The sequence below is a fragment of the Microcoleus sp. D2_18a_D3 genome, assembly GCF_036702455.1.
Classification (GTDB): Bacteria; Cyanobacteriota; Cyanobacteriia; order Cyanobacteriales; family Microcoleaceae; genus Microcoleus.
In genome coordinates this window covers 1-53,467 of the sequence record NZ_JAUBTK010000049.1, presented here as the reverse complement: position 1 = coordinate 53,467, position 53,467 = coordinate 1, and the positions used below count along the sequence as shown (strand labels likewise).

Below are 53,467 nucleotides of genomic sequence, written 5' to 3'. Positions count from 1 at the left end.
ATGGGATTATCAGGATTAGTCAGATTATAACAAATGGCAAACTCATTTTTAGCATCTATTCCTAGCCCAATAATTTGGCTCATACGAAGTCGGGCCGTGTTTCGCATCTCTATGGCTGAAGTTTTGAATTGCTCCAATATTTCAACTGCATTAGTGTTGTACATGGCAGATACCCTCAAATTAAATCGGGTGGGATTGTCTACTAAATCTCCAAAGACGTAGAGAGTTTTGGCTAGGGTAGTTTTGTTTCGCATGGCTAAAATAATGATGGTTGAGACAATTAAAATCGGGCCTGCCATTGCCAACAAAAACATCCAGGCAGTAACATTCATATTTGTCGTACCAAAGACCGTCATCAACAGAGCTTCGTTGACTTTCAAAGCAGAAGCAGCAAAGAATCTTAGTGCTTGAGCTCCAGAACTGCCAGAAACTTTGAGGACGACTGAAGTTACGCAATGAGTGAGAGCTGAAATTAGGCTGGCTGGCATTCCAATCAGATTCATGCAATTGGTCAAAAACCAGCTTGCTATGCTGGAAATTATGCCTGCGGTAATCCCTACTGTCGCCAACGCACCACCTACAGCAACGATCGGCGCTACGACTGGGACAATTACTAAAGCACTAGCATTGACTTTGATACTTCGGATTGATAAGATTCGATCGTTGTAAATTGAGTTAATATCGTAATTGCTATTACCTATTACTATTCCTGTTCCTGTTCCTGTTCCTGTTCCTGTTCCTGTTCCTGTTTCTGCTCCTGTTCGCACAATTCTGGGAGAAGGAATAGGTGCGTCACCCATAGCAACCAAACTTCTAGCCACATTGTTGTATTTAGCTCGGGTTCTGCGTCGATCTTCTAATTTCAAACGTTCATCCTGTAATTCCTTGTAATATTGATCTCGTAATCTTCTAGCTTCTTCCTGCATTTGAAGCTTTTTTTGATTAATTGATGACCATGCCTCATCCATAGCGTAGTCAATTTTTACCCCCATCTTGGACAATTCTGGGAGATTTAAACTGCTATTGAAAGCATTTATGGCATCTCCATAGATGCCTCTCTCTGTACTGGTAGAAGTTAATGAAGCCAAAGCTCTTTCACCAGCACCCGCTAAATTATCATAAAGTTTGCTGTTGTAAGCTCTGTTTATTCCGTGGGAGGTTTCCAAAAATGCTGTTCCGCATTGCCCTATCAGCATAGGAAATGCCAAAATATTCTGTGATGACTCAAGCCAACCCAAAATAACTTTGCCCGTTGGATGAGCCAATAATGCTTGAGTTAATGGTTGTTCCACGAGCCATTGCTGGGGAGCATCCATGATTTTTTTGACTTCGGTGACTCCTTTTAATGATTGAAAATTTGCCCAGATATCGGCGATTTCATTGGTAGGCATAGTAAGTGTGGCTGCTTTAGATACTTGTACTTAATAACAAATATTGTAGTTCAAATCACACACTTAATGCCTACCTGCGTTAGTTAGTTTGAAGGAGACTTCTTCAAACTTTCCTCTTTAGCAAGTCGATCGCACTCAGATAGTTCAGGAGTCGAATTCCGTGCTAACCATACCCATGTCACCTCATGAATTTTCGCTAACTTATCAAGTTCTTCCCACAAATCTTGGTTAGCGTTCCGTTTCCAACCTTTTGCCATTGTGTTGACGACATAGGCTGAATCAGAAAATAGGCTAACTTTGCAGGGCTGTTTCAGAGCTTTCAACCCTTCGATCGCTGCCACCAATTCCATGCGATTGTTAGTAGTGATTGTTTCAGATTTACCACTAATCGTTTTCTTGTTAGTTTTTCCTGGAATCGTGAGGAATGCAGCCCAACCACCCGGCCCTGGATTTCCTGAGCAAGCACCATCACAATGAATGTTGACTACACTTTTTGGTTTCTTATCTGTATCTTGAGTTGCGTTTGCCATTTATTTCAAAGGTAAAAGAATCAAAACCTGATAGCGAAGCGATATTATTGATGATATTTGCTATAAAATAACAAAAAATTTAGAGAATAAATATGTCTGAAAATACTGATTTGTTGATAAAGTGTTTGCAGTTGCAGGCAGAGAATCGCCGACTGAATGAGCAACTAAAACAGATGAAAAATCTGACGATCGAAATGTTTGCTGAGTTTAAAAACCATAGAGCAAATGGAATTCTGACCGAAAATAATAGAGAATCCATCAGACTTAATGCTGGCGGAACTATCTACTTTGTTCAATATGTCGATCGAACTGGGAAATCTTACATATCAACAGAAGGATTTACGCCAGAAGGTGATATCGCGCCTAAGCTTTTCTACTTTGGGTTTGCTGTATTTTTTATGGTAGAAGAACTAACTCGACAAGGATTTAGTTGTTGGTCGGAGAGATTTTCAAAGTTGTTCGTAGCTTGCGGGGCGCGTAGCGCCATCGGAACCCAAAGTTTATGAGCTATATAATCCAAGAATTTGAACGGGTTATATCAATTTAAATAATTTCTAAAAAGCGCTTTGAAAAACAGGTTTTAGGTTCGTAACAACAACAGAAGCAATAACAGAAACGGTAAGAAATTTATTAGACTAATCTGTTAAAGCAGTGCCATAATTTGCAAATGTCGATAAACTACAATCTCCTCAATCCCAACTTGACGACCGATTGCCTTCATGGATTGCCCCTCGATCCGCAAGCTACGAATCCGTTCTCTTAGAGTTTCAATTTGCTCAGCCGATAGAGTGGGTTCGACTTGCTTAGGCTGCAATTTCCATGTCCTGATATTACGCTGTACCTCTGCTGCTATCGTGTTGGTACGTTTGCCTATCTGAGAATAAGACAGCCCTTGACGGTACAAACTAATTTGCTCTTCCATGTTGGTCATCTGTGTAATAGCAGTAATTATTGAGGCAAAGAAGCTAGAAACTGGAGACGCATCAAGGGAACTGTAGCCTGGGGAACACAGATTGACTTACCAACTAGACTCACGGCTTCTGCGCGTCCTAGGGTTCTTCGTGGTAATCCGACGTTAACTGGTGGTGGATTGAATCGCCACCAGTTTTCGTAATGCAATCCAGCCAAGTAGGAGGGAACGCTAACATCCAAAGGCAGAGTTCCGGGTTTATCTTCTGGGTACTTGGTAAACGACCTTGCAATTTCAATGTGAGCTCTAATTTGTGCTGACCAGCTCGTCCACCCTTTCCGTTGCTGGAGGGTAAGGTGGTTGGCGTAGGCAATGAGGAAAACCCTTTGCCTTTGATGTACCGCACCGCACTCCGACGCGCTGACAATCTCAATTTCTGTTTGATAATTTCCCAGTCGGAGTCCGGCAATAATTGTTCGTAACCCTCGATCGATAACCCCAACTGGCTGCTCCACAACCACAAAACTTGGTCTACCGATGATGATGCACCTGAGCGCTTCAAACCAAAGGCTTGATTCGATGTGGGCAAGTCCTGTTTTTTTCCCGGCTCTGGATGTGCCTGTGCAAGGGAACGAAATTGTGTAGACATCTGCTTGTCCTTTTACTGGTAGGTAATCTTGGATATCAGAATGAATTGGGATTTCTGGGAAATGAGTTCTAAGAATTTGCTGGGAGTAAGGATTATTCTCTACGAATTCGATCGTTTCCAATTTAATCTGAGAATTCGAGTTCACTAAACTCCCTGCTAGTTCCCAAGCTCCTATTCCCGCAAATAAATCAACGCATTTCAGTTTCATATTTGTGACTTTATTTTAATTTTATCATTTACACTTCGTGTTTGGGAAGTAGTTTTGAATCAACAATTATGACTAAAATTGTAATGATCTCTGGCAGTCGTTCCATCAAAGATATCAGTGCTGGATTACCATCGATCGATCGAATAATGGAACTGAAGTTTTCGGTAATTGTTGGTGATGCGGGAGGCGTAGATCAGTTAGTTCAAGAATATTTGCGTCAATCGAATTACCTAAACGTTACAGTTTACTTTGCTTTGTGGGGCGGTAACGGGAAACCGAGAAACACTACTGACTATGTAACGGTAGGGATTGCAGGAAGCTATGTCGATCGAGATATAGCAATGTGCTCAGTTTGCAATTACGGCTTGGCTCTCTGGGACGGGAGAAGTCGTGGAACCAGGGATAATATCGATCGAACTGGAAAGAAAACCAAAATCATCACAATTTGAGGCGTTGCCTTGAGCGTTAAACTTATCAGAAACTATAAAGGTATAGTTTCTGATAAGTTTAATTAATGATTTTTATGATACCAGTCAATAAATCGCTTGATAAATTCAGCAGTTGCTAAATCATGCTTGCTGATATACCAAAGATAGATTTCTTGATCTCTAAATTTCTCCATCATTCGGATAAAATGCTTATTCAGCGATTTATCCTGAACTTTTTGCCAGATGATTTGTCGCTTTTCCTCGGGGTTATTGCCATCCAAAAATCGAGCTATATTGGTTAGCTCTTTGCTTTTCTTGTTGCTCCAAGTCCAAAGCGCTATATCTTTGCCTTCGTAGGCTACACAGTAATGATGTTCCATTACTTTTTCATCGATTTTATTGCCATTACGATCGAAATAGGTTCCTTGTCGGCGATTAACATCGTAAGGAAATTCGGAAATAGGCTTGATGTGAATTGTCATGGTCGTTGCGAGAGGCTAAAGATCGCTTCCTCATCGCGAAGCGACCCTAGCCAAGAAATTCAGCTACCCTTTCACTCAGGGCAACATCTCAAATCTAATATTGATTTTCTATGTACTTCGATCGATAGCAAGAATTATTAGAAAACTGATAGACATAATATCGATCGAAATCAAATACAACAGAATCCTTACTTTTAAGGTACAGAAAGCTGATCTGTGAGGTCGCTTTGCGATAAGGAAGTGATCTTTCACCCCTCGTAACGACCATGACTATTACCGTAGAAAAGTTTGATTTCGACAAATTTACGACTGAGAAAGTTAAATTTGCGATCGATCTTGACCACGAAGTTTTTAATGTATCAGAAGGTCTAAAGGATCACTATGACCTTCTAGATAATTCTCCACTTTGGCGAGGCAAGTTTTCTGTTGAGAAGTATCGGAAACTACTCTGGGCAGAAATCCAGAAGCATTTACCGAGATATTATCAAAAAGGACTAAAAGGTTTCTATGAGCCTAATTTAGTTGCTGATTCAAATATCTTTCGAGCGATTATGCAATTAGCTGAAGTTTACCGAGATAAAGGTAGATTAAAGTTGATTTATATTTCCGATCGTTCCCATGCTGAGCTTATTGCCAGATGTGTTGATTATTTGGCAAATCAGATATAGCAGTTGCCTTAACCTAGAAATTACTGAGTTTCTAGGTTAACGTAGTTTTTTCATAAGTGCTCAATTCATCAAACATTCTTGAAATAGTATTGGTCAGAATACCAGATAATCAATAGTTAAAAACTGCTATACTCTAAGTAATTTAGTTGGAATATAGCATCATGTTTGCAACAAAATCTCCTGATAAACCAGCAATCCAAGTAACAGACATAGCCCCGGATTATCAAGTCAACTATAAAACTGGGTACATAGGATTTCTCAATAAAGGAGCGGACGTAACATCTCTCGGCATCGCTTATTTTACAGGTTGGGACATGATCAGCGATATCCATGTAACTCATACTTTGATTGTCGTAGGTGAGGATCAATGTATTGAAGCAGATATGGTAAATAACACAGTCAATCTTTGCACTCTCAGCAAATATTTCAATGACCCTAGCTGTCAAATCTTCTTCCGTAAACCTATAATTTTCAACGAGGCGATAGGTTATTCGATCGCACACAAAGCCAGTCTCGAACTCGGCAAAAAATACGATTTTGGCGCAATCTTAACCCAAGGACTCTCAGGCAGTTTCGCTGGACGGATGCTCGATCGACTGCTGACCGGAAAACTGGAGGAACTGTTAAGCAATATGCTTGAGCATCCTGATAAATGGATATGCAGCGAACTTGTGGCATACGCTCTGGATGAACAGCCACTTTACCGAGATAAAGGCATCCTCAAACGACCTAACTCTACTATCAGCCCTCAAGAACTTTTCCAGGATACCGAAATCTTTGCACCTTGGAAAAAATCTGAACCCTCAGAAACAGAAACGGTAACAGAAACAATCACAGAAGCAAAAGCAGAAACAGAAACAGGTACAGAAACAGACTTAATTTGCAAGTAACAGTAGGAGAGGTCAATCACAAAGGCGCTTTGCGGTACGGACATGAGTTCTTCCGCAGCGAGTTTTGACATGACTTTAGTTACAGTTACAGCAACAGGAAAGAAGCTAGTCACCCCAATTTCCCGCCCACACTGGTCTGAGTTTGATTTGCCAGTTAGCCAGGATTTGGTTTGGCGAGGCGGTGTCTATATTTGCGTGGATGGTAGGAAGGAATATTATTTCTCTTGCGAACTCCCGCTTTGTGTCAACGGCGATCGCATCCAGGTAGGGTTTGCTTATTTGACTGTCTGCGGGATAGTTAGAGTTAAGTCGATCGTTCCTTCAGCAACAATTGCTCAATATTTTGAGTATATTGTGGAAACTGAACAAGGAACTGAAGAAAAACTTCTGTCCTGGGAAATCTACAGCCGTGATTTTCTTAGTATTTTTTGGTAACTTCTAACTCGGAAACAGGAACCCTTCAGCTATGCGGTTCCTGTTTCCCAATGCTCATGTGACGGTCATGTGATGGTCATGTGTGCATAGCGCGTACATACAGGCTATGTGAGTTAAATTCAAGAAAGAGAAATGAAAATACTTCGTTTGGGGGATTTGATGTTATTCCCCAAACGAAATGGAAAACTTATCCCTGTTTGACTGGATTGTGAAAAACAATTTCCCCGAAGCAGATTTCTGGCTGATTAATAAAGGTAGCAAGCATAAATTAGGGGAACCAGTTAAAGAATTTCAGCCTTATCTCACAGGCATTAAATGTCCAGCTTTAGTTTTGCCAGATTACGGTTTCTATCTGTGTCTGCACCTTCAACAGCAAGGAGTGTGGCAACAGTATTCGCAAGGTTCATTAAATCTTCAGCATCTTCGCCTCAAGAATCTCAAAGAGGTTTTCCGATCGATTGGTAATCAGCACAGGATTCAACATCAAGCTCGTTTCAAGTCGTTTGTTCCATCTTCTGTGGCTGTCACTTCAGTAGAAAGAGAAGAGGTCTATGCTTCGCTGTAAAGTATTGAATTGGTGAAATTACAGGATTACTGAAATGGAAAGAATCAATTTCGGTGGAATTCAAGCTGAGGTGTTGGCGTTGTTCCCACACCAAAGCTATTTTATTTTCCGGTTGTCCGATCGAATCGCTGTCAAGGGCATTTACACAAGCCGATTTACTTGGGATGAAACAACAGATAATCTCGCAGGTTTTCTATCAGAACGGTTTGTCCTGTATGTGGGTGTACACACTTACGACGAAGCTGAATTTATCAAAGACGCAATCACCAAAGCTGGCGGAACTCCCAACGCAGATGTCTTTGCTTCTAAGTTCGTCCGTGGCTATCCCTATGAAGTGAGAGCGATCGGGATTTCTCCTGAATATCTTGTCCAGACTCTACAGCATTTTCCTCATCCTCATTCTGGTTAGCTACAGAAGCATAGAAACATCAGAAACACTCTTCACCACAGAAACGGAATTAAAAACTGTTTCCAAGGTTGTTAGTGTTTAGCTTCGCTATGAAGTGTTGAGTTGTTTAGTTAGAAACTTAATCATGAACAAAATCAATTTTGCAGGTGTTGAAGGTGAAGTTATTGAAACCTCGCCACACGGTAGTTACGTTGTAGTAAAATTGAGCGAGCGAATCACGATTGTCGGCACAACCAATAATCAATTCAATTGGCAAGAAATGCCGGATGTTGCTTCAGGATTTGAATCTTTCATCACCTACATAGGCATACGATCGAAAACTGAGGCTACTACATATCTAAACTTGGTAGCTACAGTTGGCGGCTACACACTCAAGAAAGAAGCTGAACCCAGAAAAGCCAAGCGGATTACAGATTTCCCATTTGAAATCAAAGTACGCGGGCTAACTCCTGAGTTTGTTGCTGAAGTAATTCGTTGCAAGAAAAAGTAGCTAATTCCTAAACGTAAGTTTCTCCTCACTATTTGAAGAGAAACTTACACTATCCAATTCACACATAATTCAAATGACTGACAAAATTGTTTACGACTTAATCCAACGGTTTGAAGTTATTGATGGTGTGCCTCATTTACTTCATAGCCAAATCAATAGCATCGAAGGCGGAACAAGTTTGTTTTCGATGGCAGAATCTTGGATCGCAAAGAATACCCAATTAGTGCGATTCAATAAGCTGCAATACGTGGCCTACAAAAACAAAGACGATAAAAGATACCAACTGGTGCTAACTCCTCGACTTAGTTTTCTTCAAGTATCATTTTCATCGTCTCGTTTAAGCGGGAAAGTCCAATTTGTGACAGAGCCAGATGCACTATTTCCTTACGCATTAAGGGTTGCAATCGACAGCAAAGAAACTCTCATTCAGCTTTTAGAAGATATTTTCCCACACAGGAGAACAGAAAACAATGGTTAATTCACAACCTTACCCAAACGAACGGGAACGGCAAGTTTTTGAAGCCGAACGTGAAAAAGACCAAATTACTAAAAGGCTCAAATCAGCTTTTAAATCCTTGGCTTGGCAATATCATCAACAGCAAATAGATGAAGGCGAGTTTAACATTCGGTGGCAAAACCACCCAATTCATTCGATGGATTACTATGAAACTGTTTGGTATCTGATGCAAAAAGGCTTTTGTATCCAAGAATTGTTAAACACCGAAACGCAAACCTAACCGAGCTTTTCCACAGATTCTTTCACTCTTTTAACTCCAGCAATAACTAACATGATGCAATTAGATTCACAAACGGAACAGACAACCCTACGCCTACGTGATGCGTTCCGTGTGCTCGCATGGGAGGTGTTTGAGACAAATCCTCAGATTCGTGAAGACTTAAACCAGCGTTACACCAAATTCTACAGTCGCTGGAGACAGAGTAAGATTCGATCGATGGATTTGAGTCAACTTACTGACTTAGCAACAGAAAGAGGTTTCTCAGTCGAACAACTGTTGAGTATCCGAGAATGCTACTACTCGATCGCACAACCTTATCCACCATTACTTGACGATTAACCGTTGATATTGATGATGGCGAGTTTATCTTTCCATCATCACATCGTTTCATTTTCATCGATCGAAAGAAAAAAACCTACAGAAAGTTATCTATGAGGTGCGCTTCGCGGTAAGGAAATGATCCTTACTGGTAATTGGCATGAAACGACTAAAGAAACAGATTCCTAACCTTGAGCTTTTTCGCGATTACTGCCGGAGCTTAATCCCACTAATGAAGCCTAGCCATTCAACTTTGACTACTCGGCGGCTAGAACTTTGGCTTTTTAACGAAGTACATCTAGGCAACGGCAAAGTAAAACCAGCTTACTTTGATGATCGGCTCTACAACTTCAGCCAACGAATCTACCCCGGCAGCAACATAGGCTTACTCACCTACCACGGCCCGGCACGAGGTGGCAGCAGTGGCTTAATCCGACCTCACAAAGACCACGGCTACGCAATGCCTCGCGCAATCAGCATAAATCTTGGCGAAGCTGAATTTGCGATCGATGGCAAACTTCATAAGCTGAGCGATGGCGATATTTGCGAATTTAACTGCAAACTTAGCCATTCCATACCTAGAATTATGAGCCCTGAACGCTTTAGCTTAGTATTCTGGCAACTAAACAAAGCTAAAGGCTACCAATCACAAATGGTAGAGCCGATCGACTGGTAGCCAATCAAATAGTAGATAAAAGCTGGATACGAGAGTTATCTTTCGTATCCAGCCTTCTTTTTCAGCCTAATATCTCAATTTCATAACAAGCTTATCCAGAAAGTTATCTGTGAGGGCGCTTTGCGATAGGGAGTTGAGATAGGTTTTCTGCCTATTTCCCAATTCACTGTACATTACACCAAAGGAATCTCATCATGGCTATTACTTTTGTTTCCAAAACTTCTAAAAAGCGTAGTTTGTTGATTGACGCATTAAGAATCCTTGCATGGGAAGAATACAAGTCTACCAACAAAGAAGCACTCAAGAATCTCGAATATGGCGGTTATGCTGTCTTTGACAAGGAATGGCAAGCCGAAGACATTCATAACAAAGGTTATGAGGATCTTCTAGCTTTTGCTAAGAGTCTAGAGTTTTCTGAGGCAGAGTTGTTGAGCATTCGCTCAAAATACTACGCCAAGAAAACTAATGGTGCTACTCCTACTCCTACAGCTAAGACTCCTGTTCCTGTCCAAAACAAGCCTACATCTAACGGCAATATTCCAGAAGATGTTAGTGTTCCTGACGAAGAATATGATGTCGGAGATTTGTTTTAGCGTCAATTAGCCAAGGTTGATGATGGAGAGTTTATCTTTCCATCATCAATCGATCGAAATAAAGAGAAGAAGTACATGAAGTTTTTGCTTAGGGTCGCTTCGCGATAAGGAGGTGAGGAAATATTATCGTTAGGAGTTTAGTATCATGGAAAAGATCAAGAAAGTAATCCCAAATCTGCCTGAATTTAAGCAGTATTTGAGAGTTTTAGTTGGCGAGATGGAATATAGCCATAGTAGCTTAACCAATAAAAGGTTAGAACTTTGGTTATTTAATAAAGTTCATCTTGGCAATGGGCAAGTTACTGCCGGATATTTTGACCAGAGGTTATATGACCTTTGTCAACGGATCTACCCCGGCAGTAATATAGGTTTGTTGACTTATCATGGTCTAGCAAGAGGTGGCAGTTGTGGATTGATTGCACCACATCGGGATCATGGGTATGGCAGACCGATCGCAATTTCCCTGAGTATTGGCATAGCAGAGTTTGTTGTTGATGGCAAAAGCTGTGTGTTGAATGATGGTGAAATTGTGAAGTTTAATTGTAAGCAACTACATTCTGTCCCTCGCATTATCAGTGAGGAAAGATTTAGTTTGGTTTTGTGGCAATTGAATGAAGCCAAAGGTTATCGATCGCAAATGGTAGAGCCGATCGAATGGTAGGATAAGAGTTAAATATTTTGGATTAGATCCACAGTATTTAACTCTTATTTCTTAGTTGGTGAAAGAAAAGCAATGGTGAATTCTAGGGTTTGGTAAGGCTTCGCCATTAGGAATTGAGTGAGATTTTCTGTACTTTACTTAGAGGTTTATCATGGCTATTCATATCTTGACCAAAGCTGAAAAAGAAGCATCCAATTTGCGTGATGCTGTTCGTATCATGGCTTGGTCACAGTACAAAGCTGACAATGATACTGATCTGAAAGGTTTAGATTTATACGAACTTTTCAAAATTGATTGGGATCAGTACGAAATTCACAAAATGCTTTTGCCAGAAATCCGCACTTTTGTCAGTAAGTTGGGATATACACCAGACGAATTGATGCAAATTAGATCGGAGTATTACGCTAACAAGAAAGAATACAGCAATGGCAACGGTAACAGCAATAGAACTGATGAATTTTAATAGTCAGTGACGATCGAAGGATAAAGAAAAGCCTCAGTATCTGTAATGGATATTGGGGCTTTAAAATTAAGAGAAAGAGAAAGCGAAGTTTTTTTGTGAGGGCGCTTCGCGATAAGGAAGTGAGCTGTAGTAATGCAGCTCACGTCGTTATTCAGGTATTTCTCATGGCTAATCTAGTTGAATCTATGGTATCGATCGTTATTGTTGGTGAATTAGCAGCAATTTCATTGATTGGTGGAACTGCATTAATTGGGTATGCAAAAGTTACAGCAGCTCATGTCCAGCTAGTTCAAACAGCCAAACAAAGCAGATACGATGCAATTGTAAATTATGGTGAAGTTAGAAGCGTAGCAATTTATACAGGTGAAAAACCAGCAATTGCAGAATGTTTGAGCGGAGTTTGTGGAGCTAAAATACCATTACCCAGTGGAGTTAATATCAAATCTACCTTTCGAGGTATTGATGCGAAAGTTGCAGGTAAAGCAGGTAGCAATGTAGCAACTTTGATTAGTTGGAGTAGTGAAACCAACAGCGGAATTGGTGGTAGCTATGGCCAGCATGGAACAATCATCTTTAGCCATCCCTGGACTAGAAAGAAATTTTGTTTGGTGAGAGGCGGAGCAAATGGCAATCTTGGTGAAGTTGTAATCCGAACTGATAAGGATTGTAAATAGCAATGTTGAAGCAGAAGAAAATCTCTAGCACCAGCTAGAGATTTTTTTTTAGACCCACACAAACATTTACCATTACCCAAAAATCATGAATAAGAAAATTGTCGGTTTAGCAGTTCTAATTCTCGCTGGTTTCGCTTCCTGTCAGTTCATAAAGCCACAATCAACCGAAGAAATTCCCGCAGATCCAGTCATCAAAGCATTGCCTCAAGATCCATCACTTCAGGTTTATTTCAATCAGTCTCAAGTTTCTAGCTATACCGAACCATATCGTCAGGTCACTCGTAGCTTGCGGGGCGCGAACGCGCCATCGGGACATGATTTAGAACAGCTCATGGTCTATTCCATCAACAGCGCTCGTGAAAGTGTCGATGTCGCTGTTCAGGAACTTCGCTTGCCTCGGATAGCCCAAGCTCTAGCGCATCGCCATCGCTCAGGTATCAAAGTTCGAGTCGTTATCGAAAATCTCTACAATCGTCCCGTCGCTCTTTCTCCCTCACAGGTGGCAGCATTGCCCAAGCGAGAGCGCGATCGCTATTCCGAACTCGTTCACCTTGCAGATACTGATAAAAATGGTTCGCTCTCCGATGCCGAAATCTCCAGCGGTGATGCTCTTGCGATCGTCCGTGAAGCAGGCATCCCCATGATTGACGATACCGCTGACGGCAGCAAAGGCAGTGGATTGATGCACCACAAGTTCATTGTCATTGATGGCAAAACCGTTATCGTCACTTCAGCCAATTTCACTACCAGCGATATTCACGGCGATTTCAAGAGCGCTGAAAGTCGGGGAAATCCGAATAATCTGCTGAAGCTCCAAAGCCCGGAGCTGGCAAAAGTTTTCAGTCAGGAATTCGCGCTCATGTGGGGAGACGGCCCCGGTGGGAAACCAGACAGTAAGTTTGGAGTGAAGAAGTCTGCTCGCCCGATCGCCAGAGTTTCTGTTGGCGGTGCGATTGTCTCCCTGCAGTTCTCGCCGGCGACCGCGAAAACTCCCTGGCAGCAGACACCGAATGGATTAATCGATCGGACTTTAGCAAACGCATCCAAGTCAGTCAATCTGGCGCTGTTTGTCTTTTCTGCTCAGCAATTGGCAGACACACTGGAAGCCAAATCTAGAACCGGAGTCGGTATCAGAGCTTTGGTTGATTCCAGTTTTGTCTACCGCCCCTACAGCGAGGCGATGGACATGATGGGAGTTAGCCTGCTTGAAGGCTGTCAGCTCGAAGTCGAAAACCGCCCTTGGAGTCAGCCACTGGCGACGGTCGGAATGCCAAAACTTCCGCAGGGCGATCGACTGCACCACAAGTTTGGTGTTGTTGATGGAGCGACAGTCATCACCGGTTCTCACAATTGGAGTGAAGCCGCCAACCGGGCAAATGATGAAACGCTGTTAGTTGTGGAAAGTGCCACGATCGGCGCTCACTTTGAGCAAGAGTTCGATCGGCTCTATCAAGGCGCAATCCTCGGTCTACCCCAGCGCATCAAGCAGAAAATGGATTCCCGCAAATCTGAATGCAAGTAGATAAATCTCCAGCCCTCGCTGGAGATTTTCTGTTAGCTAGCGCTTCGCGTTAATGAGTTGATTCCCGCACCTACAAGTCCGCACAGGCGGACTTATCGCAAAAATTATGCTGCACCTCAAAAACTATTTTTCTGTTTCTGAACAACAAAATCTCGTTGAAATTACCCGAAATATAGCCAGAGCCAACGGCGGAATGACAATTCCCGTGATGCCGTCTGGTCTGAAATTCCACTGTAGCCAAACCAGTTGCGGGATAGTTGGCTGGCTATCCGATCGAAAAGGCTATCGTTACTCAGCCATCAATCCAGTAAATAATCAGCCCTTCGCAACAATGCCGACAGAGTTGATAGAAATTGCTCAAAGTTTAGCCAATTTAGTTGGTGAGTTTCATTACCAACCCGAAACTTGCTTAATCAACTTTTACCCAGCCACCGCCAAAAGTAAGTTAGGTTTGCATCAAGATAACACTGAGCCAAATCTCCAGCCCTGCATTATTTCAATATCTCTAGGCGACGATTGTAGTTTTGTCATTGGCAGCAACCGCAGTCGCAAAGACCCACTAGACGGCATTCTTTTACGATCGGGCGATGTCGTTATTCTCCACGGTGACAGCCGTTTAGCCTATCACGGAGTCCAAAGAATTCTTCCCAAAACCTCAAAACTGCTGAAGAATAACGGCAGGTTAAATCTAACAATTCGACAAGTTTACTAACCATTGCTAATAGAACTACTGACAACCTCAGTAATTCTATTAGCTTACCTAAACCATTTTCTAAAGTGCTTCGCTGTAAAATAGTAATTATTCTGGAGGTTTTATGATTGAAGTAGTGAACGGTAAACAACATGGTTTTGTTGGTGAAAATAAAATTTACATTGGCAGAGCTAATAAAGGTTTGGGACTAAAATCAAGTCCTCTAGCTAATCCTTACAAAATTGGTGTTGACGGAAATCGAGCAGAAGTAATAGCACTTTACAGAAAATGGTTATGGAACAGAATGTTGATTGGTTACAATAATCCCAATGAAACTTTCAATGAATTATTTTCGATCGCTCATAGAGTTAAAAAAAAAGAAAACATCAAACTTAGTTGTTATTGCAAACCATTAGATTGTCATGGTGATGTGCTTGTTAAGTGTATTAATTGGATAGTTTCAGAAAAATTAAACTAATAATTAATAATGCTTCGCCATGAGTTTTTGATTCTTTTTCAGGTCAAAACTCATGGCAGCAAGCAAAATTCCAGCGTTACTTCAGCGTGTCGATCGAACTCTCAATCGCGAGACTCAGTACAATTTCTCTGAACCTTTTGAGCCAAAAGAATACAACACAGCGATGATTACCGGGCATCGCTCCATTGGTCTAAGTTACAGGATACAAATCGACAAACTTATCATGATGGCAGTTAACCAAGGTGTCAAAAAGTTTTTTACTGGCATGGCACTTGGTGTAGATCAAGTAGCTGCTGAAATTTTCATTTACCATAAATTGAAATGGACAGCGGTACTGCCCTGCGCTGACCAACATCTTTTGTGGAAACCTCGTCAGCAAACTCATTACAAGAAATTGCTCAGTCAAGCAACTGATCAAGTCTGCCTTTACAAGAATTACAGTCCAGGTGTCATGCAGGCTCGGAATGCTTGGATGGTCAGGCGATCGGATATCTGCTTAGCTGTCTTCAACGGCGATCCTCATGGTATCGGGGGCGGAACTGCTACTACTTTCAACCTGGCTAAAGAGAAGAATTTGCTCATTTATCAGTACGTTCCCTCTGGTGAGTATCACATCATTGAACCTACTCATCAACAGTTAAGCCTGTTCTAGTTGTTTTTCATCGCGCATCTCCCCCTTATCAAGGGGGACATCTTACCAACCACAAACTTAACCACAAACTCAACATGAAGAAAAAAGTCATTATGTCCCATATTCACAGTCGCATCGCCAAACTTGCCCAGGGTGCGATCGAACGTGGAGATATTACCAGTTGCGATCGCATCTCCGACGGCTCCTATTTGATCAAGCGAATTGACCAGACTGACCGACCACAGACTACCAAATACACTACTGTCGCTGCTGCTAGTCTCCTTCATCTTCTGAATTCCTATGCTTTAGCCAATCCCACATCAGAAACAGAAACAGTAGCAGAAACAGAAACAGTTTAGAAATCATTGAGAAACAGAAACAAAATAATGCTTCGCTGCGAGGGAGTGATGTTCCGTTTCTGTTTCTCAATGAAAGAATTTACCGATCGATACGAGAAGCAACAAACTTGGTTAGAAGAGGATATCTATTATCTTTCAAAAATTGAAAAGATACTAGATGTTGAAGCGATCGTACAAACACTTAAATTGCGCTGCATCTGCGACTGTCAGATGGATCACGATTCTGATGTCAAATTAGCTTTTGTTCGTTGGTTTAAAGCCAAAATAGACCACATGAGCAACGATATTTACAACGTCATTGAAGCTGAAGCTAAGGTTTTCCGAATTAATTTGCCTTCCCTCTAATTCCAAAACAAATCCAAACAAAAGTACCCCTCGTGAAGGCTTCGCCGGGGGGTACTGATTTCTAGATTCCTACTCTATCACGATCACTATCACTATCAAAGGTAACAATTATGTCCATTCCATCTTTCACTACTTTAGCACAAACTGTTCAAGAATTAGCAATCAATTCTAATGATTGTGAAACTGTTGAAACTTTAATTCCTGAGAAAGCAGCAGACAAGATGCTCCTTGAAGCGATCGGCAAACTTATCAATCTGGATGAAATCGTCGATCGGCTTCAGGCGTTGGATTGTCAGCAGTGCAGTTTATTTACGCCTGACCAAGTTAAGTTTGCTTTCCTCAAATGGATTGAGAATTATCTTGAGTCGATCGAAATGCAGCCTGAATGGTTCATTAACCGTGACCTCAAGCATTTCGATCGACATCTGCCCTTTGATGATTTACAAGATGCAACAGAGTTACGAGAGTACGATGTTGAAGCTGTTTATCAAGAAATCGGCGCTGCTCATGAAGCTGGATTATTTGATAATTCTAGCCTTGAAGACCAATTTACTGGCACTCCTCAACAAGCAGCGGTAAACGCTCTTAGTTGGTAGCAAATCAGCACAGAAAAAGCGGGTAGCGTAGGACTACCCGCTTTTAGTTTAGTTACAGATTCATTTCAGGTATTTCCACCTCACAAGTATAACATGAAACATCTCAAAAGAATTGCTGAAATTCGCAATCAAATTGAAAGATTAAAAGTTGAAGCTGAGGCGATCGAACCTGATGCTATTCTCGAAGGTTTCGAGATTATGGAATCTGAAAAGTCTCGCAAAAACGTTGTATTTAACGACGACAATGCGAAAATCGTCATCCAGCTAAGAACTCGCTACGATGACAAAAACCTTACCGTTATCCGATTGGACGAAGATATCAATCGCGAATACGATAAACTGTGTCGATCGAATGCAACCGCCATCGAAAATAGTGAAGCTTACATCAATGATATCAAAGAAATGCTGGCAGAAGCAGAAACAAAACATGAATTGCTTCTCACTTCTGTGTACTTAGAAACGTTACGGAAACAGCGGGCGATCGCAATCAAGAAAACTGAGCATAAAGTGCCAGGATTAGCGGTTTATGTTCACTACCTAAACCGCTAAAATAAACCTAAAGCGATAGTATTCATGAAAATGCTTCGCTTTATGTTGTTGATTCGTGACAATCAGTTCTACAGTATTCTACGGTATTTATACGGTATTTCTACAATGACAACAATCACAATCAATGAATCCAGTTTCCAGGTAGAACCCTTTGCCCGATACAAAGAAAATCGAGTCAAAGGTTACTTTGTTTTAGAAGGTCAAGAATTTCCTTCGCTGAATATGGCAATCGTAAAGATGAATCATCTAACTTTGACGATCGATTCGGTACTTGCTCGGTTGCCAATAACAGAAATCTGGGGATTTGTCCTTAATGATTCTGGGGGAACGCTTTCAACTTTCGTCACAGTAAAGCGTGATTTCCTACCGATCGAACCTGGCAAAATTTATGAATTAGGCTTTCTCCCATTTAAGACTGCTCTAGGGAAAGGCTTCATGGTAAACGCTTTTCCTCGCAATCCTGTTAATGTTAACGAAAAGTACGCTTTAGAAGCTGCTGACGATATCCTCCAGTCTGCCATTGAGTTTTGTCATGATGAAAAATTGAACCAAATAGTCATTTAACTTTAGCGTAGCTTGCAATTGTCTTTCCGATCGCCAGCTACGTTAAAGTTAAATAATATCCCAAAGTTAGGTAATGCTTCGCTGAATGGGATTGAGTTTCTTTTAACAACAGAAGCTCAAACAGAAACAAAAACAAAAACAGAAACAACTCAGAAACGAAACCAGAAACAAATCATGGAAAACCCAATTATCATTGACGGATACGCATTCAGAATCCCCACTCTTCCTAGTCGGTATCGCGCGAATTGTTCCAAAGAATTCGGAATGTTCGTTACTGGTGAAACCAAAGGAATGAACAGCAGCAAAGCCGAGAAAGCTGGACTGACCCGTGGTGAATTTGTCGAAATGGCAATTTGCGCGATCGGACAGAAAACTCTCACTTTCAAACCTCACTATGAAAATGAACAGTTTACCGAGGTCTGGGGAATCCCAGTCGCCGGGGGAATGAAGTCTCACTTTCATGAAAAATGTTCTGAGCTGAGCACGTTTCTTATCCATCGTCAAAGTCAAGACAAGATGAAAGGCTTAGTTGAATGTTTCAGTCGCGACGCATTCAATTCTTGGGTTTCTGAAGGTATGCAAGGTGATGCTAATGAATATGCACTCAGAAAAGCTTCTGATGCTTATTTCACTAACATTTTCCGCTTCGAGATGGTACAGAGCGAGGGTAATTATGGCCCTTACTACTACTTAGCCATTTCCACTCGTCCGATCACCGGTGCTTTTGAAGAAGCTGCCGTCAAAGCTGCTCGGATGATTTTTGAAGATGACCAGAAAGGGTTGACTCATTGTACCGATCCTCGACTCATTGAGAATCAAACGCTGTGCTTAGCTTCTATGCCATCTTCTGGTTTAGCTCTGCCAGCGGGTGCGGGTAGTAATCTCAACGGTAATGGCAACGGTTCTGAAGTTGTTGATGTCGAACAGCAACCTGTCAAGCAACTTAAAGGCAAATAATCTCTACTTCAGGGGAGCAATCCTCTGAAAGTTCAGATTAGGTCACTTTAGGTCACTTTAAATCACTTTCAGTTCGATCGCACTCTGACTCTATCTGACTCAGGACGATGCGCTACGCGCCCGCAAGCTACGAACTGACCCGAACTGACCGGATCTATTCGACCTCCCACTTTCAAAATCTCTCTCACTTTCTAGCAAACACTCTGTCAAAGAAAGGTAATCTGATGCTGAAAATTATCAAAATAACAAGCGCGACTGGAAATCAAGCACACATTCTCAAACTCTTCAAAGAGTATGTGATAGAAATTCTGAAAAAAGCTGTAGCTGTTGCCGAAGAAAACGGTCAAGAATTTTTGCCTGAATTTCAAAAGTCTGACTGGGAATGGGTCACAGATTCTTCTCCCGCTGAATTAGTCGAAACAGTATCTTGGGCTTGGCACATTCGATCGAATGGCAACGGAACCGATGGCGATTGCACTATCTACCTCAAGTCTGAGCAAGCCATCCGAAGCCACACGTCAGAAAAGTTCATTGAAGCTGATGCGGTCTATGACCTGGATATCACTGTAACTAGCTAGTTTCTCATTTCTCTACATACACACGCGCACGTTAATTATCACGCGCGCGTGATTACCCCAACATCTAAAACACATGAGCAATATTCAGTGGACTGGCATCACGGCTAATCCCATCCATTTGGTCAAAGCCGATGGCAGACACGGCGGACACTGGTGTCATAAAATCAGTCCAGGATGCCTTCATTGTTATGCCGAAACAATGAATCTAAGTAACTACTTCATCTTTGCCAGTGGCTTAGCCTACAGCGGGACAGTTCCTGTCAACATGGTTTTCTCCTCAATCATCATGGAGAAGCTGGTGAAAACGAAGAAAGGTGAGAGAATTTTCATCTTCTCCATGACTGATTGCTTCGGGGATTGGATCAGTGATGATACGTTGGATTTAGCTTTTGCTTATATGGTGATAGCGTCTCAGCACACCTTCCAAATTCTCACAAAACGCCCGGAGCGGATGCCGGACTATTTTCGATCGGCACAGGAACCAATCAGAAAACACGTTGAGGATTTGAGACGAAAATTCAAGCTACCGCAGTCAGAGTTTGTCTGGCCGATTCCAAATCTGTGGATAGGTACCACGGTGGAGAATCAAGAAGCTACCAAAAGAATTATTCATGTGTTGGAAACACCAGCAGCAGTCAGATTTCTAAGCTGTGAGCCTTTACTAGAATTGGTAAGCATTAAGAAGGAATGGCTAGATTTGATCGATCAAGTAATTATTGGGGGTGAATCCGGGCCCGGTGCGCGCCCCTGTCAACTTGACTGGATTCGATTCATGGTCAGGCAATGTCAAAGTGCTAAAGACGTGGCGATATTTGTCAAACAACTTGGCTCAAATCCAATTCTCGCTGCCTGCTATATCGAAGGAGTAGCAACTACTTACCAAAAACTGAAACTCAAAGATAAAAAAGGTGGGACGATCGATGAATTTCCTGAAGATGTGAGATTTCGTCAGTTTCCTGTTCCGCACCTCAAAATGTTGCCTTCTTCTCTCTAATCCTGCTTGAGAAAAAACCTCTGACAAACTATTCGCATAGGTCAGAGGTTTTTCTTTTAGTTACTACCTACATCAACAAATATGGCACTCACAAAAATCGGCGGACAAAAAATCGCTGCTGGCAAAATTGGAATTTCTGTTGAAGAATATCAGCAAAATCTTAAGTTTGGTCTGAAATGGTGTTTTTCTTGCAAAACATGGTTAAAGGTCAGCTTGTTTAATCAAAGCAAAAATGCGCGCGACGGCAAAGACAACCGTTGCAAAATCTGCCGTCGAGCTTTTGACAGACGAAGGTATCAGCCTATTCCGTAGCTTGCGGGCGCGTAGCGCATCGGCATAAATAAACCGCGAGGCTTTCCCCCGGTTCCCGGCAGAGATGGCGACAAAAACCAAGCCCGCAACCGTGTGAATTACGCAGTCTCCCGCCATAAATTACCGCGTGCACGTAATATCCCCTGTGTGGATTGTGGTCATTTAGGGCCCGATGGCGTACCGCCCCGCAAGCTACGACTCCATGAATATGACCACTATAAGGGGTACGATGCCGTCAACCATTTAGAAGTCGAATGTGTTTGCGTTCCCTGCCATATCGATCGGGAACGCCAAAGGAAACAGAAACGGCAATATCACAAACACATCAGTCCTGGTAAATAGTGCTTCGCTGTAAAATTGTAAGTTTTGTGGACAAATAATATGGCGATTCGCATTCCCAACAAAAATGGCAAGTTTAATCCTGAACCTGAGCCTGGGCCTTCTAATTCTGCTACTTCTGATTCAAAGTCCAAGGAATCAATGTTTGCCAAATTTACGGCTAAATTATCCTGGGAAATCAATAATATTGAGCCAGAGTTAGATGAACTTTTTCCGTATTACAAAGACTACTGCTTTATCTTTCTAACTCCTCACTGTGATGAAGGCTATGTAGGAGAAGGCTATGGAACTTATCGAGATTGCTTAGACAAATATGATGAAATTGGTCGGCGGTTGGCAAAAATGTGGCCGATCGACCAAGAAACCGAAGACAGAAAAATCAATCACAACAGTCGTGGTAAATAGTTATGGCAATTCGCATTCCGCATAAAAATGACAAGTTTCGTGACCCTGAGCCTGAACCTAAGCCTGAGTCTACTTCTGATTCTGGATTTGATGTAGACTTAGTATTTCAGAAATTAACAGCTAAACTTCGCTGGGAACAGAAACATATTAAGCCCGTATTGGGTGAAATGTTCCCTTCTTACGACGACACCTGTTATATCTTTCTAACATTTGGATGTGATGAAAGATATGTGGGAGAAGGTTATGGTTTTTACCACTCTCGCATGGAAGAGTATGAGGAAATTGGTCGGCGTTTGGCTAAGCTGTGGCAGATCGAAGAAGAAACAGAAGAGAGAAAAGTAAATCACTACAGTCGTAGATGTAAGTAGTGCTTCGCTGTAGGGTAGTGATTTCTAGGAACAGTAATATGTCACTACCCTATCTCACAAAAATCGACGATTTCAATCATTCTTTCATCCATCCTTCAGCGAAGCACTACGATCGACCAACGGTAAGATTAGATAATCGACTACGTTGGGATAGATTGAATATTGAACCAGAGCTAAAAAGACTTTTTCGCTATTACCGTAACACCTGTCCTCTTGCGGACAGAACCCAGGGATTTGAAGCTGCTAAGTCTCCCGAAACTTATGCTGAAATCGGTGAATTGGTAGCCAAGATGTGGTCGATCGATCAACTTACAGAAGTCAAGCAACTGAATTATTACAGTCGTAGGTGCTTCGCTGTAGAGGGGTAGTGTTTAGCTAATTGTTGACTAATGAACATTGAGACTTTAGAATTTTTGGGACAAAACACCCAACAACAGTATCAAAAACTAACAGCGAAAGCTTTGTTTGAGATGGAATATATTGAGCCATATTTAGGCTCAATATTATTCCCTTATTACAGCCACTACTGCGTTATCTCGGTACTCTGCATTAACTATTCTCACTACCGATTTGGATTTTATGATAGCGGTAGTCATGTCGATCGATACGATCGAATTGCCATGCTTCTTAAAAGAATCTAACAAATCATCAGAAAAATTGACTGTTACATCGTGATCATATAACAGTCAATTAAATTAAAACATCAAGTCAATTAATTATACCCTAAATCTATGCAAGTATTTCTCACCGGAACCGAAAGACTGGAGAAAATGAACGAGGAAATATGGACGCGAATTCACAATATCATCAAGCTCAATGCTACAATTTTAATCGGGAATTATCGCGGTTTTGATCAGTTAGCATTAACATTTTTAAATGTTTTGGAATATCCTAACGTTAAAGTTTATGAAGCGGGAAGCGGTATAGGTTTTGGATATCCAATCATTGATGTAGGTCGATATCCACGTCAAGATATCCTAATGAGTCGATCGGCAGATTATATGTTGGCAGTTCATGACGGTCTTAGCTATGGAGTTAAAGCCAATTTAAGACGGATGCCAGCAGAGAAAACTCGAATCATTTACGTTAAAATTTGAAATCAATCATGAAACTAAAATAAATCATTTTTGACGAAAACAATCCTAATCGCTATCGCAGCCTGAAAATCTTTGAGGAAATCGAGAAAGATTTGCTCAAAGAAATCAGGGGCGATCGCACTTACAAAATGCCTCCCAACTACATCAACTGGCATATTTTGAGCGGAATTCTAGACGTAGCTCTTTCAAGTTGCACACTGGAATATATCCGGTCTGACTTATCCGCCTTCATCCATAGCTACAGAACCGCTCTTTGGTTTATCAAAGAAGCTCCTATTTATTGTCTGACCCAGCAAGTGATAGAAGCCTTTGATCAGACCGATGCTATTTGTAAGCCTGGTATCTTGAGGGGTTGGCAACCCTCCTTGCCTACTTTCCTGCTAGCTATACCCAAAGGCTTAATTCACACGCCTGACGGTGCCGAAGTAGATTATCTGACAGTTTCGTGTAGTGATTCCAATTATCCAGACTGGAATTATGGCAAGTGGGCTAACATCGAAATTAAGCCATTCAACCTGAAACACGATCGATATTTTCAGATTTGCACCGTAGATTCTCTCGAAACTGTGTGGACTTCAGGGACTGCGGTTAAGGCTGATGGCACTTTGATTTACGATGAAAGCGAAAACTTGGGGCAGCACACCATTTCCGACGATGATAAAGTTTTCCTTCAACGCATTCGCAACTTGGTTATTAATGTACTGCTGACTTTAGAGTTTGCACCAGACTTATTGGCGGATGTCGCTGACTCTGAAATCAAAACTAAAAGCAAGGGATTTATGCGAATCAATCGAAGTTCATCTAATGTAAGATATCCCCGATGGCTAGGCAAAAACTATCAAAACTCCTCGGTATTATCCGTAGCAAAAAGAACTCATAACTCTCCGTGTACTCACTGGAGACAAGGGCATTGGAGGTTGTTAGAATCAGGTGAAGGCAAGCGCTGGAGAGATAATAAACGCATTTGGATTCAGCCTGTTTGGGTGAAGTCATAATAGCAGTTATCAGCCTCAACAGTAAACTACAATAGATAAAATACTTCTGAGGCTGAAATAATGATTACTCCAGGAGCTTCATATAACTGCTTTTCTAAGTTTGTATTTGATGGCGATACTTTAACTCTAGATTTTCGAGGTGATGAACTAAGAGTAAGACTGCGATGGATAGATACTCCTGAAGCTCAAAAACCTGGACAAAATAGCACTGATCCAAAAATACTGAAACACTGGGAATGGGCGCAAAAAGCAAAGGTTGCATTGATGAATTTGGTGGCAGAAAAAGCAATAATTACGGTTCCCATCGAGAAAGACCAATTCGATCGCTGGGTGTGCGACTGTTATCTTAACAAAGTTTCGGTAGCAACGAATATCCAAATTCTTCAATGCAAAGCAGGAATGGGAGTCAGTTTCCTTCCATTTAACCGCTTTGCCTATAACACCAGAGAATTGTCTGTACTGAGAGGAATTATTACCGAAACTGCCAGCGCTAATCGCAAGAAATTAGGGCTTTGGTCAGAGCCTGACCTAATTCTTCCTAACGAATTCAAAAGATTAACTTTATCCTGAAAAAACATGAAATTAGCTGAAAAAATTGTTAAATATATGGAAGCCAATAAATATCATTTGGCTACCCGAGCGGGAGAAAAAAACATAATTTATGTGGAAGGGATGGACCCGGATGGAACGCTCAATGCGGATACTCCAAATCATTTTAATGATGCCCGAGTGCTGTTAGTTTTTCACAAAGGAGTCCCAACGATCGAAGCAGCTTGGGAAGCGACAACCGAACCAGGCTACTACTACACCGACAATCCCATGAACCCTAATGGAGCCGCCAGAATTGCTTTTGGGCAATATTGGGCGTGGCAAGTCGGACTTCACGGTTACTCTCACCCGCACGAAGCTCTTATCCAGGTTGGGATGGTCAAGGTGCACCGGGACTGGAACCGGGACATGATGCGAACTGGCGATGCGATCGATGAAGGGTATTTTGGCATCAATCAGCACCACGGCTACGGCCATCCTAAAAATGACATTCACACAGCCGGAGCTGGATGTTTTGTTGGTCACGATCCAGACGAACATTTTGATTTTATGGATCGCGTCAAGTCTGACCCCCGCTATATTGCTGACCCAGAGTTCGTATTTCCCACCGCTATTCTTCCAGGGAACAAACTGTAATCTATGGACTAATGAAACAAGAGACGCTTGATTATATCGCTGCTTCGATCGGGACTGTTGCAATTATCTCTACCTATATTTTTTGGTTAGCTTCTAGACAAATCAAGGATAGTTTAATCCATAAAATTGATCAATTTGTCTACGATCTAACCAAAAAACAAGAGAGTGACCAGCTTACTGCCGGGTACAAAATGCGACGCTGGCAAGATATGAACAAACTTCGATCGATTACTTTGGAGTATAGAATCGAAGCTATTGAGCATAAGTTAGACATGGGTGCTTGCAATATAGTTCAATCTCTTGAACATCAACTTGAAGAGCAGCTTGAGGAAGATGTAGACTTACGCATTTAAGTTCACTCAAAACCATGAAAGTAAGATTTAAAAAGCCAACGCTTGATCAGTTAGACTTTATTACCAGTTTTTTAGGTGCAGTTGCTGGGATTGCTGAATTAATGGTCTTTCGTGATTGGCTCAGTGAAGAAGACGGTCATTTTATCATTGGGATGTCATTAATTGCCTGGGGATTTTTTTGTAATAAACCGCCTCGCATTAGGAATTCCAGACAACCTCTGGCACATCCTGAATTACTGGATGAGCTGAGAGAATAATAGCATAATTAGGAGTCCGAACAAAATACCTAAGAAAAAAATTGTTAACTGATCCATAAATTTTATAGTAGAATCACAACTTAAATGATTCTACTATGAGATTTATTGTTGGGTTAGAAATTACGGATTATTATTCATTTTCTCCGCTACAACCTTCAATGTTACCGCTGAACCCGCAGCTAAACCAATAATTGCTCCAGCAGTAAAAGTATCTACTGGATTTACCGAATTCTTGCGCTTCAGTTCTTCACTTGCCTGATGCGCGTCCTCTCTTAATTCTTGGATGACACCGGGAACAATTTCAACCGTTGCGAGTATAGCTGTTGTCAATGTTCCTGCCAAAAATACTGATTCGTTTGCTGTTGGTTTACGCATTTTCTGTCCTAGTTTTGTGTGATTGATGTACATCGATCGAATTAATGATCGATTTGATTTACCTCTTTTCCAAGTAATCCTTGAATTTAGCAATTAGTGAAGGCGTGCCATATTTCATTACTATGTAATAGAAACATTTTTTACCTACATCTGAATAACTTCGAGGCTTCCCCCTCTTCTGGGTGAAACCCAAACCGACTTGTATGAGTTTGCTGGCACTTGTATATTTATCGGATAATTCCAAGATGCGCTCAAAAACTGCTGTTTCTGACTCATTTGGCAGTAATCTTGCGAAATCTTCGGCATCCCAGATAACTGGATAATTCTCTCTGGGTAAGGGTTTCGGGCTTATCTCGTGTTTGATAAGGTTATCAAATGTGAATAATTCTTCACCTGAATTATCTGCCGAATTATCTGGTAAATTATCCGAGTTTTGATTTGCTTGCGATCGATGTAATTCTATCGATTGATCGAGTTGTTCTGGTGTGGATTCAGCTAACCAATAATCCCATGATACTTTTTGATTTAATGCCCGGTTTAGTTGATCTACGTCCGATTCTGGCTCCGATTCCACTTCAGTTTTTGGGGTTTTTGAACTAAGTTTTTCATTATTTTCTGGACTAGCGATAACTTGACTCGGTTGAGTCGGAAATTCAGTTTTTTCTACAGAGTGTTCTACGGGAAAGCTATTAAATAACTCATAAACCCATTCAGGGCGTATCCAGTACGGAAGAATGGAAATTGGTAAGTCTTTGATGCACTCTCCCTCTTCATCTTTGATACCGGAAATGGTTCCTTTGAAAAGTGGTTGTAATTTACTGTTCGATCGTAACTGAAGTTTAATTACTCCTGAATTAACTGATTTGCTAAAACCCTCACCACCGCCAAAAGCAGCATTAGTATCGTTGTGAGCAATGAACACAGGCGCTTCTTTGGCTTTCCGAGGGTCGCCAACAACTTTTCGAGTTAGTTTGCTAGCAGGTTCCGCCGTACCTTCTTCAAAGCCATATTGTGTCATCTCATCAAAGATAGAAGTCAGCCAATCATCCTTCAAGGTTCGGACTTTGAATCGATCGTACATGGCGTTAAGTTGTTGACCAACTTCCTCAAAGTTTTGATTTGCGCCATAGCCGGGGACTCCCAACTTTACCAAAGTTTTCCAACACTCGTCATGATTTTGGTGAAAGTGAGGGTCAGCGATCGAGATGATTTTGTGACCATACAAATAATGCCGACACAATCCTATAAAAGCTGCAAAGTAACTTTTAAAGCTACCCATATCACCATAAATTAGTAATGGCTTGTGCATCAGTTGCTCAATCCATCCGTCTTCATGTTCCTGGATCAACTTCAAGAGTGTCGATCGAGCAGCAGCCATGTACTCCGCTCTTTTCTCTTCATAGCTTTTTTCTTTCTTCTCCTTTGCCTCACTCTCACTTTTACTATCAGAAACAGAATCGGCTATAGAATCAGTTTCTGTTTCTGTTTCTGGTACAGAATCAAAAACAGTTTTTGTTTCTGGCGTTGTGGGTTGGGAGCTTTTGAGAAGATGCTCAAGAATTTCAGGGTAATCGTGAGCCATGACCCGGACATAATTCTGCTGAGTTTCGGCTTTGTAGACCTCAACTGAGGTATCAGCTCGAATCTTCTCCTTAACCACTACCTCCTGAACTAGGACATCGGTGAGTGCGGAGTTAACAGCAGCATCAAGGGCTAGCTGTTTCAGTCGCTGCTCAAATTCCCAGAGTTCTTGCTGTTCGAGCTGTTCTTTTTTTCGCTGACTGTCGTGCCAGCCGAAATATCCGCAGCCGATCGCAGCCAGAGAGCTAGCTTGCCGGACTCCCACCCAGCGATCGAAAGGAAGCGGCATCAATGCCAACCCCAGACAGCAAAATGCTCCGAAAAATGATGCGACTGTTACTCTTTTACTCATTACTCCCCCCTTACCCTTTATCCAATGCCTGATGACTAATGCCTGATGACTAATGCCTGATGACTGATGCTCACTCAATGCCCGGTGACTCTAATGCCTGATGCCCAATGCCCGGTAATGCCTGATGCTCAATCTCTGCTCAATGTCTGATGCTGAAGCTCAAAATTGACTGAAGATATCCCGGCCGGCTAAAAGCGAATACAGCCGTACCAGCCGGGATGGAAGTATTATTTACTACCTGCACCAATGATCCACATCGCGACAACGACAAAAACTGCGATCGCCAAACCATGCTTCCAGGTCAGGAGATAATACAAATCCCAGAAGGTTAAGAGTCCTCCGAAAGCTAGTAGAGCACCGCCCGTCCGCCACAAACCGGAGTAGTTGCGATCGGCTGGTGAGATAGCACAGAGACAGACTGAAGCACCGATAATAACCACAACTCCCAAGACAATATGTGAGGGAAAGAGCCGACACACATTCGCGATCCCAATGCCGATCGCAAAATTCATTACCAAAAATTGCCAGTTATTGACATTCTTGAGGTGTTTCAGTTTGGCTGACGGTTTATAGACGATCGATTCTGTCTGTTCTGTTTGTGGCTGTTGTACAGCAGGTTTTGGCGGTAATTGTGGAGTTTGGAAAAACATGGTTTGTGCATTTATTGAAGGTTTTGCCGTAGAGCAGACAACAATTGGGGCAAATGTCGATATTCTGTATTGCTGAAGTTTCCGCAATTACTAAATATCCGTAACTGTTGGGTAGTTTTATCCCCGGTTCATGGTCATCTGTCGTTACCCAACCTGTGTTTGTCGTAGCAGCAACGCCGTTTTTGTAATCGATCGAGCTGACTACTTTAAAAACTTGATTTTTAAAAATAATCAATTTCCACCCCTGAAGAAACTACCAAATCTTGAAAAACCGCGATTTATCTGCGAAGCAACACTCTTAGCTTTGCCTGCGATATCCCCTGACCAGTTCACCGCTAGATTAATTGAATCCTTCGCTCTGCCTGTTGCCGATTGTTGTGTTGTCGATCGTTGTGTTGCCGATCGTGTCACTGAACCTGCTGAAACAAATTGAGGTTGAGAGAAATTGGACTGACTAATTTGAACTGGAGAAGAAGCGAAACCGCCGAGAGATGGATGATTTAAGCCATGACTACCGTGTCTCAATCCTAATGAAGCTTGCTTATAGATATTGGTTTCTTCCTCTTTCCAGGCTGCTACTTGAGCAGCCAACTCTGGATTTCCTTGCATCCTTTCCATTGCTGCATTAACTTCGGCTACTTTCTTGGCGATCGCAGCAATTACCGTGTTGTCCCACAAAAGTTTATCTTGTACAGTTTCTGCTGTAAATTGTTCCTCTTTTTTGATAAGCCGATAATCTTCGACTTCTACGGTTGCGCCGTACTTCGCCCGAGCAACCGCAACATCTATCTGAGCTTTCTTAATCTTCTCAGCACCTTTATAGCCAGCTTCCATTAACCAGCCTTGGAACTCACGGAAACAGATTTGTGCGTCAATGAGTAGCTTGAACTTCTCTTTGATTTCGCTGATGTGGTCAAGGAACCATTTTGCTTGGATTGCCCGATCGCCGATCGCAGCCCAGCCCTGGGGAGTGAGTTGGTTCAAGTTAGCGGTTGTGATATTGAAAACATCAGCTAACATTTGCTCGCCCTCTTCATCAAGAGCGCCACCGACTAGGGTTGTGAGAAGGTAGGTTAATACATCTTGTTCTTGATCGAGTAGTTGTTGCATTGTGCTTGCCTCTTAATCAAATTGTGTTGGGTCAGAAGAATTGAGATTATCAATCCAGTTTTTAGCATTAGCTAAAGCTGTTTCTGTGTCGTCGGCAGCTCCTGTTTTCAATCGATCGTAGACACACCAGTTCATTTTCGTGTTTAAATGAAGCCATTTAAGCTTAATTACTAAGCCTAAATATTCATATTCTTCCAAGTCAGAGCCAGAGTCTATAACACCTCTTGCTTGGAGATTAAGCAAGAATTTTATGGCTAGATTGCTGACGGTCTGAGCGGATAACAGATTCAGGATTTTATCTAACATTGCTTACCTCATGAGATTCTTCATCCTCATAGTCCATAAAATCGTTAATCCACTTTTGGGCTTCTAGGAGGGAGGAAGCAGAATCGTAGGTCATGCCTTGATCGAGAAACCGATACATACCGTCGTAGACATACCAGATCCACTGTTCGCTCCAGCGTTCATCTCCATCTATGTGAAAACATCGCAAACGAATAATCAATCCACAATGCTCATATTCATCCGATATTGGGGGATCTATCACCCATTCTGTGATTGCACCTTTGAGTTTTAGGTAGATCAACAACTGTTTGGTGAACGATAGGACGATCGAATCGGGCAACAGATTGAGTATTGGTTTAAGATTCTTACGCATTTCGTTGCCCTTGCCGTCCTAGATAAGTTTTGATTTCGATCCTTTCCCCCGGTTCGGGTCTGGGGAGCTGAAGCTCAACTTCTTTCATTGCCAGAATCGCGCAGACTTCAGTGTCGCCGTAAACTGTAAAAACTTTGGTTGGGTGACGGCTGCTGGTAACGTAAACTTTTCGAGAATATTGATTCGCCACTTTCGCGGTTCCGAATAACCAATCAAACATCTATTTATTCTCCTGTCCGATTTTACCGTCAAGAAATTCAACTGTCCAAATTTGAGCTAGAGCAACAGCATCATCTCTTGTATCTGCGACTCCAGTTTTTAACACTACTTGCCCAAAACCGTCATAAATTAACCAATCCCAATAGTTAAGTTCTTGTCCCAAAAATGTTGAATATGCAGAGAAAGACTTGACTTGAATTTGCAATCCTGCATAGAAATAGCAACCGGGCAGTAAATGTTCAGTATCATGATTAAAGTTTTGGTAAACTTTATTAATCAGCTCTGTCGTAAACTGAGCGATCGTCTCCTTAGAAACGAACAGACTGGGAAGTAGTTGCAGTAATTCTCTGAGCATAATTATCTAAAAAGTAGAGAGGAAAGAAGCATCAAAATTAAAACTGCAATAGCTAAGTAAGCCAAGTTGAGAAGCCAACAAAGAAGAAATAACGTGATTTGCATCAGCAAAACTCTCAAAGGATTGACTTCAAACCATTCAGTGTACCCATCTAATCCTTTAGTTCGCAAATAGTGGCTACCCTCAAAGATTCTGTGCATCATTTTTTCTGTCAGTTTCATGTTCATCGTGAAGACGATCGCCCTAATTTCTAAGTTAGCTGCGTACTCTTTTGACAGGTAATATCGGCGTATTTTTGGTGTCTCACTCAAACCAACTTTGCAAAGAGCACCGTCTTGAAAAATGTAATTAAACCCTGGGACATAATCACTCTTTCTCTTAGGTTTCGGTTTTTTAGGTTGCCGTTGGTGTTTGAGAATTAGACTTGCTTTAGCGTTTCGCATTCATTTGTGTCCTCAAAATAGCGATCGAATGAGACAAAAGTGCGACTTGTTGATTACATAATGCCTTATGTCGTGGTGTCAAAGTTCGTATTTGTTGAGTAGCATTACACCGCGTGTCAAAGTCGCTGGATTTCAAATCTTCTTCAAGTTTAGCGAAGGTAATTTTATTATTTGCGATTTCGGCTTCGAGTTCAGGCAGGGACATTTCTATTGGTCTTTTGACTTTACGCATCACAACCACTTGTCGTTCTGCCAGTTTTTCATTACGTTTCGAGAGTTGCAAAAGTTCTTGACTTAATTTCAAAGAAGCTTTTGTGTCAGTCACTTTTCCTATTTGAGCTTTGAGCTTATTTTTGAGCAATTCGTTCGCATCGCGCTCAGCTTGAAGCTCGTCATAGGTCATGCTTGTCAGTCTTTTTACCATGATTAGCTCCTAATTCTCAACTGTTTGACGGTTATTGTGGCTGCCAATTCCTATTGATGGTGAAATTTGATAAACTTTCTGGTTATTAACTGTTTGGTTGCCGTAGACGATCGTCGGTTTCACTTGTTTGACGGCTTCTTGATACCCGGTTTGATAGCAAAATGCACCAAAGCCAACCATCAATGCTGGGATAGCTCTACTCATCCAGGGATATCCAGGTTCTGAATTCTTACTTGTTGGTGTTGAATCTGCCGATTGGTCATTCATCGTTAATAATCCTTGCTGTGATTAACAATTCTTGCGATCGTATTGCTTGCACTATCCTTTGAAATCCGTATCAAGCCTTCATCTGCCATATCTTGAACATCAATTTCTACTCGCCATTCTGCGATTAAAGTACAGAAAGCAATTTCTGCTGTACTGCCTACTTCAAAACGTTTCAGGAAATCGAGAATGGCTTGCATATCAGCCGTTAGTTCCATAGTTCCATATCATCTTGAGACGGGAATGTACATTCATAGTTCTGCTGATCTGTCTCCAACCTGTAACAGGTTTTGGGATAGGGGCATTCTCTGCTTCCTACACAGTTCGGCGGTAAAATTCTTTTTCGTGGCTGGCACAGTTGTAGATTTTCATCAACAGGCTCTACAAATCGTGTCATATCACCTGTACACAAGTTCAAATCGATAACTCGGCACAATTCCAAACACTTTTTATCAGCACTGTAGACGTAAACTTTTTGCTGACTGTGCCAGTCAAATAGTTTTCTAGATGTGATAGGGACTAGCATTTAGCAAACCCCCGTCATAAATACTGAAGCTGAACTCACAGGATAGGGATTGGCGGGAGCGGTAAAAATCGAAAGTAACCACTGAATCATTGCTCTTTCCTCTTGTCTAGATTGAGGTGTAGATTTCTTGGTACAGAAACAGGAACAAGAACAAGAACAGGAACAGGAAGGGGAACGCAAGCTCGCATAGATAACTAAAGCAGTGAATAGTTTTTCTCTGTGAGCTTGCCTAGCTTGATGCTCCAGAACTAGGCGATCGCTATAAGCTTCAGCTAGTTCTCTGCAAGATTCGATTAGCCCCAAAGTCCAGTAATCTGTTTCGATTCCTGTTTTTTTCCCGGTAAACTCCCGCCACGCAAATCTAAAGGAGTCGATCGAACAGATTGAGTGATCGAACCAAAATTCGCTCGAACTTTAGCTGCTCTATTTTGAAGTTTGTCCACTACATTTGCGCCCAGGGCAATGCAAAAAGTATCAACTATTTGCTCAGATGCTGCATCAGCAACATCAGTCATTGCTAAGCTGGCTTCTTGAGTGATCGATCGAATAGCAAGTACCATTCCATTGGTTTCTTCTTGACCATCGCGGTGTTCACTATGATCAACCGCAGTCTCGTCAATATCATCATTTTGAGCTTCCGCTGCGGTGCCTGTCCGTTTGCCAGCTATTTGTAACAGTGCGTCTGCTGGCGACATCATTTGTTCTCGTACCAGTCGGTAGTATTCAGTCACTTCGAGAGCATCAGCGTCTACAACCTGAGAGTTTTGCCAATCTCTCTGACCCAGAGCTTTTCGGACATTGGTGATGTCGCTAACTTTGCCCAGACCGAGTTGAGCTTTGAGTTCGATTCTTGAAATACTCATCTGTGTTGATTCCTATGTTTTGTAAGTAATTGCGGGTTTTGTCGATATCTCGATCGCAGATCAAGAAGATTTCCTCTAGCTGAACCAGACACCATTTCGAGAAATCTGAGAATTTGCGACTATAAAGCGATCGCTCAATTTCTGGGCATTCTTCCTCAAGCAGTGCCAATCTTCGTTTAAAAGTTGCTTCTGCCATTGGCTTATTCGTTTTATGGGAAATCTTGCCCAGTTCTGCCCTTAACTCCGATCGCGTCCAGAAATTGCGCCTACCCGATTCTTCCGTAACTTGCGCTGTTATTGTCTTTCGGCGTTTCATGTCTTTGTATGAGCTACTTTAGGGATAGCTGGGGCTGTCTTTCCAGTAGCTCACAGCCAGAGAAAAAAAATTATCGATCGTCCCGTGGGCTTCCTTTTTCAGTGCCTGGTTCTTCGCCTAGTTCTTCAGCTTTGGGTTTGGGGTAAGTTTTCGTTGCGTCCCAGTACCCGAAAGCTCGTCTCTGATTCCATACCTTCTCGGCTGCTTCCTGAGCCGTTTTTCCGAAACCTTTCACAATGCAGTTGGGGTTGAACGAACGTTCAACCACAACTAGATGCTGTGGCTGTAGTAACATAATGCTGTCTCCTAGTGCCGTGTGGCGGCATTGGTGGAAAGTCTGGTGAACGTGTTGACGCACGTTTACCAGGCGTTTTTGCAAATGTAACACTAAATTAGTGTTACGTCAAGAAAAACTTAGAAACTTTCTAAGTTTTCCATTATCCTGATTTGAGTAGTCAAAGGATTTTATGGGATTTTATGGAATTTCATGGCAAAAAGTAGGGATAGTCGCGATCGCATATCGGTGACATTCGATATTGGGCAGTTGCGGGAGCGATTAAAAGCTCAGGCGATCGAGCCGAGTCAGTCGCTAGCATCGATCGTGAGGATGGCTGTGCTCGAATGGCTTGAGCAACGGGAAGCTGTCCAAGATAAAGAATCTGAAGAATCTAAAGAATCTGAAAATAACGATTAAATTAATATAGCAATTATTGACTATGCCTCAACCTTATATTTATTAAGGATTTCAACCATATTTGACACACAATGGCATTGTAGGGGTCAGCGGTTCGAGCCCGCTATTCTCCATAAACAAGATTAGGAATACATCAGTGCTGTGTCCTAATTTGTACCCAAACAGTACCAGCGCGTGCTTAAATTCGATCGCGACTTGTACCTAAACAGCATTGCCGTGTCCTTAAATTCGATCGCGACTTGTACCGAAACAGCATTGCCCTGTCGTTAAATTCGATCGCGACTGATACCTAAACAGCATTGCCGTGGCCTTAAATTCGATCGGGCCACACACCGCGAAAACCAATTTTCCCGTAAAATCAAAACAGTCTACCCGCAACCAAAGCGCTACCAGTGGCAAAGTCAACTGAACCCAACAATCCAGAGAGTCCGAGCCAACTTGCCCGCACGCCTCTGTACGACCTATCATTAGAACTCAAAGCTCGGATGGTGCCCTTTTCCGGGTGGGAGATGGCAGTACAGTACGCAGGCATCAGCAGCGAACACCAAGCAGTACGCCAGCAAGCAGGAATGTTCGACATTTCCCACATGGGAAAATTTGGTTTGAGAGGGAAACAATTAATAGAAAAATTTCAACCCTTAGTACCCTCAGACTTAAGCCGCTTGCAACCCGGTCAAGCTCAATATACAGTCTTGCTAAATGCCCAAGGCTGCATCTTAGACGACATTATTTTCTACTGCCAAGAACCAGACCCTATCACTAGCGAAGAACGTGCAGTAATCATTGTCAACGCCGCCACTCGCATCGCCGACAAAGCATGGATCACCACTCACTTAGAATTGAGCGAACTCTGTTTTACAGACATCTCAGAAGATAAAGTTTTAATCGCAATTCAAGGACCAGAAGCTGTTAAATATCTCCAGCCTTTTGTGGAAGACAACCTGGCACCAATTAAGGCATTCGGTCACTTAGAAACAAATCTGTTGGGACAGCCGAGTTTTATCGCCAGAACTGGTTACACCGGCGAAGATGGGTTTGAAATCATGGTGGATGCCGAAGTAGGAAAAGAACTGTGGCAAAAATTGTTAGCTGCTGGTGTTGTTCCTTGCGGATTGGGCGCGAGAGATACCTTGCGTTTAGAAGCAGCAATGGCTCTTTACGGTCAAGATATCGACGACAATATCACACCTTTAGAGGCTGGATTGGGTTGGGTAGTTCACCTCGACACCAAAGGCGATTTTATTGGTCGTGAGGTTTTGGAACAGCAGAAAGCGAGTGGAGTATCAAAGCGGTTGGTAGGGTTAGAAATGCAAGGGCGGCACATTGCGCGCCACGGCTATCCGGTAATATGTGAAGGCGAAACAGTAGGAGAAGTTACTAGCGGTACATTATCGCCTACATTGAATCGGCCAGTCGCCCTCGCATTTGTTCCGGCAAAATTAGCTAAAATCGGTCAGCAATTAGAGGTCGAAATTCGCGGGAAAAACTATCCGGCTAGTGTAGTGAAAAAACCATTTTATCGATCGCCAAACCGCCCCAGTTAAATTAAGTAGGTCAGCCTTAATTCAGGGGCGTTGCTCATAGCAACGGTTCACAATAAAGTATATAGCAATCCTAAATGATTTGTGTAATTCTTGTAGGGGCAGACCCCCCGTGGTTGCCCCGCCTTGGCTGGGGTAGGCACGGGGGCACTACCCCTACATATTTTTACCACTGATGCGAGGATTGCTATAAGTGTATGTGTTGTTGTGGAACGGGCTTCTAGCCCGTTGCTCATCTTGGTCAAGAAGACTCATCTACTAGCTTAGCAAATTGTCGCAAAGTTTCAGCATAGCGATCGCCCGCCACATCCATCAAATCATTATGACCGGCCCCATCAACCCAAAAATTTAATTTCGGGTGCTTCGCGGTGGCAAACAACTGCTCTCCATGCCAAAAATGAACCACCTCATCAGCCTTACCGTGAATCACCAAAACAGGCGATCGCACTTTGCCAATTTTATCAATATTCACAAACTTGTCAAAGGGTAAAATCGGAATCCGCGTCAACACCCGAAAAGCCGAAACAAAGGAACTTTCAACCACCAAACCGCCGACTTTTTGCCGCGAAGCCAAATCAATTGCTGGCCCACCACCCACCGAACGGCCGTAAAGAATAATTTGGTTTGCAGGTACTCCCAACTGTTGGGTTAAATAATTGTAAGCAGCCTCAATATCACGATAAGTATTATACTCAGAAGGATTTCCCTGACTCGTGCCGTAACCTTGATAATCATAGGCAAACACAGCAAACCCGCTATCTCGAATCTCTCTGAGTAGCCACAAAATCCCCTCCAAGTCTTCCGCATTCCCGTGACTGTAAAGTATAGTATATTTAGCTTGCGGGTTAGGAAAATGAACAGTAGAAATTTTCACGCCATTAGCTGAGCTAACTTTGATAACTTCCCTGCTATCACTCTGACTAGATGGGGGAGGTTGAAAAATTAGTCGTTCTGAAAAAAAGAAACCGTAAAAACACAGAAATGCGTAAATAAAAATTATAGAGCGCATCAGTCTTTTGACAGAAAATTCTCCGAAAAGCAAGCGTTTAATATTTTTTTTGTTCCACTTAGTCATTATTAAAGGCTCATAGTTCACTAAGATTTACTTGATACTTTGTTTATTGTGAGAAAAGATATGGCACTAAAATACCCCGATGACTTGAAATACCTAGATACCCACGAATACATCCGACTCGAAGGCGAAATAGCCACCATCGGCATTAGTGCTTTTGCAGTTGACCAACTCGGCGATATCGTGTTTCTAGATTTGCCCGAAGTCGGTGCAGGGTTGGAAAAGGGCGAAGCTTTCGGTACAGTCGAGTCAGTGAAAGCCGTTGAAGACTTGAAAGCACCAGTTACCGGTATAGTCGTAGAACGCAATGATGACATTATAGAGTCTCCCGAAAATTTGGCAGAAGACCCCTATGGCGCTGGATGGCTGCTGAAAGTGCGCGTTGACAATCCCAGCGAAGCAGACGAGGCTTTCTCGGCCCCGGAGTATCGCAAAATGGTCGAAGGGGAATAGGGCATAGGGCATAGGGCATAGGGCATAGGGCATAGGGCATAGGGCTCGTTGATAATTCCACAATCCGCCAGGGGTTGAAACCCCTGGCTAATAGCACAAGTCGTCTAAAGACGACTGAAATACCAAGCTGTTGCGGGGGGAGTTGCGATAAGTGCAGCTTAATCTACAGTCGTCTTCAGACGACTTTAGCTATGAGACAGGGGTTTCAACCCCTGTCGGACTGTCGGACTATCGGACTGTCGGACTCTCGGACTTTGATAGACGCAAAAAATCTTCCTTAGTCGTCTTCAGACGACTTTAGCTATGAGACAGGGGTTTCAACCCCTGTCGGACTGTCGGACTGTCGGACTGTCGGACTATCGGACTCTCGGACTTTGATAGACGCAGAAAATCTTCCTTGTTTTCTTAGCAAAATGTTACAAACAAAGAAGCAAAAGTCTATTCAGGAGAATCCGCCTTGGTACTCTACAGCCCTCAACTTGAACCCAACCAGCAGCAAAACCTTTCCTCCATCAATGGTTTTGCGGGCCGGCACATTGGCCCGACACCCAGCGAAATCCAGCAAATGCTCAATGTTTTGGGCATTTCCAGCCTCGATGAGTTGATTGACAAAACGGTTCCAGCGGCGATTCGCATTTCTCAACCGCTACAACTTCCCGCAGCGCAAAGCGAGTACAGCGCTTTGGCAGAATTGAAAGAAATTGCTGCAAAAAATCAGGTATTTCGATCGTACATCGGCACTGGATATCACGACTGCATAACTCCCCCCGTCATCCAGCGGAATATCCTAGAAAATCCCGGCTGGTATACAGCTTACACTCCCTACCAAGCCGAAATTGCTCAAGGGCGATTGGAAGCTTTGCTGAACTTCCAAACCATGATAATTGACCTCACGGGTTTGGAAATTGCCAACGCTTCTTTGCTCGATGAAGGGACAGCGGCGGCGGAAGCGATGGCGGTGAGTTACGGCGCCAGCAAAAATAAGGCAAAAGCGTTTTTTGTTTCCCAAGATTGCCACCCTCAAACTATTGAAGTTGTGCAAACTCGCGCTAAGCCGCTGGAAATTGAGGTAATTGTCGGCGACCATCAAAGCTTTGAGTTCGATCGTACAATCTTCGGCGCTCTCCTGCAATACCCAGCCACAGACGGCGCAATTTACGACTATACCGATTTTATTCGATCGGCACACGAAGTCGGCGCATTAGTCACAGTAGCCGCCGACATATTGAGCCTTTGCTTGCTCACACCCCCCGGCGAATTCGGCGCGGATATAGCCGTAGGAAGCACTCAGCGCTTCGGAGTGCCGATGGGATTCGGAGGGCCCCACGCAGCCTATTTCGCCACGCGAGAAGAGTTTAAACGGCAAGTTCCGGGGCGAATTGTCGGCGTTTCTAAAGATGCCAACGGCAAATCTGCTTTGCGCTTGGCTTTGCAAACTCGCGAACAGCACATCCGCCGCGAAAAAGCTACTAGCAATATTTGTACTGCTCAAGTTTTGCTGGCAGTGATGGCGAGTATGTATGCTGTTTATCACGGCCCGTCTGGACTAAAAGACATTGCTGAGAAAGTATGGACTTTAACAGCACTTTTGGCATCGGGTTTAAGAAGTTTCGGATACAAAATTGGTTCTCAACCTTTCTTCGATACTTTGCGGGTAGAATTGGGAGAAAAACCGCTGTCAGAACTTCTAGAAGCTGCTAAAGTACGCAAAATTAATCTCCGAGTTTTCGATGATTCGACAGTGGGAATCACTTTAGATGAAACTGTCAGCGTTGAAGATGTGCAAGAGTTGTGGGAAATTTTTGCACAGAATAAAGATTATATCAGGGGTGACGGGCAGAATGCTCTCAACATTCCGCTGGATGCAGACGCATTGAATTCCTATTTGACCTTACCAGATTTTTGCGATCGCACCAGCAGCTATCTCGCCCACCCAGTTTTCAACAGCTACCATTCAGAAACTGAACTTTTGCGGTATTTGCACCGTTTAGAAGCCAAGGATTTATCGCTAAATACATCGATGATTCCCTTGGGTTCTTGCACAATGAAATTGAATGCAACAGCAGAGATGATGCCGGTGACTTGGGCGGAATTTGGCAAGATACATCCTTTTGCACCCCGCGATCAAACTCGCGGGTATCAAAAAATGTTCGTGCAACTAGAACAGTGGCTGGCAGAAATTACAGGTTTTGCGGGAATTTCTTTGCAGCCAAACGCTGGTTCCCAAGGCGAATACGCGGGCTTGTTAGTTATTCGTCAATACCACGAACACCGAGGCGAATCTCACCGAAATATCTGTTTAATTCCCCAGTCAGCCCACGGTACAAATCCGGCTAGCGCGGTGATGGCGGGGATGAAAGTAGTTGCTGTCGAGTGCGACTCTCAGGGCAATATTGATGTTGCTGACTTACATAAAAAAGCAGAAAAACACAAAAATGAACTGGCGGCTTTGATGGTGACATATCCATCAACGCACGGCGTTTTTGAGGAAGAAATTAAAGAGATTTGCGAGATTGTCCACAACTGCGGTGGACAAGTTTATATGGACGGCGCGAATATGAATGCTCAAGTTGGTTTGTGCCGCCCCGGTGATTTTGGTGCTGATGTTTGTCACTTGAATTTGCACAAAACTTTCTGTATTCCTCACGGTGGCGGCGGCCCGGGAATGGGGCCCATTGGGGTAAGGTCTCATTTAGTAGAATTTTTGCCCAGTCATTCTATTCTTAACAGTCAACAGTCAACAAACATCAGTCAACAAACATCAGTTGGTGCTGTTTCCGCCGCGCCTTGGGGAAGTGCTAGCATTTTGCCTATTTCTTGGATGTACATTCGGATGATGGGAGGAGTGGGTTTAACTGAGGCCACAAAAGTAGCAATTCTTAATGCTAATTACATGGCAAAACGCTTAGAATCTTATTATCCCGTTTTGTACAAAGGGAAAGCTGGTTTGGTGGCGCACGAGTGTATTCTGGATTTGCGATCGCTCAAAAAATCTGCGGCTATTGAAGTCGAAGATATCGCTAAACGGTTGATGGATTACGGCTATCACGCGCCGACGGTTTCTTGGCCGGTTGCTGGTACGGTAATGGTGGAACCGACGGAAAGCGAATCAAAGCAGGAATTAGACCGTTTTTGCGATGCAATGATTGCGATTCGAGGCGAAATTGCCGAGATTGAAAAAGGCAATGTTGACGCGCAAAATAATGTGTTAAAAAATGCGCCGCACACCGCAGAATCTCTGATGGTTGATGAGTGGAATCGTCCTTATACTCGCGCGCAAGCTGCTTATCCGACATCTTGGACTCGCGAACATAAGTTTTGGCCGGCGGTGGGCCGGATAGATAATGCGTTTGGCGATCGCAATTTTGTCTGTTCTTGTTTGCCAATGGAGGCTTACAGTCAAGGTTAAATATAGCCTTTCTCAGAAAGATGAGGTACTATAGGGCATAGGGCATAGGGCATAGGGCATACCTCACTTTTTTGAGAACCGCTGTAAGTCTCTCCGGGTACACAATGGGCATCTTACACACATACTATTGTGAGGAGTAGGGGTTGGGCTTCTAGCCCGCCCCAAAAGTTATATCAATTCCGGTTACACTCATACATGATGGGGAGTGGGGGAATGTAGAATTATTGACCTTGACTTTATCATTCCCATCCAACCGGAAACGATATTAAATTTAAATGTAGAACGGCTGATTAATCTAGATAAATGCGCCGAAAATAATGTAATAAAATAATCCACATTTACCAGGGAAAATAAAAAATGAATAGACGATTTTTGTGGCTTACTCACGAAAATAAACCGCGTTGGATTACCCTATTATTGTTAGGTTTTTTGGCGGCTTTGGGGGTAGTGGCAACAACAGCTTACATCAAAATGGCGATCGCCCAAACTATCGGCCCGGCTTTGTCTGTAGATGTTACAGCCGATCGACATTCCATAAGTCCTGACATCTATGGTATGAATGATTATGCGATCGATCCCACACTCGCCAAAGAGTTACGAATTCCGGTACAACGCTGGGGGGCTAATCACACCAGCCGCTACAACTGGTTAGTCGATTCTTCCAACAGCGGCGATGACTTCTTTTTCGTGGGTGGCGGCGACAATAAAAATCCTGTTCCCGGCGATTCTATAGATAAAATTGTCAAAACCAACCGCCAAAACGGCAGCAAAAGCATCGTTACAATCCCGATGATTGGCTATGTAAATAAATTTAGCACTTGGAACTGCGGGTTTAGAGTATCCAAATACGGCCCGCAAGAAAAAACAAATCCCTACATTTTTCCAGAAGGAGATAAGTGCGGCAACGGTAAGCGTCCCGACGGTACTTTGATAACTGATAATAATCGCCTTGATGTCAGTATTATTAGCGACCCAGCTTTTCAACAAGCTTGGGTTAAACACTTAGTTAAAGCCCACGGTACTGCTGCTAACGGCGGTGTGCAAATTTATCAAATGGACAACGAACCAAGCGGCTGGGGAAATACTCACCGCGATGTTCATCCTGAAGCGACAAGTTACGATGAATTGCGCGATCGCACTTACCAATATGCCTCAATGGTAAAAGCTACAGATCCCACTGCTAAGGTACTCGGCCCGTCGGATTTTGGCTGGCCTGTCTATGTGGATTCGGGGGTTAAGGGCGATCGCGAAAAACACGGCGGTGTCTGGTTTGCGCGGTGGTACCTGCAACAAATGCGCGCTTATGAAAAGCAAAAAGGTGTTCGGATTCTCGACTATTTCGACGAACACTACTATCCTGCGGCGGACGATACCTGTTTGGCCAATTGTCCCGCCGGCGATGCCAAAACCCAAGCGCTGCGACTGCGATCGACTCGTTCTCTCTGGGATGCTACCTATACTGATGAAAGTTGGATAGGAAAATACTATCCGCCACTAACAATCCTTCCCCGGTTTCGAGAGTGGATCAAGGAAGATTATCCAGGTACAAAACTCGCGATTACTGAATACAATTGGGGCGGTTTGGAGTCGATTAACGGCGCCTTAGCCCAAGCCGATGTACTGGGGATTTTTGGGCGGGAACAAGTGGATTTAGCGACGCTGTGGGGGCCTCCGAAGTCTTCTGAACCGGGTGCTTATGCTTTCCGAATTTACATGAATTACGACGGAAAAGGTGGTAAATATGGCGATACTTGGGTGCGATCGCTTAGCACAGATCAGGGACTTTTGTCAATCTACGCAGCCGATCGTACCAGTGATGGTACTCTGACGCTGGTAATTATTAATAAAACCAACAAAAATTTGACTAGCAACTTGAGTTTGAAAGGATTTAAACCGGCGGGGAAAGCTCAATTTTACACTTACAGCGACGCGAATTTGGGGGCGATCGTCCGTCAGAGCGATTTAGGTGTCAGTGATACTGGATTCCAGGCAACTTACCCGGCTAATTCTATGACTTTGGTGGCTATTCCCAAGGCGAATTCTTAGCGGGACTTAACTTAACCCACGGAATTCACCCGCCAGAACCGGAATGATTAAACCGCAGAGGACGCAGAGGACACAGAGGAAGAGAAGAGAGAGATAAATAATTCTGACATTTTTAATCTGAAATTAGACCTGAAGCGTTCATGCGATCGTCCTCAGCATTTGAGTGTGTTAAGGGACAAATACAACTCTCTTGTCCCAGCCACTGCGATCCTACTTGATGCAGGGCTGCCATCACCGGTTGAATTTGGCGACCCTTGGGCGTGAGGGAATATTCGACACGGGGCGGAATCTCGGCATAAACACGCCGATCGACTAACCCTTGAGATTCCAACTCTCGTAGGCGTTGGGTGAGGGTTTTGGTGCTGATGCCAGGAAGTGCCGTGAGTAATTCGTGGGGACGGCGATCGCCTCCAAACAGTTCGCGTAGAACCAAAATTGACCATTTATTGTCCAACAAATCCAGCACAAATTGAATCGGACATTTAACCTCTACGCACTGACTTGCTTCCACCATAAACTCCCTGCACAGTTGCCTTCACGATAATTTCCATATTTCTTTAGAAATGGCTCAAGCGTCCTATTTGCTTCAATGCTTTACCTAAAGTAACTATAGGATACCACTGGTAACTGACTTGTGGGCGATCGCGGATTAAGGCAATGTGGTGCACAGTCATCAATTCCGAACAATCCACTCTCCACTCCTATGGTCAGTTCAATTAGTAAATCGGAGTCTGCTGGTCTCCCATCCAGCATTAAAGCACCTGTTCAAGAAACCCTGTTAACACCCCGCTTTTACACCACCAATTTTGATGCCGTTGCCGAAATGGATCTGTCCGGGCAACAAGCGGAATTAGAAGCAGTTGTAGCAGAATTGCGCGCGGACTATAACCGCCACCATTTTGTCCGCAATCAAGAGTTTGAGCAATGCTGGGACAACATTGATGGCGAAACGCGAAAGGCATTTATTGACTTTCTAGAGCGATCCTGTACCTCAGAATTTTCGGGTTTTCTGTTGTTCAAAGAACTCTCCCGCAAACTTAAGAATCGCCAACCCTTGTTATCGGAAGCCTTTAGCTTACTGGCACGGGATGAAGCGCGTCATGCCGGTTTCTTGAATAAGGCGATGGCAGATTTTGGGTTGTCTCTCGATCTGGGCTATTTAACAAAAAATCGTACCTACACATTCTTCCCTCCAGAATGGGTAATTTATACTGTTTATCTGTCGGAAAAAATTGGCTACTGGCGCTATATTTTGGTGTATCGCCATCTCGAACAACATCCCGAACATCAAATTTATCCCCTGTTTCGCTACTTCGAGAATTGGTGCCAAGACGAAAATCGGCATGGGGATTTCTTTAAGGCATTGTTGCGATCGCAGCCTAAGCTTTGGAATAACTGGAAGGCAAGACTCTGGGCGCGCTTTTTCCTACTGACGGTGTTTGCCACGCACACAATGACGGTGTTGGAACGCTCCACATTTTATGACTCGATTGGCATCGACCCCGATGAATATAACAAGCAGGTGATTCATCACACCAATGAAACAGCAAAACGGGCGTTTCCCAGTATTTTAGATACCCACCATCCAGAATTCTTTCCCCGTTTGGATCGATGTGCGATCGCCAATCAGAAGCTAGCAGAAATCTCAACTAATCAGCGCCATGCCGCCATCCAATTTTGCCAAAAATTACCCTGGATTGCTGTGATTGTCTGGCAGTTGTTGCGCCTTTATTTACTGCCCTCGATTAATGCTGAATCGTCCAGAACCGCTATTAATTAGGAGATATTGCCATGACTAATCTATCCACACGCCTCCGAGAAGGCACGATGCAATCCCACACCACAGCCGAAAATACGGCATTTATGAAATGCTTTATGAAAGGCATTGTGGAACGGGAACCTTTGCGTAAACTATTTGCCGATTTGTACTTTGTTTACAGCGCCTTAGAAACGGCTTTGCAGAGCCATGTCAACCACCCGATAATCGGAACCCTCTATTTCCCTGAGTTAAATCGCACTGAGAATCTGGCTTGCGATCTAGCTTTTTATTACGGTGAAAATTGGCGGGAGGAAATTACGGCTTCGCCAGCGGGTTCGGTGTATCGCGATCGCATTCAAACCCTCTCAAAAACCGATCCAGTCCTGCTGATTGCCCATGCCTACACCCGCTATATGGGTGATTTATCCGGGGGACAAAGCTTGAAAAACGTGATTCGATCGGCGTTGTCTCTGCCGCCGGATCAGGGAACAAATTTCTATGAATTTTCCCAAATCTCGACACCAGAAGCAAGGCGAGTATTTAAGGAACGCTATCGCCAAACCTTTGATGAGTTTCCGGTGGATGCTGACACGATCGATCGAATTGTCGCCGAAGCAAATCTGGCATTTACCCTTAACCAGGATGTAATGCACGAACTCGAAGCCGATGTGAAAGCGGCGATTGGAGATCATACCTTTGATTTGCTGACTCGGCAAGATCGCCCCGGTAGCACAGAAGGCCGCAGCCCTCATGCCCAGCGAGAATCTGTCGCGAAATAACTCGCCCAAGGAAAACAAGATCGATCGTATCTCTAAAATATGCCGGGGTTCTGAATTTACACAACAACAGAAGGATACATTAGTTAATGAAACAGTTATCACAAACGGTTGAATTTGATGCTGCATTGTTAAATAAATACAACCAGCCTTTACCTCGCTATACCAGCTATCCACCCGCCACCGAATTAACTACTGACTTCGATCGCAAAGCATTTAAAACCGCGATCGCCGTCGGCAATTACAAACAAACTCCCTTATCCCTTTACTGCCACATCCCGTTTTGTGAAACGCCCTGTTATTTCTGCGGCTGCAATACCATCATTACCCAGCGCAAGGAGGTGGTAGAACCCTATTTAGGCTATCTTGCTCGCCAAATTCGCCAAGTTGCCAGTTTGGTGGATGCCGATCGACTGGTGCATCAGTTGCACTGGGGCGGCGGCACGCCCAACTATCTCGATCGCAGTCAGGTGGAGTTTCTCTGGAACCAGTTAAATCGATATTTTCGGTTCGATGACGCGGCAGAAATATCGATCGAAGTCAATCCTAGCTATATTGATCGCGAATACATTCTATTTCTTCGACAATTAGGATTCAATCGGATTAGCTTTGGCATTCAAGACTTTAATCCCATCGTGCAGCAAGCGATCAATCGGGTGCAGCCCGAAGCGATGTTGTTTGATGTGATGGATTGGATGCGGGAAGCTGGGTTTGAAAGTGTCAATGTGGATTTGATTTACGGCTTACCTTTCCAGACACAAGCAACATTCCAGGAAACGGTAAAGAAGACCTTGCAATTAAATCCCGATCGCATTGCCGTCTTTAATTTTGCCTATGTTCCCTGGCTCAAACCGGTTCAGAAACGAATGCCGGAGTCTGCTTTGCCGACTGCGGGCGAAAAGCTGAAAATTCTGCAAAGTACGATCGCCCAACTGACGCAAAATGACTATGTGTTTATTGGTATGGATCACTTTGCCAAGCCTAATGATGAACTAGCTATCGCGCAACAAGCTGGGCAACTACATCGTAATTTTCAGGGTTATACCACTAAGCCCGAATCGGATCTGTTGGGCTTTGGCATGACTTCCATCAGTATGTTGCAGGATGTGTATACCCAAAACCACAAGGGATTGAAAGACTTTTATCGGGCGCTCGATGGCAATGAATTGCCGATCGAAAAAGGTGTTATACTTAATCAGGACGATCTGATTCGGCGCACAGTAATCATGGAATTGATGTGTCAATTCCAACTGTCGGTGCAAGATTTGGAAGAAAAATACCATCTCGGCTTCGATCTAGATTTTAATGACTATTTTGCTCAAGTTTTGCCACAACTTGATGCCTTAGAAACCGATGGGTTAATCAAACGTTGGGGCGATGGCATTGAAGTAACCGCGCTCGGCCGCTTGCTAATTCGCAATATTGCATCCGTGTTTGATAGCTATCTCATCCGCAACTCCAGCAAACGGTTTTCCAAGTCCCTATGAATCATCGTCAGATTTGTTAAAATAGTCAGGGACGGATAAATACTTTCATAACCGAGTTGTTGCGTAAATTCTAACCAATTCAACAAGGAAAAAATTAATGTTCTGTGAACAATGCGAACAAACAGCAAGCGGACAAGGATGCCATCAGTTTGGTGCTTGTGGGAAAAGTCCCCAGGTGAATGCTATCCAAGATTTGCTGATTTATTATCTGCGCGGGTTGGCTCCGATTGCCCTGAAAGCAAAGGAGTTAGGCATTGATACTCATGCAGTGGATGTCTTCACCTGCGAAACGATCTTTGCCACGATGACGAATGTCAACTTTTCCGAAAAGCGGTTTGTTGAGTATCTCCAGGAAGCGATCGCCCATCGCGCCAACCTCAAGGCTCAAGTGCAGCAAGCAACAGACACTCCACCTACCTGGTCGGAAATTTCCAACTTTGAACCCAACTTTGAGGAGAGCCTGGTTGAGCAGGGTGAGCTGATTTCCTCTCAGTTCCTCAGTCAGTCTGGCTTGAATGTGGATATTTTCTCACTCAAACTCACAGTGTTATATGGGGTTAAGGGTCTTGCCTCCTACACCTTCCACGCCTACGAAGTGGGACAGGAAGACGAGCGGGTGTATCGTTTCATTTATGAAGCGCTGACCGCTCTTGATAACCCGACCTTGGGCTTGCAGGAGTGGGTGAATCTTGCTCTTGAGGTGGGAGCCATCAATCTGCGCTCTATGGAACTATTGGATGCCGGACATACCGGTACCTACGGGCACCCAATTCCCACGCCTGTTCCCCTCAATCCACGGCAAGGGAAGGCGATTCTGGTTTCAGGACATGACATCAAACAACTCGAAGGCTTACTCAAGCAAACAGCAGACACTGGAATTACTGTTTACACCCACGGCGAACTTCTACCAGCCCACGGCTATCCCAAACTAAAACAGCAGTATCCCCATCTCTACGGTCACTACGGCACTGCTTGGCAGAACCAAACCAAGGATTTTGGCAAGTTCCCCGGTGCGATCGTGATTACGACCAACTGCTTAATGCCAACCCATTCCTATTATGAAAATAAACTCTTTAGCGTTGGCCCCGTCGGCTATCCGGGTCTGATTAACTTGAGTGAGAGCGACAATGACACACCCGATTTTACTCCCGTTATTGAGAAAGCACTGGCACTTCCCGGCTTTACTGAAGATGCACCCGCCAGGGAAGTCACAGTTGGTTTTGCCCACAATACAGTCCTAGGGGTGGCAGATAAAATCATTGAGGCTGTGAAACAGCGTAAAATCCGCCATTTCTTCCTGGTGGGGGGCTGTGATGGAGCCAAACCCGATCGCAACTACTACACCGAGTTCGTAGAAAAAGTGCCTGATGATTGTGTCGTACTAACCCTAGCTTGCGGTAAGTTCCGCTTCTTCGATCGACAAATGGGCGACATTGACGGACTACCCCGCCTGATGGATGTTGGTCAGTGCAACGATGCCTACTCAGCGATTCAGATTGCTGTAGCCCTAGCAAATGCCTTTGAGGTAGGTGTCAACGATATACCCCTTTCCATGATTCTGTCGTGGTATGAACAAAAGGCAGTAGCCGTCTTGCTAACTCTCTTGCATTTGGGGATTAAAAACATTCGTCTAGGGCCGACATTACCGGCGTTTATTTCTCCCAATGTATTCAAGCTTCTGTCGGAAAAATATAACTTGCAGGCCATTACCACCCCTGATGCCGATCTGGCAGCTTGCTTGAGCTGATTAGCAGTCATTCCCTAAGTCTATTCAGAGGGATTCATCTGCGTTAATCTGTGTTTATCTGCCCTCATCTGCGGTTAAAAAAAGAGAATTTATCGAGCCGCAGATGACAAGGGATTGACGCAGATTCACGCGCTTGTCGAGAAGAGAGATAGGAATGGGCGAGCGATCGGATGAAGATTCATATTCTCAAAGATGGCAGTCTGATTTTTACAGGCTACCGGGGTCAACTGAATTTGGCTGAGTCGGAGTTATGAACCCGATCGCATTAAGCATCGAGCATCCAAGCAATACACTTTTGCATTTGCTCGCTCATCGTTTGTCGATCGGCATTATACCTGCGGCCGTGTCCCGGCAACACCCATTCAAACGAGTAATTAGCCAAATTCTGCATAGATTTGATTTGTTCCGGCCAAGAATACCAACAGACATCGTGAAAGCCAACTAGCTGCTGCAAACTTTCCGACCAAGCAAGATGATCGCCGCTGAACAAAAACTTGTTATTGTAAAGCAAAACTGTGTGACCTTTCGTGTGACCTGGCACCGATATAATCAACAAATCATCTGCTAGTTGATACGGTTCGCTGGGCGACAATTGAATTTCTACACGGCAAGTATTCGCGTTAATTTCGTCATAATGAATGATGCGATCGCACCCAAAATGATCGCGGTATTGTTGATGATCTGCCACATCATCGCGGTGAGTCAAGTACAGATAGCGAATGCCGCCCATTGCCTCTATATTTTTAACTAGCGGCGGCACAAAACGAGGAGAATCAACTAAAATGTTTCCTTCGGGGCGGACAATTAAATAGCTGGCTGCGGCGTAGGAATTCTCTGAGTGGTAGCCGCAGTGATAGACATTTTCTGCTACGAGTGCGGGTAACAGTTGCTGGGCTTCTTTGATCCTTTTGGGTTTTTCTACAGTCCCTATCGAACTTGTGGGACAAGACAAAAGAGCCGCGAGCGATCGCATTTCTTCAGTTTCATTAGTTGGCTGGTGGTAAACCGCAGACTGTTCTCCCGCTTGACCAAATACTTCAGGCGCCATCCACCGACAAGTATCGCAGTCAATGCAGGTATTGTCTACATAAAAGTTACCGTTAATATTTTCAGTACGCCTCCGATTAATGTTAGCCATTTTTCTACCTCTTATTGACACTCCCCAGCCTAAAGGCGTGGGGATTCTTTAATCGACGAGCTAACTTGCTGAGGCAAGATTTCTCCAGCAACAGTAGAGGTCAATTCTCCTAAAGCGTTGCTTGGTTCAATACCAAAGGTTCCGGTATGCCCTACCGTACCCAATCCTCGACTAAGGATGATTTTAGCTGCGTTTTCATCTCTACCCAAACTGCATCCGCATTTACAAACGTGCGTTCTAGTAGATAGAGTTTTCTTTACGATTACACCGCAACTAGAGCATTCTTGGCTGGTATACTTGGGATTCACGGCAACCGTAACTTTCTCAAATACTTTTGCAAAGTATTCGAGCCACACACGGAATTGATACCAAGATGCGTCGTTAATAGACTTAGCTAAGCAATGATTCTTCACCATATTTTTTATTCTCAAATCTTCGTAGGCGACTACATCGTTGGATGAGATTACGCACCGTGCTAATTTTACAGCATGGTCTTTGCGCTGCCTGCTTATTTTGAGATGGCGCTTGCCTAGAATCTGCCTAGCTTTGTCCCTGTTATTTGAACCTTTTACTTTCCTGGACACCCGACGTTGACAACGTTTAAGGACTTTTTCACCTTTTCGCAAAAATCTAGGGTTCTCAACCGTAATTCCTTTTGAGTCGGTGTAATATTCCTTCAATCCTACGTCTAAGCCTATGGTGTTCCCAGAGGGGGCTATGTTTTCCTTTCGATCAATATCAATACAAAACTGAACGTATACGCCATCCGCACGTTTTACCAATCTCACCCGTTTTATTTGGCTAATTTGGTAGAAATGCAAATCGCGTGTCCCCTTGAGTTTTAACCGCCCAATCCCTTTCTTGTCGGTAAAATTGATGGATTTTCGGTCGTCGGCAAGTTTCCATCCAGTTGATTTATACTCAACAGAGCGGCAATCTTTCTGGAACTGTGGATAGCCTTTTTTGCCAGCCACACCCTTCTTGCAGTTATCGTAGAATCGGGAGATAGAAGACCATGCTCGTTCTGCGCTAGCTTGTCTAGCCATTGAGTTGAGTTCATCAGCAAAGGAAAAATCACGCGCCAGTACAGCGCAGTATTTATTCAAATCATATTTATCCACCTTTTTGTTGTCCATCCAATACCTTATACAGCTATTGCGGACGAATTTTGCGGTACGAATTGCTTCGTCTACGGCAGTAAACTGATTCGATTTTCCGTATGCTTTAAACTCGAAAACTAGCATTGTTTTACCTCCCCCCTTATGCTACCCGGTTCAGCATAGGATGTTCAGTGAGTTATTAAAACTTTACAATTAAAGCCGTCAAGCGAAGGACGGGGTTTTAAACCCAATTTCCTGATAAGCCATATAAATTATAGTAACGGAGTATAACTCGCACCGGACATCCCGCCGGGGTTTAGACCCCCGTTTCACAGCACAAGTCGGTTAAAACTCAGATATTGCACCATTCTCAAGAACAGGCAAGATGCCTGTTCCACAAAGAGTAGATTTTCTTGTGGAACCGGCATCTTGCCTGTTCAGAACAGGCTAATTGAGAATGGTGCAACGAGTTAAAACTCACATCTTGCACCATTCTCAAGAACAGGCAAGATGCCTGTTCCACAAAGAGTAAATTTTCTTGTAGAACAGGCATCTTGCCTGTTCATAAAATGCTAATTGAGAATGGTGCAACGAGTTAAAACTCACCTCTTGCAGCATTCTCAAGAACGGGCAAGATGCCCGTTCCACAAGAGATTAATTTTCTTGTGGAACAGGCATCTTGCCTGTTCATAAAAGGATTATTGACAATGGTGCAAGATATAAGTTTCAATCAACAATTCTACTGCTGCTGATCCGCTGGAAAAGCACCCGCTTTCACCGCCACAGTAACAGGTTGTCCGCCGCGGCTTAATTCAAGCTGCAGATCGCTGCCCACTGTACTTTTCTCGACAATTTGCTGTACGCTGCCAGCATCAGTTACTTCTTTACCGTTGATTTTCTTGATCACATCGGCAAGGCGAACTCCAGCTTGTGCCGCCGGAGAATTTTTCGCAACTCCCAAAACTAACACGCCTTTATCTTCAGTCAGCCTCAATTTGGTGTTGGGATTTTGATTAAATTCTCTCTTGATTTCGGGAGTAATGCTCAACATCCGAACGCCGAGATAAGGATGTTCGGCTTTTCCTGCTGTTACTAATTGGTCGGCAATTTGTTGTGCTCGATCGATCGGAATAGCAAAACCCAATCCTTGAGCGCCTTGAATAATCGCCGTATTCATGCCGATAACTTGACCGCGCTGGTTCAGCAGCGGCCCACCGGAATTGCCGGGATTGATCGCAGCGTCGGTTTGAATAAAGCTGACGCGCTTGTCAGGAACACCGACATCGGCGCTAGAACGGCCTGTAGCGCTAATAATGCCCACAGTCACAGTGTTGTCCAAACCGAGGGGATTACCGATCGCGATCGCCCATTCTCCCGGCTGTAACTCTTCAGATTTGCCCAAATTCACCACAGGCAAATTGTTAGCTTCTATTTTAACAACAGCCACATCAGTAACTGTATCTACGCCTAAAACTTTGCCGACAAATTCGCGGCCATCCTTCAGTTTTACCGTCACCGTATCCGCCCCGTTAACGACGTGAGCGTTAGTCAAAATGCGGCCATCAGAACCAAAAATAAAGCCCGAACCGGAACCCCTTTCTACCCGATTTCCCGGTTGAATGGGAGAGTCTGAACCGAAGAAGCGGCGGAATTGCTCGGGTATCTCATCTGGAACTTGGTTCGTCACCGTGCGAGACGAATTGATCCGCACCACTGCCGGGCCGACTTCCTGCACAACTTTAGTAACAAAATTAGAGTCTTGAGAGGGCAGTATATTCGCAGGCAGTGCTGAGATTGGCGCTGTAGTTGAAGGTGCAGCTTGAATGGCGTTAGAACTTCCAGGAACTTGAGAAGTTAGGGCGTTGCACCCAACTGTTGCGGTGGAGCCGAGCAAAATGAGGGATAAAAAAGCAAGTTTTTTCGGCAAATAGAAACGGCGAGAACGCACAGTTGTAGCAGGCATATTTTTGGTTGACATAGTATTGAGTTGGTGGGAGTTAGAGGGAGAGTTATAATTATGGTTTTGCATTTTTAGCACCTACTGTAATTAAATTAGAACTAAAGGTTCTTTAATTTTTATTCAAGCATTGATGATATCTGCTTGACTGGTGGGGTTTACCCTACAAGCTGGGGTATAAACCGGACAGTCGCAGGCAAATTGTTTGTGGATTCGAGCTTTTGAGTGCGATCGAACTGGGTCTGCACTGCCGAATTGCTGTCTGAGTGCGATAATACAAACTACGGTAGCCAGCTCGCATATTCCGCATTTCCCGCGAACTTTTCACCAGAAAACGAGCGAGAAGCCCCTGGCTTTAGACATGGGGAGGAAAGCGGCTGCGACTTCAGTCGCCTGGAAT

At 43.5% G+C, this 53,467-nt stretch carries 75 protein-coding genes (1 of these 75 cut by a window edge); 48 read left to right on the top strand and 27 right to left on the bottom strand.

The features are described from left to right. Nucleotides 1–1,391, bottom strand: partial view of a hypothetical protein gene (locus QUB06_RS21360; protein ID WP_333436968.1) — the 5' portion only. The gene continues 97 nt to the left of window position 1, outside the view; only the first 1,391 of its 1,488 coding nucleotides appear in the window; it begins with the start codon at nt 1,389–1,391; its stop codon lies beyond the left edge, outside the window. Nucleotides 1,392–1,474: 83 nt separating this feature from the next. Continuing rightward, the gene (locus QUB06_RS21355; protein WP_333436967.1) at nt 1,475–1,921 is read right to left on the bottom strand and encodes an RNase H family protein; all 447 of its coding nucleotides are present in this window, start codon (nt 1,919–1,921) and stop codon (nt 1,475–1,477) included. Nucleotides 1,922–2,013: 92 nt separating this feature from the next. On the opposite strand from QUB06_RS21355, the gene QUB06_RS21350 reads away from it, so the two are divergent. Beyond that, nucleotides 2,014–2,427, top strand: coding sequence for a hypothetical protein (locus QUB06_RS21350; protein WP_333436966.1), 414 nt, complete (start codon nt 2,014–2,016; stop codon nt 2,425–2,427). Nucleotides 2,428–2,564: 137 nt separating this feature from the next. Here the strand turns inward: QUB06_RS21350 and QUB06_RS21345 are convergent, their stop codons facing one another. Beyond that, nucleotides 2,565–2,852, bottom strand: a complete 288-nt coding sequence (locus QUB06_RS21345) for a hypothetical protein (protein WP_333436965.1) — start codon at nt 2,850–2,852, stop codon at nt 2,565–2,567. Between the two features lie 17 nt (nt 2,853–2,869). Next, nucleotides 2,870–3,688, bottom strand: coding sequence for a DNA cytosine methyltransferase (locus tag QUB06_RS21340; RefSeq protein WP_333436964.1), 819 nt, complete (start codon nt 3,686–3,688; stop codon nt 2,870–2,872). A gap of 68 nt (nt 3,689–3,756) precedes the next feature. Here QUB06_RS21340 and QUB06_RS21335 point away from each other — a divergent pair, with 68 nt between their 5' ends. Then, a complete protein-coding gene (locus QUB06_RS21335; RefSeq protein WP_333436963.1) occupies nt 3,757–4,137 on the top strand; it encodes a hypothetical protein in 381 nt (126 codons plus the stop codon). A 62-nt stretch (nt 4,138–4,199) separates the two neighbouring features. On the opposite strand, the gene QUB06_RS21330 is transcribed toward QUB06_RS21335, so the two are convergent. Next, complete coding sequence (locus tag QUB06_RS21330) at nt 4,200–4,598, bottom strand: hypothetical protein (RefSeq protein WP_333436962.1); 399 nt, start codon at nt 4,596–4,598, stop codon at nt 4,200–4,202. 266 nt (nt 4,599–4,864) lie between these two features. Here QUB06_RS21330 and QUB06_RS21325 point away from each other — a divergent pair, with 266 nt between their 5' ends. The 37 genes from QUB06_RS21325 to QUB06_RS21145 all read left to right on the top strand — a co-directional run bounded on the left by QUB06_RS21325 (nt 4,865) and on the right by QUB06_RS21145 (nt 25,752). Beyond that, nucleotides 4,865–5,266, top strand: a complete 402-nt coding sequence (locus tag QUB06_RS21325) for a hypothetical protein (protein WP_333436961.1) — start codon at nt 4,865–4,867, stop codon at nt 5,264–5,266. A gap of 161 nt (nt 5,267–5,427) precedes the next feature. After that, on the top strand, nt 5,428–6,156 hold the full coding sequence (locus QUB06_RS21320; protein ID WP_333436960.1) for a hypothetical protein: 729 nt from the start codon (nt 5,428–5,430) through the stop codon (nt 6,154–6,156). A gap of 42 nt (nt 6,157–6,198) precedes the next feature. Then, nucleotides 6,199–6,591 carry a hypothetical protein gene (locus QUB06_RS21315; protein ID WP_333436959.1) on the top strand — a complete coding sequence of 131 codons (393 nt, stop codon included), beginning with the start codon at nt 6,199–6,201 and terminating at the stop codon, nt 6,589–6,591. Between the two features lie 178 nt (nt 6,592–6,769). Beyond that, nucleotides 6,770–7,156: a hypothetical protein gene (locus QUB06_RS21310; protein ID WP_333235663.1), complete on the top strand. Its 387-nt coding sequence runs from the start codon at nt 6,770–6,772 to the stop codon at nt 7,154–7,156. Between the two features lie 34 nt (nt 7,157–7,190). Continuing rightward, nucleotides 7,191–7,565, top strand: a complete 375-nt coding sequence (locus tag QUB06_RS21305) for a hypothetical protein (RefSeq protein WP_333436958.1) — start codon at nt 7,191–7,193, stop codon at nt 7,563–7,565. 124 nt (nt 7,566–7,689) lie between these two features. Beyond that, the gene (locus tag QUB06_RS21300) at nt 7,690–8,055 is read left to right on the top strand and encodes a hypothetical protein (protein ID WP_333436957.1); all 366 of its coding nucleotides are present in this window, start codon (nt 7,690–7,692) and stop codon (nt 8,053–8,055) included. 73 nt (nt 8,056–8,128) lie between these two features. Continuing rightward, nucleotides 8,129–8,533, top strand: coding sequence for a hypothetical protein (locus tag QUB06_RS21295; RefSeq protein WP_333436956.1), 405 nt, complete (start codon nt 8,129–8,131; stop codon nt 8,531–8,533). Continuing rightward, on the top strand, nt 8,526–8,792 hold the full coding sequence (locus QUB06_RS21290) for a hypothetical protein (RefSeq protein WP_333436955.1): 267 nt from the start codon (nt 8,526–8,528) through the stop codon (nt 8,790–8,792). Before QUB06_RS21295 ends, QUB06_RS21290 begins: the two co-directional genes overlap by 8 nt. Nucleotides 8,793–8,843: 51 nt before the next feature. Beyond that, nucleotides 8,844–9,131, top strand: a complete 288-nt coding sequence (locus QUB06_RS21285) for a hypothetical protein (RefSeq protein ID WP_333436954.1) — start codon at nt 8,844–8,846, stop codon at nt 9,129–9,131. Nucleotides 9,132–9,270: 139 nt separating this feature from the next. Beyond that, a complete protein-coding gene (locus QUB06_RS21280; protein WP_333436953.1) occupies nt 9,271–9,786 on the top strand; it encodes a hypothetical protein in 516 nt (171 codons plus the stop codon). A gap of 194 nt (nt 9,787–9,980) precedes the next feature. Continuing rightward, complete coding sequence (locus QUB06_RS21275) at nt 9,981–10,379, top strand: hypothetical protein (protein WP_333436952.1); 399 nt, start codon at nt 9,981–9,983, stop codon at nt 10,377–10,379. A gap of 145 nt (nt 10,380–10,524) precedes the next feature. Beyond that, nucleotides 10,525–11,040, top strand: coding sequence for a hypothetical protein (locus tag QUB06_RS21270; protein ID WP_333436951.1), 516 nt, complete (start codon nt 10,525–10,527; stop codon nt 11,038–11,040). Between the two features lie 151 nt (nt 11,041–11,191). Next, nucleotides 11,192–11,503 (top strand): hypothetical protein, encoded by a 312-nt coding sequence (locus QUB06_RS21265; protein WP_333436950.1) that lies wholly within the window; start codon nt 11,192–11,194, stop codon nt 11,501–11,503. Between the two features lie 164 nt (nt 11,504–11,667). Continuing rightward, entirely contained in the window at nt 11,668–12,177 is a 510-nt protein-coding gene (locus QUB06_RS21260) for a hypothetical protein (protein ID WP_333436949.1), read from the top strand. A gap of 85 nt (nt 12,178–12,262) precedes the next feature. Continuing rightward, nucleotides 12,263–13,699: a phospholipase D-like domain-containing protein gene (locus QUB06_RS21255; RefSeq protein ID WP_333436948.1), complete on the top strand. Its 1,437-nt coding sequence runs from the start codon at nt 12,263–12,265 to the stop codon at nt 13,697–13,699. A 106-nt stretch (nt 13,700–13,805) separates the two neighbouring features. After that, complete coding sequence (locus QUB06_RS21250; RefSeq protein ID WP_333436947.1) at nt 13,806–14,411, top strand: alpha-ketoglutarate-dependent dioxygenase AlkB; 606 nt, start codon at nt 13,806–13,808, stop codon at nt 14,409–14,411. Between the two features lie 103 nt (nt 14,412–14,514). Further along, nucleotides 14,515–14,868 (top strand): DUF4326 domain-containing protein, encoded by a 354-nt coding sequence (locus tag QUB06_RS21245; RefSeq protein WP_333436946.1) that lies wholly within the window; start codon nt 14,515–14,517, stop codon nt 14,866–14,868. A 52-nt stretch (nt 14,869–14,920) separates the two neighbouring features. After that, nucleotides 14,921–15,520, top strand: coding sequence for an SLOG family protein (locus QUB06_RS21240; protein ID WP_333436945.1), 600 nt, complete (start codon nt 14,921–14,923; stop codon nt 15,518–15,520). A 74-nt stretch (nt 15,521–15,594) separates the two neighbouring features. After that, nucleotides 15,595–15,858, top strand: a complete 264-nt coding sequence (locus QUB06_RS21235) for a hypothetical protein (RefSeq protein ID WP_333436944.1) — start codon at nt 15,595–15,597, stop codon at nt 15,856–15,858. Nucleotides 15,859–15,927: 69 nt separating this feature from the next. After that, nucleotides 15,928–16,203 (top strand): hypothetical protein, encoded by a 276-nt coding sequence (locus QUB06_RS21230; protein WP_333436943.1) that lies wholly within the window; start codon nt 15,928–15,930, stop codon nt 16,201–16,203. Nucleotides 16,204–16,313: 110 nt separating this feature from the next. Next, nucleotides 16,314–16,799: a hypothetical protein gene (locus QUB06_RS21225; protein ID WP_333436942.1), complete on the top strand. Its 486-nt coding sequence runs from the start codon at nt 16,314–16,316 to the stop codon at nt 16,797–16,799. A gap of 93 nt (nt 16,800–16,892) precedes the next feature. Continuing rightward, a complete protein-coding gene (locus QUB06_RS21220) occupies nt 16,893–17,348 on the top strand; it encodes a hypothetical protein (RefSeq protein WP_333436941.1) in 456 nt (151 codons plus the stop codon). A 105-nt stretch (nt 17,349–17,453) separates the two neighbouring features. Next, nucleotides 17,454–17,912: a hypothetical protein gene (locus tag QUB06_RS21215; protein WP_333436940.1), complete on the top strand. Its 459-nt coding sequence runs from the start codon at nt 17,454–17,456 to the stop codon at nt 17,910–17,912. Between the two features lie 174 nt (nt 17,913–18,086). After that, nucleotides 18,087–18,869 carry a hypothetical protein gene (locus QUB06_RS21210; RefSeq protein WP_333436938.1) on the top strand — a complete coding sequence of 261 codons (783 nt, stop codon included), beginning with the start codon at nt 18,087–18,089 and terminating at the stop codon, nt 18,867–18,869. A 224-nt stretch (nt 18,870–19,093) separates the two neighbouring features. Continuing rightward, nucleotides 19,094–19,447 carry a hypothetical protein gene (locus tag QUB06_RS21205; RefSeq protein WP_333038904.1) on the top strand — a complete coding sequence of 118 codons (354 nt, stop codon included), beginning with the start codon at nt 19,094–19,096 and terminating at the stop codon, nt 19,445–19,447. A 73-nt stretch (nt 19,448–19,520) separates the two neighbouring features. Then, a complete protein-coding gene (locus tag QUB06_RS21200) occupies nt 19,521–20,441 on the top strand; it encodes a DUF5131 family protein (RefSeq protein ID WP_333436937.1) in 921 nt (306 codons plus the stop codon). Nucleotides 20,442–20,522: 81 nt separating this feature from the next. Then, nucleotides 20,523–20,753, top strand: coding sequence for a hypothetical protein (locus QUB06_RS21195; protein ID WP_333436935.1), 231 nt, complete (start codon nt 20,523–20,525; stop codon nt 20,751–20,753). Nucleotides 20,754–21,134: 381 nt separating this feature from the next. After that, the gene (locus tag QUB06_RS21190) at nt 21,135–21,497 is read left to right on the top strand and encodes a hypothetical protein (RefSeq protein WP_333436934.1); all 363 of its coding nucleotides are present in this window, start codon (nt 21,135–21,137) and stop codon (nt 21,495–21,497) included. 2 nt (nt 21,498–21,499) lie between these two features. Next, the gene (locus tag QUB06_RS21185) at nt 21,500–21,865 is read left to right on the top strand and encodes a hypothetical protein (protein ID WP_333436933.1); all 366 of its coding nucleotides are present in this window, start codon (nt 21,500–21,502) and stop codon (nt 21,863–21,865) included. Between the two features lie 38 nt (nt 21,866–21,903). Then, on the top strand, nt 21,904–22,233 hold the full coding sequence (locus tag QUB06_RS21180) for a hypothetical protein (RefSeq protein WP_333436932.1): 330 nt from the start codon (nt 21,904–21,906) through the stop codon (nt 22,231–22,233). A gap of 21 nt (nt 22,234–22,254) precedes the next feature. Further along, on the top strand, nt 22,255–22,506 hold the full coding sequence (locus QUB06_RS21175; protein ID WP_333436931.1) for a hypothetical protein: 252 nt from the start codon (nt 22,255–22,257) through the stop codon (nt 22,504–22,506). A 90-nt stretch (nt 22,507–22,596) separates the two neighbouring features. After that, the gene (locus QUB06_RS21170; protein ID WP_333436930.1) at nt 22,597–22,962 is read left to right on the top strand and encodes a hypothetical protein; all 366 of its coding nucleotides are present in this window, start codon (nt 22,597–22,599) and stop codon (nt 22,960–22,962) included. 92 nt (nt 22,963–23,054) lie between these two features. Next, on the top strand, nt 23,055–23,957 hold the full coding sequence (locus QUB06_RS21165; RefSeq protein ID WP_333436929.1) for a hypothetical protein: 903 nt from the start codon (nt 23,055–23,057) through the stop codon (nt 23,955–23,957). 60 nt (nt 23,958–24,017) lie between these two features. Next, nucleotides 24,018–24,527, top strand: a complete 510-nt coding sequence (locus QUB06_RS21160; protein WP_333436928.1) for a thermonuclease family protein — start codon at nt 24,018–24,020, stop codon at nt 24,525–24,527. Nucleotides 24,528–24,533: 6 nt separating this feature from the next. Beyond that, nucleotides 24,534–25,142, top strand: coding sequence for a hypothetical protein (locus QUB06_RS21155; protein WP_333436927.1), 609 nt, complete (start codon nt 24,534–24,536; stop codon nt 25,140–25,142). An 11-nt stretch (nt 25,143–25,153) separates the two neighbouring features. Next, nucleotides 25,154–25,495, top strand: a complete 342-nt coding sequence (locus QUB06_RS21150) for a hypothetical protein (protein WP_333436926.1) — start codon at nt 25,154–25,156, stop codon at nt 25,493–25,495. Between the two features lie 14 nt (nt 25,496–25,509). Continuing rightward, complete coding sequence (locus QUB06_RS21145) at nt 25,510–25,752, top strand: hypothetical protein (protein ID WP_333436925.1); 243 nt, start codon at nt 25,510–25,512, stop codon at nt 25,750–25,752. A 120-nt stretch (nt 25,753–25,872) separates the two neighbouring features. Here QUB06_RS21145 and QUB06_RS21140 read toward each other — a convergent pair whose 3' ends face one another. From QUB06_RS21140 to QUB06_RS21065, 16 genes are all read right to left on the bottom strand, one after another. Beyond that, complete coding sequence (locus tag QUB06_RS21140) at nt 25,873–26,127, bottom strand: hypothetical protein (RefSeq protein WP_333436924.1); 255 nt, start codon at nt 26,125–26,127, stop codon at nt 25,873–25,875. Nucleotides 26,128–26,185: 58 nt separating this feature from the next. Beyond that, a complete protein-coding gene (locus QUB06_RS21135) occupies nt 26,186–28,060 on the bottom strand; it encodes a hypothetical protein (protein WP_333436923.1) in 1,875 nt (624 codons plus the stop codon). Nucleotides 28,061–28,287: 227 nt separating this feature from the next. Then, on the bottom strand, nt 28,288–28,710 hold the full coding sequence (locus tag QUB06_RS21130) for a hypothetical protein (protein ID WP_333436922.1): 423 nt from the start codon (nt 28,708–28,710) through the stop codon (nt 28,288–28,290). Nucleotides 28,711–28,941: 231 nt separating this feature from the next. Beyond that, on the bottom strand, nt 28,942–29,820 hold the full coding sequence (locus QUB06_RS21125; protein WP_333436921.1) for a hypothetical protein: 879 nt from the start codon (nt 29,818–29,820) through the stop codon (nt 28,942–28,944). A gap of 12 nt (nt 29,821–29,832) precedes the next feature. After that, nucleotides 29,833–30,126 (bottom strand): hypothetical protein, encoded by a 294-nt coding sequence (locus tag QUB06_RS21120; RefSeq protein WP_333436920.1) that lies wholly within the window; start codon nt 30,124–30,126, stop codon nt 29,833–29,835. Further along, complete coding sequence (locus QUB06_RS21115; RefSeq protein ID WP_333436919.1) at nt 30,116–30,478, bottom strand: hypothetical protein; 363 nt, start codon at nt 30,476–30,478, stop codon at nt 30,116–30,118. Before QUB06_RS21115 ends, QUB06_RS21120 begins: the two co-directional genes overlap by 11 nt. Further along, nucleotides 30,471–30,698 carry a hypothetical protein gene (locus tag QUB06_RS21110; RefSeq protein ID WP_333436918.1) on the bottom strand — a complete coding sequence of 76 codons (228 nt, stop codon included), beginning with the start codon at nt 30,696–30,698 and terminating at the stop codon, nt 30,471–30,473. Before QUB06_RS21110 ends, QUB06_RS21115 begins: the two co-directional genes overlap by 8 nt. Further along, a complete protein-coding gene (locus tag QUB06_RS21105; RefSeq protein ID WP_333436917.1) occupies nt 30,699–31,052 on the bottom strand; it encodes a hypothetical protein in 354 nt (117 codons plus the stop codon). It abuts the gene before it with no gap. A gap of 2 nt (nt 31,053–31,054) precedes the next feature. Continuing rightward, nucleotides 31,055–31,495: a GIY-YIG nuclease family protein gene (locus tag QUB06_RS21100; RefSeq protein ID WP_333436916.1), complete on the bottom strand. Its 441-nt coding sequence runs from the start codon at nt 31,493–31,495 to the stop codon at nt 31,055–31,057. After that, nucleotides 31,482–31,919 carry a hypothetical protein gene (locus tag QUB06_RS21095; RefSeq protein WP_333436915.1) on the bottom strand — a complete coding sequence of 146 codons (438 nt, stop codon included), beginning with the start codon at nt 31,917–31,919 and terminating at the stop codon, nt 31,482–31,484. Before QUB06_RS21095 ends, QUB06_RS21100 begins: the two co-directional genes overlap by 14 nt. A gap of 9 nt (nt 31,920–31,928) precedes the next feature. After that, nucleotides 31,929–32,186: a hypothetical protein gene (locus QUB06_RS21090; RefSeq protein ID WP_333436914.1), complete on the bottom strand. Its 258-nt coding sequence runs from the start codon at nt 32,184–32,186 to the stop codon at nt 31,929–31,931. A gap of 2 nt (nt 32,187–32,188) precedes the next feature. Next, nucleotides 32,189–32,401, bottom strand: coding sequence for a hypothetical protein (locus QUB06_RS21085; RefSeq protein ID WP_333436913.1), 213 nt, complete (start codon nt 32,399–32,401; stop codon nt 32,189–32,191). Beyond that, the gene (locus QUB06_RS21080; protein WP_333436912.1) at nt 32,392–32,709 is read right to left on the bottom strand and encodes a hypothetical protein; all 318 of its coding nucleotides are present in this window, start codon (nt 32,707–32,709) and stop codon (nt 32,392–32,394) included. The genes QUB06_RS21085 and QUB06_RS21080 overlap by 10 nt, the downstream gene beginning before the upstream one ends. Nucleotides 32,710–33,002: 293 nt before the next feature. Continuing rightward, the gene (locus tag QUB06_RS21075; protein WP_333436911.1) at nt 33,003–33,572 is read right to left on the bottom strand and encodes a hypothetical protein; all 570 of its coding nucleotides are present in this window, start codon (nt 33,570–33,572) and stop codon (nt 33,003–33,005) included. Continuing rightward, nucleotides 33,520–33,888 carry a hypothetical protein gene (locus tag QUB06_RS21070; protein WP_333436910.1) on the bottom strand — a complete coding sequence of 123 codons (369 nt, stop codon included), beginning with the start codon at nt 33,886–33,888 and terminating at the stop codon, nt 33,520–33,522. Before QUB06_RS21070 ends, QUB06_RS21075 begins: the two co-directional genes overlap by 53 nt. A 70-nt stretch (nt 33,889–33,958) precedes the next feature. Beyond that, nucleotides 33,959–34,276, bottom strand: coding sequence for a hypothetical protein (locus QUB06_RS21065; protein ID WP_333436909.1), 318 nt, complete (start codon nt 34,274–34,276; stop codon nt 33,959–33,961). Between the two features lie 99 nt (nt 34,277–34,375). Between QUB06_RS21065 and QUB06_RS21060 the strand changes: the two genes are divergently transcribed. Beyond that, the gene (locus tag QUB06_RS21060) at nt 34,376–34,582 is read left to right on the top strand and encodes a hypothetical protein (RefSeq protein WP_333436908.1); all 207 of its coding nucleotides are present in this window, start codon (nt 34,376–34,378) and stop codon (nt 34,580–34,582) included. A gap of 392 nt (nt 34,583–34,974) precedes the next feature. After that, nucleotides 34,975–36,126 carry a glycine cleavage system aminomethyltransferase GcvT gene (gcvT, locus tag QUB06_RS21055; RefSeq protein ID WP_333436907.1) on the top strand — a complete coding sequence of 384 codons (1,152 nt, stop codon included), beginning with the start codon at nt 34,975–34,977 and terminating at the stop codon, nt 36,124–36,126. A gap of 238 nt (nt 36,127–36,364) precedes the next feature. Here gcvT and QUB06_RS21050 read toward each other — a convergent pair whose 3' ends face one another. Beyond that, nucleotides 36,365–37,198 (bottom strand): alpha/beta hydrolase, encoded by an 834-nt coding sequence (locus QUB06_RS21050; protein ID WP_333436906.1) that lies wholly within the window; start codon nt 37,196–37,198, stop codon nt 36,365–36,367. A 60-nt stretch (nt 37,199–37,258) separates the two neighbouring features. On the opposite strand from QUB06_RS21050, the gene gcvH reads away from it, so the two are divergent. The 3 genes from gcvH to QUB06_RS21035 all read left to right on the top strand — a co-directional run bounded on the left by gcvH (nt 37,259) and on the right by QUB06_RS21035 (nt 43,103). Beyond that, entirely contained in the window at nt 37,259–37,648 is a 390-nt protein-coding gene (gene gcvH, locus QUB06_RS21045; protein ID WP_333108659.1) for a glycine cleavage system protein GcvH, read from the top strand. Nucleotides 37,649–38,105: 457 nt separating this feature from the next. Further along, entirely contained in the window at nt 38,106–41,057 is a 2,952-nt protein-coding gene (gene gcvP, locus QUB06_RS21040; protein WP_333436905.1) for an aminomethyl-transferring glycine dehydrogenase, read from the top strand. 357 nt (nt 41,058–41,414) lie between these two features. Continuing rightward, nucleotides 41,415–43,103, top strand: a complete 1,689-nt coding sequence (locus QUB06_RS21035) for a glycoside hydrolase family 44 protein (RefSeq protein WP_333436904.1) — start codon at nt 41,415–41,417, stop codon at nt 43,101–43,103. A gap of 112 nt (nt 43,104–43,215) precedes the next feature. Here the strand turns inward: QUB06_RS21035 and QUB06_RS21030 are convergent, their stop codons facing one another. Next, the gene (locus tag QUB06_RS21030) at nt 43,216–43,617 is read right to left on the bottom strand and encodes a helix-turn-helix domain-containing protein (RefSeq protein ID WP_333436902.1); all 402 of its coding nucleotides are present in this window, start codon (nt 43,615–43,617) and stop codon (nt 43,216–43,218) included. A 43-nt stretch (nt 43,618–43,660) separates the two neighbouring features. After that, nucleotides 43,661–43,795, bottom strand: coding sequence for a hypothetical protein (locus QUB06_RS21025; RefSeq protein ID WP_333181438.1), 135 nt, complete (start codon nt 43,793–43,795; stop codon nt 43,661–43,663). Between the two features lie 11 nt (nt 43,796–43,806). Here QUB06_RS21025 and acsF point away from each other — a divergent pair, with 11 nt between their 5' ends. From acsF to hcp, 4 genes are all read left to right on the top strand, one after another. After that, the gene (gene acsF, locus QUB06_RS21020) at nt 43,807–44,883 is read left to right on the top strand and encodes a magnesium-protoporphyrin IX monomethyl ester (oxidative) cyclase (protein ID WP_333436901.1); all 1,077 of its coding nucleotides are present in this window, start codon (nt 43,807–43,809) and stop codon (nt 44,881–44,883) included. Nucleotides 44,884–44,894: 11 nt separating this feature from the next. Further along, the gene (locus tag QUB06_RS21015; protein WP_333436900.1) at nt 44,895–45,641 is read left to right on the top strand and encodes a heme oxygenase (biliverdin-producing); all 747 of its coding nucleotides are present in this window, start codon (nt 44,895–44,897) and stop codon (nt 45,639–45,641) included. A gap of 86 nt (nt 45,642–45,727) precedes the next feature. Beyond that, complete coding sequence (gene hemN / locus QUB06_RS21010) at nt 45,728–47,125, top strand: oxygen-independent coproporphyrinogen III oxidase (protein ID WP_333436899.1); 1,398 nt, start codon at nt 45,728–45,730, stop codon at nt 47,123–47,125. Nucleotides 47,126–47,222: 97 nt separating this feature from the next. After that, complete coding sequence (hcp, locus tag QUB06_RS21005) at nt 47,223–48,872, top strand: hydroxylamine reductase (RefSeq protein WP_333436898.1); 1,650 nt, start codon at nt 47,223–47,225, stop codon at nt 48,870–48,872. A 265-nt stretch (nt 48,873–49,137) separates the two neighbouring features. On the opposite strand, the gene QUB06_RS21000 is transcribed toward hcp, so the two are convergent. From QUB06_RS21000 to QUB06_RS20990, 3 genes are all read right to left on the bottom strand, one after another. Next, the gene (locus tag QUB06_RS21000; RefSeq protein ID WP_333436897.1) at nt 49,138–50,010 is read right to left on the bottom strand and encodes an MBL fold metallo-hydrolase; all 873 of its coding nucleotides are present in this window, start codon (nt 50,008–50,010) and stop codon (nt 49,138–49,140) included. 29 nt (nt 50,011–50,039) lie between these two features. Continuing rightward, nucleotides 50,040–51,254: a transposase gene (locus tag QUB06_RS20995; RefSeq protein WP_333436896.1), complete on the bottom strand. Its 1,215-nt coding sequence runs from the start codon at nt 51,252–51,254 to the stop codon at nt 50,040–50,042. A 595-nt stretch (nt 51,255–51,849) separates the two neighbouring features. After that, nucleotides 51,850–53,088 carry an HhoA/HhoB/HtrA family serine endopeptidase gene (locus tag QUB06_RS20990; RefSeq protein WP_445251409.1) on the bottom strand — a complete coding sequence of 413 codons (1,239 nt, stop codon included), beginning with the start codon at nt 53,086–53,088 and terminating at the stop codon, nt 51,850–51,852. Nucleotides 53,089–53,467: the final 379 nt, after the last annotated feature.

What these genes read in the sequence shown, in the direction of transcription:
- QUB06_RS21115 (WP_333436919.1), bottom strand. Translation starts at nt 30,478, where the DNA reads ATGCGTAAGAATCTTAAACCAATACTCAATCTGTTGCCCGATTCGATC.
- QUB06_RS21275 (WP_333436952.1), top strand. Translation starts at nt 9,981, where the DNA reads ATGGCTATTACTTTTGTTTCCAAAACTTCTAAAAAGCGTAGTTTGTTG.
- QUB06_RS21110 (WP_333436918.1), bottom strand. Translation starts at nt 30,698, where the DNA reads ATGTTTGATTGGTTATTCGGAACCGCGAAAGTGGCGAATCAATATTCT.
- QUB06_RS21155 (WP_333436927.1), top strand. Translation starts at nt 24,534, where the DNA reads ATGAAATTAGCTGAAAAAATTGTTAAATATATGGAAGCCAATAAATAT.
- QUB06_RS21190 (WP_333436934.1), top strand. Translation starts at nt 21,135, where the DNA reads ATGGCGATTCGCATTCCCAACAAAAATGGCAAGTTTAATCCTGAACCT.
- QUB06_RS21200 (WP_333436937.1), top strand. Translation starts at nt 19,521, where the DNA reads ATGAGCAATATTCAGTGGACTGGCATCACGGCTAATCCCATCCATTTG.
- QUB06_RS21260 (WP_333436949.1), top strand. Translation starts at nt 11,668, where the DNA reads ATGGCTAATCTAGTTGAATCTATGGTATCGATCGTTATTGTTGGTGAA.
- QUB06_RS21090 (WP_333436914.1), bottom strand. Translation starts at nt 32,186, where the DNA reads ATGAATGACCAATCGGCAGATTCAACACCAACAAGTAAGAATTCAGAA.
- QUB06_RS21075 (WP_333436911.1), bottom strand. Translation starts at nt 33,572, where the DNA reads ATGAGTATTTCAAGAATCGAACTCAAAGCTCAACTCGGTCTGGGCAAA.
- QUB06_RS21180 (WP_333436932.1), top strand. Translation starts at nt 21,904, where the DNA reads ATGTCACTACCCTATCTCACAAAAATCGACGATTTCAATCATTCTTTC.
- QUB06_RS21135 (WP_333436923.1), bottom strand. Translation starts at nt 28,060, where the DNA reads ATGAGTAAAAGAGTAACAGTCGCATCATTTTTCGGAGCATTTTGCTGT.
- acsF (WP_333436901.1), top strand. Translation starts at nt 43,807, where the DNA reads ATGGTCAGTTCAATTAGTAAATCGGAGTCTGCTGGTCTCCCATCCAGC.
- QUB06_RS21240 (WP_333436945.1), top strand. Translation starts at nt 14,921, where the DNA reads ATGGCAGCAAGCAAAATTCCAGCGTTACTTCAGCGTGTCGATCGAACT.
- QUB06_RS21210 (WP_333436938.1), top strand. Translation starts at nt 18,087, where the DNA reads ATGGAAAACCCAATTATCATTGACGGATACGCATTCAGAATCCCCACT.
- QUB06_RS21215 (WP_333436940.1), top strand. Translation starts at nt 17,454, where the DNA reads ATGACAACAATCACAATCAATGAATCCAGTTTCCAGGTAGAACCCTTT.
- QUB06_RS21205 (WP_333038904.1), top strand. Translation starts at nt 19,094, where the DNA reads ATGCTGAAAATTATCAAAATAACAAGCGCGACTGGAAATCAAGCACAC.
- QUB06_RS21355 (WP_333436967.1), bottom strand. Translation starts at nt 1,921, where the DNA reads ATGGCAAACGCAACTCAAGATACAGATAAGAAACCAAAAAGTGTAGTC.
- QUB06_RS21245 (WP_333436946.1), top strand. Translation starts at nt 14,515, where the DNA reads ATGATTGAAGTAGTGAACGGTAAACAACATGGTTTTGTTGGTGAAAAT.
- QUB06_RS21070 (WP_333436910.1), bottom strand. Translation starts at nt 33,888, where the DNA reads ATGAAACGCCGAAAGACAATAACAGCGCAAGTTACGGAAGAATCGGGT.
- QUB06_RS21175 (WP_333436931.1), top strand. Translation starts at nt 22,255, where the DNA reads ATGAACATTGAGACTTTAGAATTTTTGGGACAAAACACCCAACAACAG.
- QUB06_RS21330 (WP_333436962.1), bottom strand. Translation starts at nt 4,598, where the DNA reads ATGACAATTCACATCAAGCCTATTTCCGAATTTCCTTACGATGTTAAT.
- QUB06_RS21220 (WP_333436941.1), top strand. Translation starts at nt 16,893, where the DNA reads ATGAAACATCTCAAAAGAATTGCTGAAATTCGCAATCAAATTGAAAGA.
- QUB06_RS21305 (WP_333436958.1), top strand. Translation starts at nt 7,191, where the DNA reads ATGGAAAGAATCAATTTCGGTGGAATTCAAGCTGAGGTGTTGGCGTTG.
- QUB06_RS21030 (WP_333436902.1), bottom strand. Translation starts at nt 43,617, where the DNA reads ATGGTGGAAGCAAGTCAGTGCGTAGAGGTTAAATGTCCGATTCAATTT.
- QUB06_RS21250 (WP_333436947.1), top strand. Translation starts at nt 13,806, where the DNA reads ATGCTGCACCTCAAAAACTATTTTTCTGTTTCTGAACAACAAAATCTC.
- QUB06_RS21345 (WP_333436965.1), bottom strand. Translation starts at nt 2,852, where the DNA reads ATGACCAACATGGAAGAGCAAATTAGTTTGTACCGTCAAGGGCTGTCT.
- QUB06_RS21160 (WP_333436928.1), top strand. Translation starts at nt 24,018, where the DNA reads ATGATTACTCCAGGAGCTTCATATAACTGCTTTTCTAAGTTTGTATTT.
- QUB06_RS21280 (WP_333436953.1), top strand. Translation starts at nt 9,271, where the DNA reads ATGAAACGACTAAAGAAACAGATTCCTAACCTTGAGCTTTTTCGCGAT.
- QUB06_RS21080 (WP_333436912.1), bottom strand. Translation starts at nt 32,709, where the DNA reads ATGCTAGTCCCTATCACATCTAGAAAACTATTTGACTGGCACAGTCAG.
- QUB06_RS21170 (WP_333436930.1), top strand. Translation starts at nt 22,597, where the DNA reads ATGCAAGTATTTCTCACCGGAACCGAAAGACTGGAGAAAATGAACGAG.
- QUB06_RS21300 (WP_333436957.1), top strand. Translation starts at nt 7,690, where the DNA reads ATGAACAAAATCAATTTTGCAGGTGTTGAAGGTGAAGTTATTGAAACC.
- QUB06_RS21150 (WP_333436926.1), top strand. Translation starts at nt 25,154, where the DNA reads ATGAAACAAGAGACGCTTGATTATATCGCTGCTTCGATCGGGACTGTT.
- QUB06_RS20990 (WP_445251409.1), bottom strand. Translation starts at nt 53,088, where the DNA reads ATGTCAACCAAAAATATGCCTGCTACAACTGTGCGTTCTCGCCGTTTC.
- QUB06_RS21290 (WP_333436955.1), top strand. Translation starts at nt 8,526, where the DNA reads ATGGTTAATTCACAACCTTACCCAAACGAACGGGAACGGCAAGTTTTT.
- QUB06_RS21195 (WP_333436935.1), top strand. Translation starts at nt 20,523, where the DNA reads ATGGCACTCACAAAAATCGGCGGACAAAAAATCGCTGCTGGCAAAATT.
- QUB06_RS21295 (WP_333436956.1), top strand. Translation starts at nt 8,129, where the DNA reads ATGACTGACAAAATTGTTTACGACTTAATCCAACGGTTTGAAGTTATT.
- QUB06_RS21255 (WP_333436948.1), top strand. Translation starts at nt 12,263, where the DNA reads ATGAATAAGAAAATTGTCGGTTTAGCAGTTCTAATTCTCGCTGGTTTC.
- QUB06_RS21320 (WP_333436960.1), top strand. Translation starts at nt 5,428, where the DNA reads ATGTTTGCAACAAAATCTCCTGATAAACCAGCAATCCAAGTAACAGAC.
- hemN (WP_333436899.1), top strand. Translation starts at nt 45,728, where the DNA reads ATGAAACAGTTATCACAAACGGTTGAATTTGATGCTGCATTGTTAAAT.
- QUB06_RS21085 (WP_333436913.1), bottom strand. Translation starts at nt 32,401, where the DNA reads ATGGAACTAACGGCTGATATGCAAGCCATTCTCGATTTCCTGAAACGT.
- QUB06_RS21230 (WP_333436943.1), top strand. Translation starts at nt 15,928, where the DNA reads ATGAAAGAATTTACCGATCGATACGAGAAGCAACAAACTTGGTTAGAA.
- QUB06_RS21130 (WP_333436922.1), bottom strand. Translation starts at nt 28,710, where the DNA reads ATGTTTTTCCAAACTCCACAATTACCGCCAAAACCTGCTGTACAACAG.
- QUB06_RS21310 (WP_333235663.1), top strand. Translation starts at nt 6,770, where the DNA reads ATGGAAAACTTATCCCTGTTTGACTGGATTGTGAAAAACAATTTCCCC.
- QUB06_RS21125 (WP_333436921.1), bottom strand. Translation starts at nt 29,820, where the DNA reads ATGCAACAACTACTCGATCAAGAACAAGATGTATTAACCTACCTTCTC.
- QUB06_RS21105 (WP_333436917.1), bottom strand. Translation starts at nt 31,052, where the DNA reads ATGCTCAGAGAATTACTGCAACTACTTCCCAGTCTGTTCGTTTCTAAG.
- QUB06_RS21015 (WP_333436900.1), top strand. Translation starts at nt 44,895, where the DNA reads ATGACTAATCTATCCACACGCCTCCGAGAAGGCACGATGCAATCCCAC.
- gcvH (WP_333108659.1), top strand. Translation starts at nt 37,259, where the DNA reads ATGGCACTAAAATACCCCGATGACTTGAAATACCTAGATACCCACGAA.
- QUB06_RS21060 (WP_333436908.1), top strand. Translation starts at nt 34,376, where the DNA reads ATGGCAAAAAGTAGGGATAGTCGCGATCGCATATCGGTGACATTCGAT.
- QUB06_RS21140 (WP_333436924.1), bottom strand. Translation starts at nt 26,127, where the DNA reads ATGCGTAAACCAACAGCAAACGAATCAGTATTTTTGGCAGGAACATTG.
- QUB06_RS21335 (WP_333436963.1), top strand. Translation starts at nt 3,757, where the DNA reads ATGACTAAAATTGTAATGATCTCTGGCAGTCGTTCCATCAAAGATATC.
- hcp (WP_333436898.1), top strand. Translation starts at nt 47,223, where the DNA reads ATGTTCTGTGAACAATGCGAACAAACAGCAAGCGGACAAGGATGCCAT.
- QUB06_RS21285 (WP_333436954.1), top strand. Translation starts at nt 8,844, where the DNA reads ATGATGCAATTAGATTCACAAACGGAACAGACAACCCTACGCCTACGT.
- QUB06_RS21270 (WP_333436951.1), top strand. Translation starts at nt 10,525, where the DNA reads ATGGAAAAGATCAAGAAAGTAATCCCAAATCTGCCTGAATTTAAGCAG.
- QUB06_RS21095 (WP_333436915.1), bottom strand. Translation starts at nt 31,919, where the DNA reads ATGGTAAAAAGACTGACAAGCATGACCTATGACGAGCTTCAAGCTGAG.
- QUB06_RS21000 (WP_333436897.1), bottom strand. Translation starts at nt 50,010, where the DNA reads ATGGCTAACATTAATCGGAGGCGTACTGAAAATATTAACGGTAACTTT.
- QUB06_RS21315 (WP_333436959.1), top strand. Translation starts at nt 6,199, where the DNA reads ATGAGTTCTTCCGCAGCGAGTTTTGACATGACTTTAGTTACAGTTACA.
- QUB06_RS21120 (WP_333436920.1), bottom strand. Translation starts at nt 30,126, where the DNA reads ATGTTAGATAAAATCCTGAATCTGTTATCCGCTCAGACCGTCAGCAAT.
- QUB06_RS20995 (WP_333436896.1), bottom strand. Translation starts at nt 51,254, where the DNA reads ATGCTAGTTTTCGAGTTTAAAGCATACGGAAAATCGAATCAGTTTACT.
- QUB06_RS21265 (WP_333436950.1), top strand. Translation starts at nt 11,192, where the DNA reads ATGGCTATTCATATCTTGACCAAAGCTGAAAAAGAAGCATCCAATTTG.
- QUB06_RS21350 (WP_333436966.1), top strand. Translation starts at nt 2,014, where the DNA reads ATGTCTGAAAATACTGATTTGTTGATAAAGTGTTTGCAGTTGCAGGCA.
- QUB06_RS21100 (WP_333436916.1), bottom strand. Translation starts at nt 31,495, where the DNA reads ATGCGAAACGCTAAAGCAAGTCTAATTCTCAAACACCAACGGCAACCT.
- QUB06_RS21225 (WP_333436942.1), top strand. Translation starts at nt 16,314, where the DNA reads ATGTCCATTCCATCTTTCACTACTTTAGCACAAACTGTTCAAGAATTA.
- QUB06_RS21050 (WP_333436906.1), bottom strand. Translation starts at nt 37,198, where the DNA reads ATGACTAAGTGGAACAAAAAAAATATTAAACGCTTGCTTTTCGGAGAA.
- QUB06_RS21340 (WP_333436964.1), bottom strand. Translation starts at nt 3,688, where the DNA reads ATGAAACTGAAATGCGTTGATTTATTTGCGGGAATAGGAGCTTGGGAA.
- QUB06_RS21235 (WP_333436944.1), top strand. Translation starts at nt 15,595, where the DNA reads ATGAAGAAAAAAGTCATTATGTCCCATATTCACAGTCGCATCGCCAAA.
- QUB06_RS21185 (WP_333436933.1), top strand. Translation starts at nt 21,500, where the DNA reads ATGGCAATTCGCATTCCGCATAAAAATGACAAGTTTCGTGACCCTGAG.
- QUB06_RS21325 (WP_333436961.1), top strand. Translation starts at nt 4,865, where the DNA reads ATGACTATTACCGTAGAAAAGTTTGATTTCGACAAATTTACGACTGAG.
- QUB06_RS21035 (WP_333436904.1), top strand. Translation starts at nt 41,415, where the DNA reads ATGAATAGACGATTTTTGTGGCTTACTCACGAAAATAAACCGCGTTGG.
- QUB06_RS21145 (WP_333436925.1), top strand. Translation starts at nt 25,510, where the DNA reads ATGAAAGTAAGATTTAAAAAGCCAACGCTTGATCAGTTAGACTTTATT.